Origin of the sequence: uncultured Parvimonas sp. (assembly GCF_963524015.1) — a bacterium.
GTDB lineage: Bacteria > Bacillota > Clostridia > Tissierellales > Peptoniphilaceae > Parvimonas.
In genome coordinates this window covers 288356-346026 of the sequence record NZ_CAURDT010000001.1, presented here as the reverse complement: position 1 = coordinate 346026, position 57671 = coordinate 288356, and the positions used below count along the sequence as shown (strand labels likewise).

65 protein-coding genes and 1 pseudogene (2 of these 66 running past the window's edge) are annotated in these 57671 nt (G+C 28.5%); 63 read left to right on the top strand and 3 right to left on the bottom strand.

Going from position 1 to position 57671, the window contains the following annotated elements; genetic code table 11:
• The 5 genes and pseudogenes from lon to RWJ08_RS01600 all read left to right on the top strand — a co-directional run.
• Positions 1 to 1025, top strand: partial view of an endopeptidase La gene (lon, locus tag RWJ08_RS01620; RefSeq protein WP_313960836.1) — the final stretch only. 1324 nt of this gene lie to the left of the window's left edge; the window shows 1025 of its 2349 coding nt (coding positions 1325–2349); its start codon lies beyond the left edge, outside the window; its stop codon occupies positions 1023 to 1025.
• A gap of 1 nt (position 1026) precedes the next feature.
• Entirely contained in the window at positions 1027 to 1617 is a 591-nt protein-coding gene (gene yihA / locus RWJ08_RS01615) for a ribosome biogenesis GTP-binding protein YihA/YsxC (RefSeq protein WP_313960835.1), read from the top strand.
• Positions 1618 to 1780: 163 nt separating this feature from the next.
• Positions 1781 to 3469: an ABC transporter ATP-binding protein gene (locus tag RWJ08_RS01610; protein WP_313960834.1), complete on the top strand. Its 1689-nt coding sequence runs from the start codon at positions 1781 to 1783 to the stop codon at positions 3467 to 3469.
• A 124-nt stretch (positions 3470 to 3593) separates the two neighbouring features.
• A pseudogene (locus RWJ08_RS01605) lies at positions 3594 to 4925 on the top strand (aminopeptidase C).
• Between the two features lie 120 nt (positions 4926 to 5045).
• Positions 5046 to 6758 (top strand): M3 family oligoendopeptidase, encoded by a 1713-nt coding sequence (locus tag RWJ08_RS01600; protein WP_313960833.1) that lies wholly within the window; start codon positions 5046 to 5048, stop codon positions 6756 to 6758.
• Positions 6759 to 6866: 108 nt separating this feature from the next.
• On the opposite strand, the gene purB is transcribed toward RWJ08_RS01600, so the two are convergent.
• Complete coding sequence (gene purB, locus RWJ08_RS01595) at positions 6867 to 8297, bottom strand: adenylosuccinate lyase (RefSeq protein WP_313960832.1); 1431 nt, start codon at positions 8295 to 8297, stop codon at positions 6867 to 6869.
• A gap of 342 nt (positions 8298 to 8639) precedes the next feature.
• On the opposite strand from purB, the gene RWJ08_RS01590 reads away from it, so the two are divergent.
• From RWJ08_RS01590 to trpS, 47 genes are all read left to right on the top strand, one after another.
• A complete protein-coding gene (locus RWJ08_RS01590; RefSeq protein WP_009372533.1) occupies positions 8640 to 9641 on the top strand; it encodes a polysaccharide deacetylase family protein in 1002 nt (333 codons plus the stop codon).
• A gap of 7 nt (positions 9642 to 9648) precedes the next feature.
• A complete protein-coding gene (locus RWJ08_RS01585) occupies positions 9649 to 10860 on the top strand; it encodes a DNA recombination protein RmuC (RefSeq protein WP_313960831.1) in 1212 nt (403 codons plus the stop codon).
• 346 nt (positions 10861 to 11206) lie between these two features.
• A complete protein-coding gene (gene rpsJ, locus RWJ08_RS01580; RefSeq protein ID WP_004833624.1) occupies positions 11207 to 11542 on the top strand; it encodes a 30S ribosomal protein S10 in 336 nt (111 codons plus the stop codon).
• A gap of 52 nt (positions 11543 to 11594) precedes the next feature.
• A complete protein-coding gene (rplC, locus tag RWJ08_RS01575; protein WP_293440729.1) occupies positions 11595 to 12221 on the top strand; it encodes a 50S ribosomal protein L3 in 627 nt (208 codons plus the stop codon).
• Positions 12222 to 12238: 17 nt separating this feature from the next.
• Positions 12239 to 12862, top strand: a complete 624-nt coding sequence (rplD, locus tag RWJ08_RS01570) for a 50S ribosomal protein L4 (RefSeq protein WP_009372601.1) — start codon at positions 12239 to 12241, stop codon at positions 12860 to 12862.
• Entirely contained in the window at positions 12859 to 13149 is a 291-nt protein-coding gene (gene rplW / locus RWJ08_RS01565) for a 50S ribosomal protein L23 (RefSeq protein ID WP_172965474.1), read from the top strand. The genes rplD and rplW overlap by 4 nt, the downstream gene beginning before the upstream one ends.
• A 17-nt stretch (positions 13150 to 13166) precedes the next feature.
• Entirely contained in the window at positions 13167 to 14000 is an 834-nt protein-coding gene (rplB, locus tag RWJ08_RS01560) for a 50S ribosomal protein L2 (RefSeq protein ID WP_029948886.1), read from the top strand.
• 16 nt (positions 14001 to 14016) lie between these two features.
• A complete protein-coding gene (gene rpsS / locus RWJ08_RS01555) occupies positions 14017 to 14301 on the top strand; it encodes a 30S ribosomal protein S19 (RefSeq protein WP_009372520.1) in 285 nt (94 codons plus the stop codon).
• A gap of 19 nt (positions 14302 to 14320) precedes the next feature.
• A complete protein-coding gene (gene rplV / locus RWJ08_RS01550) occupies positions 14321 to 14653 on the top strand; it encodes a 50S ribosomal protein L22 (RefSeq protein ID WP_004833617.1) in 333 nt (110 codons plus the stop codon).
• 17 nt (positions 14654 to 14670) lie between these two features.
• Positions 14671 to 15405 carry a 30S ribosomal protein S3 gene (rpsC, locus tag RWJ08_RS01545; RefSeq protein WP_009372693.1) on the top strand — a complete coding sequence of 245 codons (735 nt, stop codon included), beginning with the start codon at positions 14671 to 14673 and terminating at the stop codon, positions 15403 to 15405.
• 23 nt (positions 15406 to 15428) lie between these two features.
• Complete coding sequence (rplP, locus tag RWJ08_RS01540; RefSeq protein WP_004833615.1) at positions 15429 to 15863, top strand: 50S ribosomal protein L16; 435 nt, start codon at positions 15429 to 15431, stop codon at positions 15861 to 15863.
• Positions 15853 to 16059: a 50S ribosomal protein L29 gene (gene rpmC, locus RWJ08_RS01535; protein ID WP_004833614.1), complete on the top strand. Its 207-nt coding sequence runs from the start codon at positions 15853 to 15855 to the stop codon at positions 16057 to 16059. The genes rplP and rpmC overlap by 11 nt, the downstream gene beginning before the upstream one ends.
• Positions 16060 to 16065: 6 nt before the next feature.
• A complete protein-coding gene (gene rpsQ / locus RWJ08_RS01530; RefSeq protein ID WP_004833613.1) occupies positions 16066 to 16320 on the top strand; it encodes a 30S ribosomal protein S17 in 255 nt (84 codons plus the stop codon).
• A 24-nt stretch (positions 16321 to 16344) separates the two neighbouring features.
• On the top strand, positions 16345 to 16713 hold the full coding sequence (gene rplN / locus RWJ08_RS01525) for a 50S ribosomal protein L14 (protein WP_009372516.1): 369 nt from the start codon (positions 16345 to 16347) through the stop codon (positions 16711 to 16713).
• Positions 16714 to 16727: 14 nt separating this feature from the next.
• Positions 16728 to 17039, top strand: coding sequence for a 50S ribosomal protein L24 (gene rplX / locus RWJ08_RS01520; RefSeq protein WP_009372618.1), 312 nt, complete (start codon positions 16728 to 16730; stop codon positions 17037 to 17039).
• A 19-nt stretch (positions 17040 to 17058) separates the two neighbouring features.
• Positions 17059 to 17601, top strand: a complete 543-nt coding sequence (gene rplE / locus RWJ08_RS01515; protein WP_009372736.1) for a 50S ribosomal protein L5 — start codon at positions 17059 to 17061, stop codon at positions 17599 to 17601.
• Positions 17602 to 17615: 14 nt separating this feature from the next.
• Positions 17616 to 17885, top strand: coding sequence for a 30S ribosomal protein S14 (gene rpsN, locus RWJ08_RS01510; RefSeq protein WP_004833609.1), 270 nt, complete (start codon positions 17616 to 17618; stop codon positions 17883 to 17885).
• Between the two features lie 24 nt (positions 17886 to 17909).
• On the top strand, positions 17910 to 18305 hold the full coding sequence (gene rpsH / locus RWJ08_RS01505) for a 30S ribosomal protein S8 (RefSeq protein ID WP_004833608.1): 396 nt from the start codon (positions 17910 to 17912) through the stop codon (positions 18303 to 18305).
• A gap of 34 nt (positions 18306 to 18339) precedes the next feature.
• Positions 18340 to 18879 (top strand): 50S ribosomal protein L6, encoded by a 540-nt coding sequence (gene rplF, locus RWJ08_RS01500; protein ID WP_009732759.1) that lies wholly within the window; start codon positions 18340 to 18342, stop codon positions 18877 to 18879.
• 16 nt (positions 18880 to 18895) lie between these two features.
• Positions 18896 to 19261, top strand: a complete 366-nt coding sequence (gene rplR, locus RWJ08_RS01495; protein ID WP_009372294.1) for a 50S ribosomal protein L18 — start codon at positions 18896 to 18898, stop codon at positions 19259 to 19261.
• A gap of 17 nt (positions 19262 to 19278) precedes the next feature.
• The gene (rpsE, locus tag RWJ08_RS01490; RefSeq protein ID WP_009372402.1) at positions 19279 to 19785 is read left to right on the top strand and encodes a 30S ribosomal protein S5; all 507 of its coding nucleotides are present in this window, start codon (positions 19279 to 19281) and stop codon (positions 19783 to 19785) included.
• A 14-nt stretch (positions 19786 to 19799) separates the two neighbouring features.
• The gene (gene rpmD, locus RWJ08_RS01485) at positions 19800 to 19979 is read left to right on the top strand and encodes a 50S ribosomal protein L30 (protein ID WP_004833601.1); all 180 of its coding nucleotides are present in this window, start codon (positions 19800 to 19802) and stop codon (positions 19977 to 19979) included.
• A 13-nt stretch (positions 19980 to 19992) separates the two neighbouring features.
• On the top strand, positions 19993 to 20442 hold the full coding sequence (gene rplO, locus RWJ08_RS01480) for a 50S ribosomal protein L15 (protein ID WP_313960830.1): 450 nt from the start codon (positions 19993 to 19995) through the stop codon (positions 20440 to 20442).
• Position 20443: 1 nt separating this feature from the next.
• The gene (gene secY / locus RWJ08_RS01475) at positions 20444 to 21721 is read left to right on the top strand and encodes a preprotein translocase subunit SecY (protein ID WP_009372363.1); all 1278 of its coding nucleotides are present in this window, start codon (positions 20444 to 20446) and stop codon (positions 21719 to 21721) included.
• Positions 21722 to 21738: 17 nt separating this feature from the next.
• Entirely contained in the window at positions 21739 to 22380 is a 642-nt protein-coding gene (locus RWJ08_RS01470) for an adenylate kinase (protein WP_009372458.1), read from the top strand.
• A 26-nt stretch (positions 22381 to 22406) separates the two neighbouring features.
• On the top strand, positions 22407 to 22688 hold the full coding sequence (locus RWJ08_RS01465; RefSeq protein WP_009372611.1) for a hypothetical protein: 282 nt from the start codon (positions 22407 to 22409) through the stop codon (positions 22686 to 22688).
• A 12-nt stretch (positions 22689 to 22700) separates the two neighbouring features.
• Positions 22701 to 22919 (top strand): translation initiation factor IF-1, encoded by a 219-nt coding sequence (gene infA / locus RWJ08_RS01460; RefSeq protein ID WP_004833593.1) that lies wholly within the window; start codon positions 22701 to 22703, stop codon positions 22917 to 22919.
• 16 nt (positions 22920 to 22935) lie between these two features.
• Positions 22936 to 23049 (top strand): 50S ribosomal protein L36, encoded by a 114-nt coding sequence (rpmJ, locus tag RWJ08_RS01455; RefSeq protein ID WP_004833592.1) that lies wholly within the window; start codon positions 22936 to 22938, stop codon positions 23047 to 23049.
• A gap of 23 nt (positions 23050 to 23072) precedes the next feature.
• Positions 23073 to 23441 carry a 30S ribosomal protein S13 gene (rpsM, locus tag RWJ08_RS01450; protein ID WP_004833591.1) on the top strand — a complete coding sequence of 123 codons (369 nt, stop codon included), beginning with the start codon at positions 23073 to 23075 and terminating at the stop codon, positions 23439 to 23441.
• Positions 23442 to 23454: 13 nt separating this feature from the next.
• Positions 23455 to 23850, top strand: a complete 396-nt coding sequence (rpsK, locus tag RWJ08_RS01445) for a 30S ribosomal protein S11 (RefSeq protein ID WP_004833590.1) — start codon at positions 23455 to 23457, stop codon at positions 23848 to 23850.
• A gap of 62 nt (positions 23851 to 23912) precedes the next feature.
• Positions 23913 to 24854 (top strand): DNA-directed RNA polymerase subunit alpha, encoded by a 942-nt coding sequence (locus RWJ08_RS01440; RefSeq protein WP_313960829.1) that lies wholly within the window; start codon positions 23913 to 23915, stop codon positions 24852 to 24854.
• Between the two features lie 17 nt (positions 24855 to 24871).
• Positions 24872 to 25216, top strand: coding sequence for a 50S ribosomal protein L17 (gene rplQ / locus RWJ08_RS01435; RefSeq protein ID WP_009372580.1), 345 nt, complete (start codon positions 24872 to 24874; stop codon positions 25214 to 25216).
• A 320-nt stretch (positions 25217 to 25536) separates the two neighbouring features.
• The gene (locus tag RWJ08_RS01430; RefSeq protein ID WP_313960828.1) at positions 25537 to 26673 is read left to right on the top strand and encodes a cysteine desulfurase family protein; all 1137 of its coding nucleotides are present in this window, start codon (positions 25537 to 25539) and stop codon (positions 26671 to 26673) included.
• 11 nt (positions 26674 to 26684) lie between these two features.
• Positions 26685 to 27887, top strand: a complete 1203-nt coding sequence (locus RWJ08_RS01425) for an AI-2E family transporter (protein WP_313960827.1) — start codon at positions 26685 to 26687, stop codon at positions 27885 to 27887.
• Between the two features lie 9 nt (positions 27888 to 27896).
• Entirely contained in the window at positions 27897 to 30503 is a 2607-nt protein-coding gene (gene alaS / locus RWJ08_RS01420) for an alanine--tRNA ligase (protein WP_313960826.1), read from the top strand.
• Between the two features lie 15 nt (positions 30504 to 30518).
• A complete protein-coding gene (locus tag RWJ08_RS01415; RefSeq protein WP_009732730.1) occupies positions 30519 to 30770 on the top strand; it encodes an IreB family regulatory phosphoprotein in 252 nt (83 codons plus the stop codon).
• Between the two features lie 60 nt (positions 30771 to 30830).
• Positions 30831 to 31256: a Holliday junction resolvase RuvX gene (ruvX, locus tag RWJ08_RS01410; RefSeq protein ID WP_293439869.1), complete on the top strand. Its 426-nt coding sequence runs from the start codon at positions 30831 to 30833 to the stop codon at positions 31254 to 31256.
• 10 nt (positions 31257 to 31266) lie between these two features.
• Entirely contained in the window at positions 31267 to 31509 is a 243-nt protein-coding gene (locus RWJ08_RS01405) for a DUF1292 domain-containing protein (protein ID WP_313960825.1), read from the top strand.
• Positions 31510 to 31524: 15 nt separating this feature from the next.
• A complete protein-coding gene (locus tag RWJ08_RS01400; RefSeq protein ID WP_009372682.1) occupies positions 31525 to 31968 on the top strand; it encodes a Fur family transcriptional regulator in 444 nt (147 codons plus the stop codon).
• Positions 31969 to 31977: 9 nt separating this feature from the next.
• Positions 31978 to 33651: a ribonuclease J gene (locus tag RWJ08_RS01395; RefSeq protein WP_313960824.1), complete on the top strand. Its 1674-nt coding sequence runs from the start codon at positions 31978 to 31980 to the stop codon at positions 33649 to 33651.
• An 8-nt stretch (positions 33652 to 33659) separates the two neighbouring features.
• Positions 33660 to 33983 carry a YlbF family regulator gene (locus tag RWJ08_RS01390; protein WP_004833572.1) on the top strand — a complete coding sequence of 108 codons (324 nt, stop codon included), beginning with the start codon at positions 33660 to 33662 and terminating at the stop codon, positions 33981 to 33983.
• On the top strand, positions 33983 to 34621 hold the full coding sequence (locus RWJ08_RS01385) for an O-methyltransferase (protein WP_009372309.1): 639 nt from the start codon (positions 33983 to 33985) through the stop codon (positions 34619 to 34621). The genes RWJ08_RS01390 and RWJ08_RS01385 overlap by 1 nt, the downstream gene beginning before the upstream one ends.
• 66 nt (positions 34622 to 34687) lie before the next feature.
• Complete coding sequence (locus tag RWJ08_RS01380) at positions 34688 to 35917, top strand: U32 family peptidase (RefSeq protein ID WP_313960823.1); 1230 nt, start codon at positions 34688 to 34690, stop codon at positions 35915 to 35917.
• 15 nt (positions 35918 to 35932) lie between these two features.
• On the top strand, positions 35933 to 36469 hold the full coding sequence (locus tag RWJ08_RS01375; protein WP_313960822.1) for a GNAT family protein: 537 nt from the start codon (positions 35933 to 35935) through the stop codon (positions 36467 to 36469).
• Positions 36470 to 36645: 176 nt separating this feature from the next.
• Positions 36646 to 36912, top strand: a complete 267-nt coding sequence (gene rpsO, locus RWJ08_RS01370) for a 30S ribosomal protein S15 (RefSeq protein WP_004833566.1) — start codon at positions 36646 to 36648, stop codon at positions 36910 to 36912.
• 56 nt (positions 36913 to 36968) lie between these two features.
• Positions 36969 to 39083: a polyribonucleotide nucleotidyltransferase gene (locus RWJ08_RS01365; RefSeq protein WP_313960821.1), complete on the top strand. Its 2115-nt coding sequence runs from the start codon at positions 36969 to 36971 to the stop codon at positions 39081 to 39083.
• 79 nt (positions 39084 to 39162) lie between these two features.
• A complete protein-coding gene (gene trpS, locus RWJ08_RS01360; protein WP_313960820.1) occupies positions 39163 to 40152 on the top strand; it encodes a tryptophan--tRNA ligase in 990 nt (329 codons plus the stop codon).
• Positions 40153 to 40195: 43 nt separating this feature from the next.
• Here the strand turns inward: trpS and murC are convergent, their stop codons facing one another.
• Together murC and RWJ08_RS01350 are read right to left on the bottom strand one after the other, a co-directional pair.
• Positions 40196 to 41596, bottom strand: coding sequence for a UDP-N-acetylmuramate--L-alanine ligase (gene murC / locus RWJ08_RS01355; protein WP_009372506.1), 1401 nt, complete (start codon positions 41594 to 41596; stop codon positions 40196 to 40198).
• A 124-nt stretch (positions 41597 to 41720) separates the two neighbouring features.
• A complete protein-coding gene (locus RWJ08_RS01350) occupies positions 41721 to 42212 on the bottom strand; it encodes a hypothetical protein (protein ID WP_293439862.1) in 492 nt (163 codons plus the stop codon).
• A gap of 464 nt (positions 42213 to 42676) precedes the next feature.
• On the opposite strand from RWJ08_RS01350, the gene polA reads away from it, so the two are divergent.
• The 11 genes from polA to RWJ08_RS01295 form a co-directional block, all read left to right on the top strand.
• Positions 42677 to 45304: a DNA polymerase I gene (gene polA / locus RWJ08_RS01345; RefSeq protein WP_313960819.1), complete on the top strand. Its 2628-nt coding sequence runs from the start codon at positions 42677 to 42679 to the stop codon at positions 45302 to 45304.
• Entirely contained in the window at positions 45291 to 47000 is a 1710-nt protein-coding gene (gene coaE, locus RWJ08_RS01340; RefSeq protein WP_313960818.1) for a dephospho-CoA kinase, read from the top strand. The genes polA and coaE overlap by 14 nt, the downstream gene beginning before the upstream one ends.
• 160 nt (positions 47001 to 47160) lie before the next feature.
• The gene (locus RWJ08_RS01335) at positions 47161 to 47535 is read left to right on the top strand and encodes a hypothetical protein (RefSeq protein ID WP_313960817.1); all 375 of its coding nucleotides are present in this window, start codon (positions 47161 to 47163) and stop codon (positions 47533 to 47535) included.
• Between the two features lie 241 nt (positions 47536 to 47776).
• On the top strand, positions 47777 to 48241 hold the full coding sequence (locus RWJ08_RS01330; RefSeq protein WP_313960816.1) for a CtsR family transcriptional regulator: 465 nt from the start codon (positions 47777 to 47779) through the stop codon (positions 48239 to 48241).
• Positions 48234 to 48728, top strand: a complete 495-nt coding sequence (locus RWJ08_RS01325; protein WP_313960815.1) for a hypothetical protein — start codon at positions 48234 to 48236, stop codon at positions 48726 to 48728. The genes RWJ08_RS01330 and RWJ08_RS01325 overlap by 8 nt, the downstream gene beginning before the upstream one ends.
• Complete coding sequence (locus RWJ08_RS01320) at positions 48721 to 49698, top strand: ATP--guanido phosphotransferase (RefSeq protein ID WP_313960814.1); 978 nt, start codon at positions 48721 to 48723, stop codon at positions 49696 to 49698. Before RWJ08_RS01325 ends, RWJ08_RS01320 begins: the two co-directional genes overlap by 8 nt.
• A 13-nt stretch (positions 49699 to 49711) precedes the next feature.
• On the top strand, positions 49712 to 52135 hold the full coding sequence (locus RWJ08_RS01315) for an ATP-dependent Clp protease ATP-binding subunit (RefSeq protein WP_313960813.1): 2424 nt from the start codon (positions 49712 to 49714) through the stop codon (positions 52133 to 52135).
• Between the two features lie 90 nt (positions 52136 to 52225).
• Positions 52226 to 52552, top strand: a complete 327-nt coding sequence (locus tag RWJ08_RS01310) for a heavy metal-binding domain-containing protein (protein ID WP_293439855.1) — start codon at positions 52226 to 52228, stop codon at positions 52550 to 52552.
• 370 nt (positions 52553 to 52922) lie between these two features.
• Positions 52923 to 55604: a calcium-translocating P-type ATPase, PMCA-type gene (locus tag RWJ08_RS01305; RefSeq protein ID WP_313960812.1), complete on the top strand. Its 2682-nt coding sequence runs from the start codon at positions 52923 to 52925 to the stop codon at positions 55602 to 55604.
• Between the two features lie 375 nt (positions 55605 to 55979).
• Positions 55980 to 57650 (top strand): formate--tetrahydrofolate ligase, encoded by a 1671-nt coding sequence (locus RWJ08_RS01300; protein WP_009372757.1) that lies wholly within the window; start codon positions 55980 to 55982, stop codon positions 57648 to 57650.
• Positions 57651 to 57666: 16 nt separating this feature from the next.
• On the top strand, positions 57667 to 57671 hold the start of the coding sequence (locus tag RWJ08_RS01295) for a cyclodeaminase/cyclohydrolase family protein (RefSeq protein WP_009372798.1). Its footprint extends 634 nt past the window's final position; only the first 5 of its 639 coding nucleotides appear in the window; the start codon lies at positions 57667 to 57669; its stop codon lies beyond the right edge, outside the window.

Here is a 57671-nt window from a genome sequence, read left to right as displayed (position 1 = left end):
ATCCTTCTAGTGCATTGCTTGAAGTTTTAGATCCTGAACAAAACAATAAGTTTACTGACAATTATATAAATATTCCTTTTGACCTTTCAAAAGTTATGTTTATAACTACTGCGAATACAACTGCTACAATTCCATCTCCATTACTTGACAGAATGGAAATTATTCCGGTCTCAAGCTATACTTATGATGAAAAAGAAAAAATTGCTATTAATCATTTGATTCCAAAGGCGTTTAAAAACTTTTCAATGACTAAAAAAATGCTTGATATAAAAGCTGATGCAGTAAGAGATATCATTCGATATTATACTAGAGAATCCGGTGTAAGAAATTTGGAAAGAATGATTGAAAAAATAATTAGAAAAGCAGCTGTGATTTTAGTTTCAAAAGAAAGTAAAAAAGTTACAGTTAATTCAAAAAATCTTGTTGATTTCTTAGGAAAGAAAAAATTCCATGATGATATTTTGGAAAAAGAAGATAGGGTTGGACTTGTAAACGGATTGGCTTGGACAGAAGTAGGAGGAGAACTTTTAACAATAGAAACTGATATTGTAAATGGAACAGGAAAAATTCAGCTTACTGGACAACTTGGTGATGTTATGAAGGAATCTGCAATGACTGCAATTTCATTTGTTAGAAGCAAAGCTGATAAATTTAATATTAAAGAAGATTTTTATAAGGAAAAAGATATACACATTCACGTTCCTGAAGGAGCAGTACCAAAAGACGGTCCATCTGCTGGTATAACAATGACAACAGCAATTGTCAGTGCTCTTACAAATAGGAAAGTCAATAGACAATTTGCAATGACAGGGGAAGTAACTTTAAGAGGAAGAGTTTTAGCAATAGGAGGACTTAAAGAAAAAATCCTTGCAGCAAATAGGTATGGAATAAAAAATATAATTATTCCAAAAGAAAATGAAGTTGATATTGATGAAATTCCTGAAGAAATTAGAGAAACTTTAAAAATTTATACAGTTTCTGATGTTTGTGAAGTATTAGATTTAGTTTTAGAAAAAGAGGTGTAAAGTGAAAATAATCTCAAGTGAATTAGAACAAATTGCTGCGATTATTTCACAGTATCCTGATTCTGATTTAAAAGAAGTTGCCTTTGCTGGTAGGAGTAATGTTGGAAAATCAAGTTTTATAAATGCTTTCATAAACAGGAAAAATTTAGCTAGAACTAGTTCCAAACCTGGAAAAACAAGAACAGTAAATTTTTATAAAATAAATGATTTATTTAGATTAGTAGATTTGCCAGGATATGGATATGCACAAGTTTCTAAAAGTGAAAAAGAAAAATGGGGAGTAATTATTGAAACTTATCTTTCTAATAGAGAAAATTTGTGTGAAGTTATTCTTATCGTAGATATTAGACATGCTCCTAGTAAGGAAGATGTTATGATGTATAACTGGCTTTTAGAATATGGATTTAGTGGTTATGTTATAGCAACTAAAGCTGATAAAATTTCTAAAGGACAATGGAATAAACATTTAAAAGTTGTTAGAGAAATTTTAGGAATAAAGGATATGAATTTAGTTATTCCATTTAGTTCAGATTCAAAAGCGAATTTAGAGGCAGTCCATAATAAAATAGAAGAAATATTAAGCTGTGAGTAATCGCAGCTTTTTTAGTCTATATTTCTTGTTAATAGCAATTAATTTAAGATTTATAATTGAATTAAAGCTAGTCCTTACTATTGACTTTTTAACCTGTTTCTTCTAAAATAGTGCTATAAATATGATATTCTTTGAAAAGGTTATCTGTTGAGGAGGAAATATTATGAAAAAAATATGGAAAAATAATTTGAATATTTTGCTACCACTTTTTGTAGTTATGTTTATTTATATTTCATTGGAAATTGGAGTTGCAATGTTTTTTGGTTATGTTATAGATTCAGCAAGTGGAGCAATAAATATGCAATTTTCTAAGGTTATGATTTATACTTTTGCTTTACTTATTACAGAGAGCGTTTTTAAATGGATTTATGAAGTTATGAGTTATAAATTTGTAGCTAAAATGTCTTTAGATACAAAGATTTACATATTTAATAATTTAATAAAACAAGATATTGAAAGTTTTTATAATAATGATGTAGGGAATAAGATTTCAATTCTTACTAATGATATTAATACTATAGAAACAGAGTATTTTAGAACATTTTTAAATTTAGTTAAATCAGGATTTTTGTTTCTTTTTGCCTTTGGGACAATTTTCTATGTTTCCTATCAAATGACGATTGCTTTAATGATATTGTCTATAATTTCATTTGCGTTTGGAAATATTCCAATGAAAAATTTAAAAACTTTTAAAGAGAAATTTTCAAATTCTCAAAGTGAATATACTGCAAGAACAAGTGAATATTTTAATGGTTATGAAACAATCAAAGTATTTGGACTAGAAAAATTTATTTCAAAAGTGTTTTATAATAACTCAAAAAATGTTTATGATAAAGGACTTGCATATCAAAAAAGGTATAGTTTAGTAACTATGATTTCATATTTTTTTGGAGGTTTTACATTTTTAGGTGGTTTTGTTTGTGGTGGATATTTAGCATATAAAGGATTTATAACACTTGGACAAATGATTGTTTGTGTGCAACTTACAAATCACATTGTGAATCCTTTGATGTTTGCAATAGAATCTTATGGTAAATTTAAGTCTGTTGATAAAATATTAAATAAAATAGAAAATACTTTAATTTCAGAAGAAAATGTTGAAATAACAGAAATTAAAGACTTTAATAATAAGATTTCTTTAAATGATGTTAGCTTTAAATATGATGATAAAAAAGTTTTAGAAAATATAAACTTTGATTTTGAAAAAGGTAAAAAATATGCTTTAGTAGGTTTATCAGGAAGTGGAAAATCAACTTTGATGAAGCTAATTTCAAAAAGAATTAAAGCAAATGAGGGGAAAATTTATATAGACGAAACTGATTTGGATGAAATTTCAAGAAATTCTATTATAAATTTAATTTCAACAATTAATCAAAATGTATTTCTATTCAAAGGAAGCCTATATGATAATATAACATTATTTAGTAAAGATTATTCGGAAGAAAAAGTAAAAGATGTTATATTGAAAGCTGAACTTGGTAAATATTTGGATAGATTGTATGATAAGGAATTGATTTCTGAAAACGCAAATAATTTATCAGGAGGAGAAAAACAGAGAATTTCAATTGCAAGGTCTTTGATAAAGGATACAAAGATAATACTTGCTGACGAAATTTTATCAAGTTTGGATAATGAAATTGCATTTTCAATAGAAAAGGGACTACTTGAACTTGAAAATATAACATTGATTTCTGTAACACATAGATTAATAAAGGAAAATTTAAAACAATATGACAAAATATTGGTATTAAAAGATGGGAAAATAGAAGAAAAAGGTAATTTTGAAGAACTTATGAGTTTTGATTCATACTTTAAGAAGTTATATACAATTTCTGAAGTTGAGAATAATTAATTATAAAATTTTTGTAAAAAATAAATTGATAAAAAATATCAATTATATTTAAAAATCTATTGAAATAATTTTTTTGTTGTGATATTATGAGTATGTTAAAAATAAAAAAATGGAGGAATAGTTTATGGTAACAAATGAAATGATGGAAAAATTTAAAGAACGTTTTGAAAGCGATTTATCAAGTAGAGTAATTTCAAATGCAATTGCTAAAAATGGTATTCAAGATAGTTCAATTAATAATGATGCTTTAAGATTTCATAATTTTAAGTTTTCAGACAGTGTAAAGAAAGCTGAAATTACAAATCAAAAGAAATCATGACGTTGTTGGATGTTTTCAGGACTTAATGTTTTAAGACTAAAAGTTATGGAAAAACTTAATTTAAAAACTTTTGAGTTTTCACAAGTTTATCTTTTCTTTATGGATAAAATGGAAAAATCAAATAATTTCTTAGAACTTATGATTGAACATATAGATGAACCATTAGGATCAAGACTTATGGATAGTTTGTTAGATTTAGGAGCTGATGATGGAAACTTTTTTGAATGCTTTGATGACTTAATTTCAAAACATGGTATTGTTCCTAAATCAGTTATGCCAGAAACTTTCAGTTCATCCGATTCTGGTGCTTTTGTTGAACAAATTAATGTAAGATTAAAGAGAACTGCAATGAATATGAGAAAAGCACATTCAAATGGAGCTTCAGTTCAAGAATTAAAGAAATTAAAAGAAGAAACTCTTTATGAAGTTTATAATATTTGTACAAAAGTTCTAGGAAAATTACCAGAAACTTTTGATTTTGAATATACAGATAAAGACGATAAATTCCAAAAGATTACAAATTTAACTCCAAAAAAATTCTATGAAGAATATGTTGGAAGTTACTTTGAAAATAAAGTTGATTTAATTGAAGATCCAAGGGGCAAGTATCCATTTGGTAAAAGAATAGAATTAAAATATTTTAAATCTGTTAGAGAAGGAAATCCTGTTGCTTCTTTAAATGTTCCTCAAGAAGACATTAAAAAAGCTATAATCGCATCTATAAAAGCTGGAGAAGCTGTGTGGTTTGCTTGTGATGTTATGAAGAACTGTGATAGAAAATTAGGTATAATGGATAAAGATTTATTTAATTATGATGAAACTTTAACAGAACTTGGAGAATTTTCTAAAGCCGACAGAATTGACTATAGATATACAGATTTAACTCATGCTATGACATTTGTAGGAGTTGATTTGGATGAAAATGGGAATCCAATTAAGTGGCAAGTTGAAAACTCTTGGGGAGATGAAGTTGGAGAAAAGGGAATATTCTCAATGAGCGACTCTTGGTTTACAAATGAAAATATTTCAGCAATAGTAGATAAAAAATTCGTTGATGAAAAATGGTTAAAAGGTTTAGAAGAAGAATCTATAAAGATTGAACCTTGGGAACCATATGCAATGATGCTAAAAAGATAAATTTTAAAAGGGATTACTGCGGTAATTCCTTTTTTTGAATTTTTAAATCTTTATAAGGCTATTTTTTATCATTAAATTATGTTAAAATAGTCTTGTATTTTAATTAAATAGGAGGTAGTTATGGCTAAAGAAAATTTAGATTTAAAGTTTGAGGATTATAAATATATTCGTCCCGACTTTGAAAAACTTAGAGCTGACATTAGAGCTTTGACTGAAAGACTTGCAAAAGCTAAAACAAGTGAAGAGGCAATTGAAACTTATAATGAACTTAATAAAGTAAGTTCAGATGCTGATAGTATGGTTGCTTTAGCTCATGTTAAAAATTCAATTGATACTAAAGATGAATTTTTTGACAAGGAAATGCAATTCATCCAAGAAAATGCTCCAAAAGTTCAAGAAGTCGAGGTTGAATATATAAGAGAATTTGTTAATAATAAATTCAGAAAAGAGCTTGAAGAAAAATTTGGAGTTTATTTATTCCAAAAATATGAAAATTATTTATTGACTTTTAATCCTTCAATTATGGATGATTTGGTTGAAGAAGCAAAAGTTGTTATGGAATATCAAAAACTTTTATCTTCTTGTTCAAAAGAGTGGAACGGGGAACAATTAAACCTTACTCAACTTGCTAAACATTCTCAAGATTCAAATGCAAATGTTAGAAGAAAAGCTACAAATCTTATATCAGAAATTTATGAAGAACAAACTGAAAAATTAGATGAAATTTATGATAAAATTGTAAAAATAAGAGATAAAATGGCTAAAAAATTGGGCTATAAAAACTTTATAGAGCTTGGCTATAAAAAAATGGGCAGAGTTGACTACAATGCAAAAGATGTTGAAGGCTATAGAAAACAAATTGTAGAAACTATTGTTCCTATTTGTAATAAGATTAGAGAAGAACAAAGAAAGAGAATCGGTCTGGATAAACTTACTTTTTATGATGAACCTATATTTTTTAAGTCAGGAAATCCTGCTCCGCATGGAAAAAAGGATTGGATGGTTGAAAAAGCTGAAAAAATGTACAGTGAGTTATCTCCTGAAACAAAAGAGTTCTTTAACTTTATGAAAACAAAAGATTTATTTGATTTGGATGCAAAATCAACTAAGGCTGCCGGTGGATATTGTACTTATTTAAGAAATTGGAGAAGTCCATTTATATTTGCGAATTTTAATGGAACTACTCATGATGTTGAGGTTTTGACTCATGAGGCAGGTCATGCTTTTCAGGTTTTTTCATCAAGAGATTATATTCCTGAATATATTTGGCCCGGAATGGAATCAGCAGAGATTCATTCAATGAGTATGGAATTTTTCACTTGGCCTTGGATGGATTTGTTCTTTGAAGAAGAAGCTGATAAATTTAGATATAAACATATAACTCATTGTTTGATGTTTTTACCTTATGGAGCATTAGTTGATGAATTTCAACATGTTGTATATGAAAATCCGGAACTTTCTCCAAAAGAAAGGCGTGAAAAATATAGAGAATTGGAAAAGAAATACTTGCCACATAGAGATTATGACGGAATAAAAGTTTTAGAAGATGGTGGATTTTGGTTTAGACAAAGACATATTTATCAAATGCCTTTCTACTATATAGATTATACTTTGGCTCAAGTATGTGCTTTCCAATTCTGGAATAAGGATAGGAAAGACCATAAAACTGCTTTTGCAGATTATTTAAGATTATGTAAAACAGGTGGAACAAAACCTTTCTTACAACTTCTTGAAGTAGCAAAATTAGAAAATCCGTTTATAGACGGAACCATTAAAAAAGCTGTTGAACCAATAGAAGAATATCTAAATTCTGTTGATGCAAGTAAATTTTAAGAAATAAAGTAAATAAGAACCTCACCCTTCCACGATGCTTCGCATTGGGTGGGTTTCCGAGAACCTTGTTGTTTCACAATAAAAGAAACGCTCCGTTTGGAGCGTTTTTTATATTTCAATTTCTTTTATATTTTCAATCAGATTTTTGTTTTCTTCTAAAATAGGATTAACTTCATTTTCTATAAATTCATCAACTTGTGAAGGACATCTTCCAACATATTTCATAGGATTAAGTACTTCTTTGAGTTCATTTTTACTTATATCAAAGAAATCATCTTTTTCAATTAATTCCAATAGATTATTTTCAAGCCCTTTTTCTTTCACATTTTTACCTGCAACTTGAGAAAGTTCTCTGATTCTTTCGTGAAGTTCCTGTCTGTCTCCACCTTTTTTTACTTGATTCATCATTATGTTTTCACTCGCCATAAATGGTAATTCGGCCATTAAATGTTTTTCGATTACTTTTTCATAAACTACCATTCCATCAACTACATTTGCATAGAGATTCAATATTCCATCTACTGCTAAAAATCCTTGAGAAATTGAAAGTCTTTTATTTGCACTGTCATCTAAAGTTCTTTCAAACCATTGTGTTGCAAAAGTTATAGATGGATTCATTACATTTGAAATAACAAAATTTGACAAAGCTCCAATTCTTTCTGATTTCATAGGATTTCTCTTATAGGGCATAGCAGATGATCCAATCTGACTTTTACCAAAAGGTTCTTCAATTTCTTTAAGATGTTGTAATAATCTTAAATCATTTGAAAATTTATGTGCAGATTGTGCTATATTTGATAATAAAAATAAAACTTTACTATCAATTTTTCTTGTATAAGTTTGACCTGAAACAGCATAAACTCCTTTGAAGTTCATTTCTGAAGCAATAAAATTATCAAGCTTTTTAACTTTTTCTTCATCATTATTAAATAACTCCATAAATGATGCTTGGCTTCCAGTTGTTCCTTTTGCACCACGAAGTTTTAAGTTTTCCAATATGAAATTTAATTCTTCAAGGTCAATAAGTAAGTCTTGCATATAGAGTGTTAATCTTTTTCCAACTGTTGTTGGTTGAGCTGCTTGAAAATGCGTATAAGCCAAAGTTGGAATGTTTTTATATTTTAGAGCATTTTTCTTTAATAAATTTAAAACATTTATAATTTTTTTCTTTACAATTAAGAGTGCTTCTTTCATAACTACAAGTTCAGTATTATCACCAACGTAGCAACTTGTAGCACCTAAATGAATAATCCCTTTTGCATTAGGACACTGAACTCCATAAGCATAAACATGACTCATAACATCATGTTTAACAATTTTTTCTCTTTCTAAAGCTATATCAAAGTTAATATCCTCTTTAAAGGCTTCAAGTTCTTTAATTTGCTCATCAGTTATATTTAGCCCTAAACTTTTTTCTCCTTTGGCAAGAGTTATCCATAATTTTCTCCAAGTTTTAAATTTAAATTCATCGGAAAAAATGTAACTCATCTCTTTACTTGAATATCTTTTTGTTAGTGGATTTGAATAAATATCGTTCATAAAAACTCCTCAGTTAATTTTTTAATACATAATTTAATTTTATCCATATATCTAAAAAATAATGGGTAAATATTTATAGCTATATTATATCATATTATATTAATTTTTTTAAAACAAAAATATATATTAATTTAATTTTTGTATCATTATTTATTTTTTAAAAATATATATGTTTTTTCGAATAATAAATAAAAAAATAATTGAATTTCTAATAATTGAGTTTACAATATATTTATAAATATGTTATAATAAATGAAGCTTTAGACTATGGGCTTAAACTATAGGGGATATACAATTATTAATTGGAAATAAATAATTGTACTAAATTAGGAGGTAAATTTAATGATAGATAATGAAGAAAAAATAAAAGTAACAAAGAAGAAAAAAAAGAAAAGAAGAAGAAAAGAAAATTTTGTTATAATAACTGCGGTTTTTTTAGCACTATTTGTCTTTTTAGGTGGTAAATATGTTTTAAGTGTTATGTATCAAAATAAAACACAAATACAAAATAAAAATAATGAAAATGAGCAAAAAAATACATCTGATAATAATTCTGAGGGAAAACAAAACACAACTGAAAAAGAACCAGAAAAACAAGATTCTAATGGTATAGATTTTTCAGAATCTGGAAGCCACATAAAGTCTGCAGATTCTTATGCTTATGATACTGCTGAAATTAGAGACTATATCATGAGTAAAAAAGAATATACTGGAAAGAAAATGGTGTTCTTAACTTTTGATGATGGTGTTACTCCTGGAATTACAGATAAAGTTTTAGATATTCTTAAGGAAAAACAAGTTCCAGCTACTTTCTTTATAGTTGGTAAAACATTAAATGATCAAGCAAAGCCATATTTGGAAAGAGAATTAAAAGAAGGACATGGAATAGCAATTCATAGTTTTTCTCATGATTATAATAAACTATATCCAAATAGAGTTCCTAATGCATCCGTTATAAAAGATGAAGCAGAAAAAACTTTATCAAGATTAAAGGAACTTCTTGGAGATAAATTTAATACTGGGGTTTGGAGATATCCAGGCGGACATATGTCCTGGAAAGGTCTTGAAAATGCTGGTAATGGTGATGAAGTTCTAAAAAGTTTGGGACTTGAATGGATAGATTGGAATAGTTTATCTGGTGATGCTGAACCACAAAAGGTTAGACCAACTAATAAAGAAGAAATGTTAAAATATGTTAAAACATCTTTGAGCTATTGGAAACAACAAAATGTTGCTGTTGTTTTAATGCATGATTCTCAAGGAAAGAATTTAACTGTAGAAACTTTGCCTAGTATAATTGATTATTTTAAATCTAATGGATATGAGTTTGGTATTTTAAAATAGGTGAAATATGATTTATTTTTTAATTGGGATTTTAATTTTACTAGTAGTTATTGTCATTGTTTTGATTTTAAAAATATTGAAAAAATCAAATGATGATATAATAAGAGATGAAGATATTCTAAAGTTAAAACTTAGTTTTTCGGATGAATTTAATAAATTAAACGAAAAATTAAATGGAAATAATGAAAAAATCTCCAATCAGTTGCTTGAATTTAAAAATTCCACTAATGATAATATTATAAAAGCAGGTAAAGAAAATATTGATTCAATTTTTAATTTTAATGATAAATTAAAATCTGAGTTGAAAAAGGACTTCTTAAATCTTACTGTTGTTGTAGAAGGTAGACTTGATAAGATAAATGAAAGTGTTGAAGTTAAGCTTGAAAAAAGTTTTGAAGATACTAAAAAGACATTTAGTAATGTTATGCAAAGTTTAGGAAGGCTTGATGAAGCACAAAAAAAGATGGAATTTTTATCTAATAATGTTCAAAATTTAAATAATGTTTTGACTGATAAAAAAACTCGTGGCATATTTGGTGAAGTACAATTATATCAAGTTTTGACTTCAGCTTTTGGAAATAATAATGAAATTTATCAAAAACAATATAAACTTTCTAATGGGACGATGGCAGATGCAGTGATATTTGCTCCAGAACCAGTTGGAACTATTTGCATTGACAGTAAATTTCCATTGGAAAATTATAGGAGAATTTTTGAAGATATATCTGAAAACAAGGTGGAAAACGAAAAGAGTTTTGAACAAAATTTAAAAAAACATATTGATGATATTTCTTCTAAATATATAATAAAAAACGAAACAACAGATCAGGCCATTTTGTTTTTGCCAGCAGAAGCTATATTTGCTTATCTTAATGCTTATATGCCTAAAATTGTTGAGTATGCGTATTCAAAGAGAGTTTGGATTACGTCTCCAACAACAATGATGGCGATATTAACAACAATACAAGCTGTTTCTCAAAACTTAAAGCAATCTCAATATGCTTTAGAGATTCAAAAAGAATTAAATTCGCTCTCTGCAGAGTTTGAAAGATATGCAAAAAGATGGGAAACATTAGAAAAAGATATAAACAAGGTAAGTAAAGATGTAAAAGATATTTTTACTACTTCAACAAAGATAACAAGAAGATTTGATAATATCAAGAATGTTGAGGTATTTGAAAAAGAAGAAATGGAAGAAGTTTTAAAAATTGAGGAATAAATTTAGTTAAGATAGTGTATAAAAATTATACACTATCTTTTTTTATATGTAGCTAACTTAATTTTACAATATATGGTGAAAAAATTTTTATAAAATTTTTAAAAAAATCTAAAAAAAGTATTGCAATAATAGAAATGATATAGTATAATATATGAGTGCTCATATGCACATAATAGGCGTTGACGAAATAGGTTGCTCAAATTATGGCTGTTTTATAGCCTTTTGAGGTAATTATTTCTGAGTATGTCGAACTAGATTTCGGCGACGGGTCGCCGTATTTTTTGGAAGTGAAAATGGAACACACGGATGAGTTGATACGGAGGACCTAGTTGCATGATGCCAAAACATGCGAAACAAGGAGGTAAAAAAATTGGCAAACAAACAAAAAATCAGAATCAGATTAAGAGCTTACGATCATGAATTAATCGATAGCTCAGCGCAACAAATAGTGGAATCTGCAAAGAGAACTGGTGCAGAAGTATCAGGACCTATTCCACTACCAACAGAAAAGGAAATCATTACAATCTTAAGAGCTGTTCACAAATACAAAGATAGTAGAGAACAATTCGAACAAAGAACACATAAAAGACTTATTGATATCCTAAATCCAAACCAAAAAACTTTGGAAAGTTTAAAAAAATTGAATCTTCCAAGTGGTGTAGATATCGAAATTAAGTTATAAATCTTAGAATGATTGTAAATCAATCCGCTGTAAGTAATAGGAGGTGTACTCAATGAAGAGTATTTTAGGTAAAAAAATTGGAATGACTCAAATTTTTACTGAAGATGGAGCAGTTGTTCCTGTAACAGTTGTTGAAGCGGGCCCTATGTTCGTTACTCAAGTTAAAACTGTTGAAACTGATGGTTATAATGCAATCCAATGTGGATATGTAGACAAAAAAGAAAAAAAGGTTACAAAACCTCTTAAAGGACATTTTGATAAAGTAAGTGTTGGATATAAGAGATTTGTAAGAGAATTTAGATTAAACGAAGGCGAAACTTTTGAAACTGGTCAAGAAATTAAAGTTGACTTATTTGCTGAAGGAGATAAAGTTGATGTTATCGGAACTTCAAAGGGTAAAGGTACTCAAGGCGCTATAAAGAGATGGAATTACGGAAGAGGTCCAGAAGGACATGGTTCTAAATCCCATAGAGTAGCTGGAGCTAGAAGTGCAGGTACTTACCCAGGTAGAGTACTTAAAGGTAGAAAAGCAAGTGGAAAAATGGGAAATGAAAAGAGTACTGTTCAAAATCTTGTTGTTGTAAAAGTTGACGTTGAAAAGAACCTAATTCTTGTAAAAGGTGCTATTCCAGGACCTAAAGGTGGTTTAGTAACAATTAGAGAAGCGGTTAAAAGATAGTTTAAGGAGGATAAATAATGCCTAAGGTTAATGTTTATAACCAACTAGGAGAAGTTGTTGGTGATATAGAATTAAACGAAGCTATTTTTGGTGTTGAAGTTAATGAACATGTTGTTTATGAAGTAGTAAAAAACCATTTAGCTAATAGAAGACAAGGCACACAATCTGCTAAAACTCGTGCGGAAGTACGTGGGGGTGGAAGAAAGCCTTGGAGACAAAAGGGTACTGGTCGTGCTAGACAAGGTAGTATAAGAGCTCCTCAATGGAAAGGTGGCGGAGTAGTGTTCGCACCAAAACCAAGAAGCTATAGATACTCAGTTCCTAAGAAAGTAAGAAGACTTGCTATGAGATCAGTTCTTTCTTCAAAAGTTCTTGAAGGAGAGTTAAGAATTTTAGATGCTTTAACAGTTGATGCATTCAGCACAAAGAAAGCAAAAGAAATTTTGAAAAATTTAAGCTTAGAAACAAAAACTATGATAGTTTTACCAGAAGGAAATGAAATGATTGTAAAATCATTCGCGAACCTTCCAAAAGTTGAAACTGTTGTTGTAGATTATATGAATGTTTATGATTTAATGAGATTTGATAATCTTGTAATCGTAAAAGATGCCTTATCAAAAATTGAGGAGGTGTATGCATAATGACAGCATATGATATTATTATTAAACCAGTTGTAACTGAACGTTCAATGGAAAATATGGAATCAAAAAGATACACTTTCAAAGTTGATACTAGGGCTAATAAATCAGAAATTAAAAAAGCCGTAGAAACAATTTTTGGTGTAAAAGTTAAACAAGTAAATACAATGAATATTACTGGTAAGAAAAAAAGAATGGGAGCTAATGTTGGCAAAAGACCTGATTGGAAAAAAGCCATTGTTACTCTTACAGAAGATTCTAAAGAAATTGAATTTTTTGAAAGTATTTAATATAGGAGGTAATATTAATGGCTATTAGAAAGTATAAACCAACTTCTGCTGGTGTACGTGGAATGAGCGTTTTAACTTTTGATGAAATAACTAAGACAAAACCTGAAAAGTCTTTATTAGTTTCTTTATCAAAATCAGGCGGAAGAAATTCATTAGGTAGAGTTACCGTTAGACACAGAGGTGGCGGTGCTAAAAGAAAGTATAGAATAATAGATTTTAAAAGAAATAAAGATGGAGTACCAGGAAAAGTTGCTTCTATAGAATATGATCCAAATAGAACTGCTAATATAGCATTAATTCATTATCTAGATGGAGAAAAGAGATATATCTTAGCTCCAGAAGGATTAAAGGTTGGAGATAAAATAGAATCAGGTGAAAATGCAGATATCGTGATTGGTAATGCATTAAAATTAAAAGATATTCCAGTTGGTACAAATGTTCATAATATTGAGTTAAAACCAGGAAAAGGTGGACAACTTGTAAGAAGTGCAGGTTCTGAAGCTCAGTTAATGGGTAAAGAAGGAAGATTTGCACAATTGAGATTACCTTCAGGTGAATTTAGATTAATTCATTTAGAATGTAGAGCTACAGTTGGTCAAGTTGGAAATTTAAGTCATGAACTTATAACTATCGGTAAAGCAGGAAGATCAAGACATATGGGTAAGAGACCGCATGTTAGAGGATCAGCGATGAACCCAGTAGATCACCCTCATGGTGGTGGCGAAGGTAGAACTCCTGTTGGACGTCCAGCACCTTCAACTCCTTGGGGTAAACCAGCTTTAGGACTTAAGACTAGAAAGAAAAATAAAAAGTCTAATAAGTTCATAGTAAGAAGAAGAACTAAAAACTAATTAAGGAGGAAAACAAATGGGTAGATCTCTTAAAAAAGGACCATTTTGTGATGATCATCTTTTAAAGAAAATAGATGCATTAAATAGTGCAGATGAAAAAAAAGTTGTAAAAACTTGGTCAAGAAGAAGTACAATTTTTCCACAATTTGTTGGACATACTATAGCTGTTCATGACGGAAGAAAGCACTTACCAATATACATTACTGATGATATGGTAGGACATAAACTTGGAGAGTTCGTTTTAACTAGAACTTACAAGGGTCATGTTGGAAAAAATGAAAAAAATAGTAAAGTAAGATAATAGATAAGGAGGAGATAGCATGCAAGCTAAAGCAATTGCAAAATATCAAAGAATTTCACCTCTTAAAGTAAACTTTATTTGTAGAGAAATAAGAGGAAAGCATGTAGATGAAGCTTTATCTATTCTAAGATTCACTCCTAAAGCGGGTGCTAGATTATTAGAAAAGGTATTAAAATCAGCTGTTGCTAATGCAGAAAATAATCATAATTTAGATAGAAAAGACCTTTATGTATTAGAAGCTTATGCAAATGATGCTCCAGTTATGAAAAGATGGAGACCAAAGGCTAAAGGTTCAGCTTACCCAATTTTGAAAAGATCAAGTCATATTGGTGTAACGGTAGCAGAAAGATAGTATAAGGAGGATAAAAAATGGGTCAAAAAGTTAATCCTCATGGGTTAAGAGTTGGAATAATAAAAGATTGGGACTCAAGATGGTTTGCCAATAAAAAAGAATTTGGTGATTTATTAGTAGAAGACCACAATATTCGTAAACTTGTTAAGAAAGAGGTAGCTCTTTCAGGAGTACCTAAAGTTGAAATAGAAAGATCAGCAAATAGAGTAAAGGTAACAGTTTTTACTGCTAAACCTGGAATGGTAATTGGAAAATCAGGTGCTGGTGTTGAAGAATTAAGAGTTAAAATTGAAAAATTAACTGGTAAAAAAGTAATTGTTAATGTTGAAGAAGTTAAGAGACCTGATTTAAGTGCTCAATTAGTTGCTGAAAACATTGCTGGACAATTAGAAAGACGTGTATCTTTTAGACGTGCTATGAAACAAGCTATGCAAAGATCATTAAAAGCAGGAGCAAAAGGTATTAAAACCGCTGTTTCTGGTAGACTTGGTGGAGCTGATATGGCTAGAACTGAAGGATATTCTGAAGGAACAATTCCTCTACAAACTTTAAGAGCAGACATAGAATATGGATTTGCTGAAGCTGATACAACTTATGGAAAATTAGGAGTAAAAGTTTGGTTATATAAAGGAGAAGTTCTTCCAGGAATGAAAGCTGCAGTTATAGAAGAAAAACCTGCAAAAAAAGATAGAAGAAACAAGAAAGACAATAAGAAAAGATTTAATAAAACTGGTGCTAAGAAAGAAGCTTAGTTACTGGAAGGAGGAAAGAGTCTATGTTAATGCCTAAGAGAGTAAAATATCGTAGAGTTCATAGAGGCAGAATGACTGGTAAAGCTCTAAGGGGAAATACAATTTCTTATGGAGATTATGCAATTCAAGCATTAGAACCTTGCTGGATGACTGCAAACCAAATTGAATCTGCAAGACGTGCGATGACAAGATATATAAAAAGAGGCGGTAAGATCTGGATTAAAGTATTCCCTGATAAGCCTGTTACTAAAAAGCCTGCTGAAGTAAGAATGGGTTCTGGTAAAGGAGCTCCTGAATACTGGGTAGCAGTTGTTAAACCAGGTAGAGTATTATTTGAAATGAGTGGTGTGCCTGTTGATGTAGCTAGAGAAGCTATGAGACTTGCTGCTCACAAACTACCTGTAAAGACTAAATTTATAACTCGTGAGATGAAGGAAGGTGAAGCTAATGAAAATTAAAGAAATTCGCCAAATGAATGATAGTGATTTACAAGCAAAATTAAAAGATTTAAAAGTTGAATTATTTAATTTACGTTTTCAATTAGCCACTGGACAATTAGAGAATCCTATGAGAATTGGTGGCATTAAAAAAGATATAGCTCGTGTTAAGACTATTATCAGAGAACGTGAGCTTAATGCTGGAAAGGAGGCTTAATACTATATGGAAAGAAATAGTAGAAAAGTCATAATAGGAAATGTAGTTTCTAATAAAATGGATAAGACTATTGTTGTAGAAGTTGCAACTTTTGTTTCTCACCCACTTTATAAAAAACAAATGAAAAAAACTACAAAATTTAAAGCACATGATGAAAATAATGAATGTTTAATTGGTGATAGAGTTAAAATTATGGAAACAAGACCTCTTTCAAGAGAAAAGAGATGGAGACTTGTTGAGATACTTGAAAGAGTAAAATAATTTTCATCTGGAAAGGAGTATCGTATGATTCAAACAGAAAGTCGTTTAAAAGTTGCTGACAACTCTGGCGCTAAAGAACTTCTTGTTATCAGAGTACTTGGTGGTACTAATAAGAAATATGCAAAAGTTGGCGATATAGTAGTTTGTACTGTTAAAAGTGCTACACCAGGTGGAGTTGTTAAGAAAAGTGACGTTGTAAAAGCGGTAATTGTTAGAACAACAAATAGTATAAAGAGAAATGATGGCAGCTACATTAGATTTGATGATAATGCAGCAGTAATTATAAAAGATGATAAGAACCCAGTTGGTACAAGAATTTTCGGATCAGTTACAAGAGAGCTAAGAGCTGGTAACTTTATGAAAATTATATCTCTTGCACCTGAAGTATTATAATAGGAGGTGTTAGAATGAAAATAAAATCTGGAGATACTGTTATTGTAATTGCAGGAAAAGATAAAGGAAAAACTGGAAAAGTACTTAAAACTTTAGTAAAAGAAAATAGAGTAATAGTTCAAGGAGTAAATATTCAAACTAAACATAAAAAGGCTAGAAATCCTAAAGATGAATCTGGCTTAATTAAAATTGAGGGAAGTATTGATGTTTCAAATGTAATGTACCTTGATCCTAAAGTTAATAAACCTTCTAGAATTGGTTACACTCTTGAAGGAGATAAGAAAGTTAGAATCAGTAAAAAAAGTGGTTCAAAAATAGATAAATAGTTGAAAGGAGGAATCTTAAGTGACTTCCAGAATGCAAGTTAAATATAAAGAAGAAATAGTTTCTGCTTTAATGGAACGTTTTAAATATAAAAATATTATGGAGGTTCCTAAACTAAATAAGATTGTTATCAATATTGGTTTAGGTTCAGCTAAAGATAATCCAAAAGTTTTAGAAAGCGCTTTAAGAGACTTGGAAATTATTTCAGGTCAAAAACCTGTAATAACTACTGCTAAAAAATCAATTGCAAACTTCAAACTAAGAGAAGGTATGAAGATAGGTACTAAAGTAACTCTTAGAGGAGAAAAAATGTATGATTTTCTAGATAGATTAGTTAACATCGCTCTTCCACGTGTAAGAGACTTTAGAGGTGTTAGTGCTTCAAGCTTTGATGGTAGAGGAAATTATGCATTAGGTATAAAAGAACAATTAATATTCCCAGAAATCGTATATGATATGATTGATCAAATAAGAGGAATGGATATTATAATAGTTACTACTGCTAAGACTGATGAAGAGTCAAAAGCACTTTTAGAGCTATTAGGAATGCCTTTTAAAAAGTAGTAGGAGGAAATTTAATGGCTAAAAAATCAATGGTACAACGTGAATTAAAACGTCAAAAGTTAGTTGAAAAATATGCTGCAAAACGTGCAGAATTAAAAGCCAAAGGGGACTATGTTGGATTAAGCAAATTACCAAGAAATGCTTCTCCAACACGTTTACACAACCGTTGTAAAATAACTGGACGTCCTCATGGATACATTGGAAAATATGGAATCAGCCGTATTGTATTCCGTGAATTAGCTTACAAGGGAGAAATTCCTGGCGTTAAAAAGGCTAGTTGGTAATATTAGATAAAGGAGGAAGCTTATATGATGACTGATCCTATAGCAGATATGCTTACAAGAATTAGAAATGGTAATAACGCAAGACATTCATCTGTTGAAATACCTGCATCAAAAATGAAGAAAAATCTTGTACAGATTTTATTAGATGAAGGTTTTATTGAAGGATATAATGTAATTGAAGATGACAAACAAGGAATCATCACAGTTGACTTAAAATATGGAAAGAACAATGAAAAAGTTATTTCAGGACTTAAGAGAATTTCAAAACCAGGTTTAAGAGTTTATGCTAGAAGCCATGAAATTCCTAAAGTTTTAGGAGGACTTGGAATTGCTATTATCTCAACATCAAAAGGAGTTGTAACTGATAAGGTTGCTAGAAAAGAAGGTATTGGTGGAGAGGTTCTTTGTTACGTTTGGTAACATGTTTAAGGAATAAAACTAAGGAGGTAAACCAATGTCAAGAATTGGATTAAAACCAATTGTTATTCCTGCTGGAGTTGAGGTAATCTTAGGAGACGAAAACTATGTTGAAGTAAAAGGACCTAAAGGGAAATTAACTCAACAATTAAGCAGAGAAATGAACATAAAAATGGAAGGAAATACAATAAATATAGAACGTCCTTCTGAAATAAAAAGACATAAATCACTTCATGGTCTAACAAGAACATTACTTGCGAACATGATTGATGGTGTTTCAAAGGGATTTACTAAAACTTTGATTATTGAAGGAACTGGATATAGAGCAGCAAAATCTGGAAAGAAATTAACTTTAAATTTAGGATATTCTCATCCAATTGAAGTAATGGATCCAGAAGGTATTACTGTTGAAGTTCCTGAACCAACAAAAATTGTGATTAATGGTATTGATAAACAACAACTTGGAAACTTTGCAGCTAATATTCGTTCTTATAGAAGACCAGAACCTTATAAGGGTAAGGGTGTTAGATATGAAGGAGAATATATCAGACGTAAAGTTGGTAAGACTGGTAAATAGAAAGGAGTGAAATTTAATGTTAAAGCAAATTAACAAGAATGAAAATAGAAAAGCAAGACATGCTAGAGTAAGAAAAAAAGTTTCTGGAACTCCTGAAAAACCAAGATTAAATTTGTATAGAAGTAATACTAATATATATGCTCAAATTATAGACGATACTAAAGGTATAACTTTAGTTTCAGCTTCAACTTTGGATAAAGAATTAGCTTCATTAGAATCAAAATCAAATAAAGAAGCTGCTAAAGCTGTTGGTCTTGCAATTGGAAAAAAAGCTATTGAAAAAGGCATTACAGAAGTAGTTTTTGATAGAAGCGGATATTTATATCATGGTAAAGTTAAAGAATTAGCTGATGGTGCCAGAGAAGCTGGACTTAAATTTTAGTATCAGGAGGGTAATTAATGGAACTTTTAATTAAAGAAGTAGAAGGATTAGAATTAGAAGAAAGAGTAGTTGCCATCAACCGTGTTACTAAAGTAGTAAAAGGTGGTAGAAACTTTAGATTTAGCGCTCTTGTAGTAGTTGGAGACGGAAATGGACATGTTGGTGTTGGTATTGGTAAAGCACTTGAAGTTCCTGAAGCCATAAGAAAAGGTGTTCAAGACGCTAAAAAGCATGTGATTAAAGTGCCTCTTGTAAATACTTCAATTCCTCATGAAATTGTAGGAGTTTTTGGAGCTGGTAGAGTTTTATTAAAACCTGCTGGAGCTGGTACTGGAGTTATCGCTGGTGGTCCTGTTCGTGCGGTTTGTGAACTTGCAGGAATCAAAGATGTAAGAAGTAAATCTTTGGGAACTACTAATGCTAGAAATATAGTTAATGCAACTATGGAAGGATTAAAGAATCTTAAGAGAGCTGAAGATATAGCTAGATTAAGAGGAAAATCCGTAGAAGAAATATTAGGTTAAGGAGGGCTTTTAAAATGGCAAAGCTCAAAATAACACTTAAAAAGAGTAAAATTGGTAGAATAGAAAAACATGTTAAAAATGTTGAAGCTTTAGGTTTAAAAAAAGTTGGTCAAACAGTTGTTAAAGAGGACACTCCATCAATTAGAGGGATGATCAATCAAATTAGTTTTATGCTTGAAGTTGAAGAAATTTAAGGAGGTATAAAGCGTGAAGTTACATGATTTAAGACCTGCTGAAGGTGGAGGCTCAAAAGCAAGAAAAAGACTTGGTAGAGGTTACGGTTCTGGACTTGGTAAATATGGTGGTAAAGGACGTGACGGTCAAAATTCAAGATCAGGTGGTGGAGTAAGACCTGGATTTGAAGGTGGACAAATGCCCCTATTTAGAAGACTTCCAAAAAGAGGTTTTACAAATATTTTTGCTAAACAGTATGCAGAAGTTAATGTAGAACAATTAAATATTTTTGAAGATGGTACAGAAGTTACTGAAGAATTAATATTTGAAGTTAATTTAGCTAAAAAAGCTAAGGCAAAAGATGGTGTTAAAATATTAGGTAATGGAGAATTAACTAAAAGATTAACTGTATCTTGCAGTAAATTTACTAAGAGTGCTGTCGAAAAAATAGAAAGCACTGGAGGAAAGGTAGAGGTGATCTAATATGTTCAAGACTCTATCAAATGCGTGGAGAATAAAAGAAATCAGAAGTAAAATGATTTTTACACTATTGATGATTGTTGTTTATAGACTTGGGAATATTATTCCAATTCCATTTATGGATAAAACAGTTGTTAATAAACTCATGAGTAGTAATGCTGGAGGTTTAGTAAATTTGTTAGATTTACTTGCCGGTGGTAGTTTAAAACAAATGAGCGTTTTTGCTCTAAGTATTTATCCATACATTACTGCATCAATAGTTGTTCAACTTCTTACTATTGCATTCCCAAGACTTGGCGAAATTGCCAGAGATGGTGAAATGGGTAGAAAAAAAGTTGCAAAATATACTAAGATAGGCGCAGTAATACTTGGAATATTTGAAGCTATGGCAATAGCAAATGGATTATTTGCAAAAGCAATAGTTGCTAAAGGATATATTCAATCAGCATTGATTATTACATCTTTATTAGCAGGTTCTATGTTCTTAGTTTGGTTAGGCGAAATGATTACTGAAAAAGGAATTGGTAATGGTATTTCAATTATTATCTTCCTTGGTATTGTTTCTAATTTACCAACACAAGTAGGAACATTTATTTATGGAATTGCGACTGGAACAGTTGGAATTTTAACAATAATAGGTGTTGTACTTGCTGCTATTGCAATAGTTGTAATTGTTGTACTTATAAATGAAGGTGAAAGAAAAATCACAGTTCAATATGCTAAGAAGGTTGTTGGAAGGAAGATGTATGGGGGACAAGCTACTCATATTCCTGTAAAAGTTAATATGAGTGGTGTAATGCCAGTAATCTTTGCATCATCTTTATTAGCTATGCCACAAACTCTTTCATTATTATTTTCTGGTGGGACTCCAAGTTGGATTAGTTCATACTTAACAGTTGAAGGTTCAGTTGGTGTTTATGTATATTCAATATTGAATTTTATGTTGATTATATTGTTTGGATTCTTTTATTCATCAATTCAATTTAATACTGTTGAATACGCAAAAAATTTACAACAATATGGTGGATTTATTCCAGGAATCAGACCTGGCAAACCTACCGGAGAATATTTACAAAAAATATCAAATAGAATTACTTTCTCAGGTTCTATTATACTAGCATTAATTGCTTCAGCACCAATAGTTATTTCACGTTTAAGTGGAATGAAAATTAATTTTGGTGGAACATCAGCTATAATTATAGTTGGTGTTGTAATTGAAACAATGAAACAAATAGAATCTATGATGTTAATGAGACACTATAAAGGTTTTTTGAATAAATAGTTTATAGGAGATAAAATATGAGACTAATTTTGTTAGGACCCCCTGGGGCAGGAAAGGGAACTCAAGCGTCAAGTATCGTTGCGGAATATGGTATAACTCATATTTCAACAGGAGATATTTTTAGACATAATATTAAAAATGAAACAGAACTTGGAAAAAAAGTAAAGTCATATTTAGATAAAGGTCAATTAGTACCTGATGAACTTACTATTGATTTAGTTTGGGACAGATTATCAAAGGATGACTGTAAAAAAGGATTTTTACTAGATGGTTTTCCAAGAACAATTAATCAAGCAGAAGCTTTACAAAAAGGCTTAGAAGAAAGAGGTCTTAAACTAGATAAGGTTATAAACATTGATGTTGATAAAAATATTTTAGTAAAAAGACTTTCTGGAAGAAGAGTTTGTAAAAACTGTGGAGAAACTTATCATGTAGATAATAAACCAACATTAAAAGATGGAGTTTGTGATAAGTGCTCAGGAGAAGTTATTCAAAGAGCGGATGATAATGAAAAAACTGTATTAGATCGTATAGAAGTATATGAAAAGCAGACTTTTCCACTAATTGATTTTTACAAGAATTTAGGATTGATTTTAACTGTTGATGGTACTTTGTCTATTGAGGATGTCTTTTCACAAATTAAGGAGTCTCTTTCTTAAATGTCTAACATTTTGGAGAGTATACTATGGATCTAAATTTTGATTTTAAAGTAGGTCAGGTTGTAAAATCACTTAAGGGCCGTGACAAGGGCGAAGTAATGATCATAGTTGAGGTAATTAGTTCATCATTAGTAAAAGTTGCTAATGGTAGTAACAGACCTCTTTCTAAACCTAAACTTAAAAAGTCAAAGCATTTGCAAATTTATAATGACGTGCTTAAAGATTTTAGTTTGAATCCATTATCATTTAATGATTCTAATTTGAGAAAATTATTAAAATCATATATACAGGATAATGTAGAAAAATAGGAGGTTCTTTAAATGTCCAAAAAGGATGTTATAGAAGTTGAAGGAACTGTTATTGATGCTATGCCAAATACTATATTCAAGGTTAAACTTGCAAATGGTCATGAAATAACAGCTCATATATCAGGAAAATTAAGAATGAATTATATAAGAATTCTTCCTGGAGATAAGGTATTAGTTGAACTATCACCTTATGATTTAACAAAAGGAAGAATAACTTGGCGAAACAAGTAGCATAGGAGGGACTTAAATGAAAGTAAGACCATCAGTGAAAAAAATGTGCGAAAAATGTAAAATCATCAGAAGAAAAGGTAGAGTAATGGTGATTTGTGAAAATCCAAAGCACAAACAAAAACAAGGTTAATGAAGATGGAGGTGTAGGTAACAGTGGCAAGAATTGTAGGTGTCGACTTACCAAGAGAAAAAAGGGTAGAAATAGGTTTGACTTATATCTATGGTATAGGTAGAAAGACTTCAAATGATATTCTTAGAAATGCTGGAATCAACCCAGATACAAGAGTTAAAGATTTAACTGAAGCTGAAGTTGCTTTAATAAGAGCTGAAATAGATAAATATCTTGTTGAAGGTGATTTACGTAGAGAAATCGCTATGAATATTAAGAGATTAAGAGAAATTAACTGTTACAGAGGAATCAGACATAGAAGAGGTTTACCTGTAAGAGGACAAAATACTAAAAATAATGCCAGAACTAGAAAAGGTCCAAAGAAAGTTTCTGGTACAAAAAAAGGTAAATAAGGAGGGGATTTAATTGGCAATTAAGAAACAAAAAGCTCGTGTTAAAAGAAGAGAGCGTAAAAATATTGAAAAAGGACAAGCTCATATCGTTTCTTCATTTAATAACACTATGGTAACTCTTAGTGATTTAAACGGTAATGTAATTTCTTGGGCAAGTGCTGGACAATTAGGTTTTAGAGGATCAAGAAAATCTACTCCATTTGCTGCACAACAAGCTGCTGAAGAAGCTGCAAAAAAAGCTATGGAACATGGACTAAAAGTTGTAGAAGTTTATGTTAAAGGACCTGGATCAGGTAGAGAAGCTGCTATCAGATCATTGCAAGCTACTGGACTTGAAGTTAGTTTAATTAAGGATGTTACTCCAATTCCACATAATGGTTGTAGACCACCAAAGAGAAGAAGAGTGTAATTGTAAACTTTTAAAGGTATTTAAAAGTTTCAATATGAATTAGACTAAGGAGGATAAAGTCTATGACAGAAGATTTAAATACAAATATTGAAGTTTTAGATATAGATCTTGAAAAAAACTATGGTAAATTTGCTATTATGCCTCTTGATAGAGGATATGGTACTACATTAGGGAATTCAATGAGAAGAGTACTTTTAGGATCTCTTCCTGGTTCTGCCATAGCAACTGTTAAAATTGATGGTGTTGGACATGAGTTTACTACTATTAAGGGTTCAATAGCTGATGTTCCAGAAATTTTAATTAATATTAAGGGAATTGCATTAAAGAAATTTAATGATGAACCGGTAATTTTAGAATTAAATGTTAAAGGACCAAAAGTTGTAACAGCTGGAGATATTTCTGAAAATCAAAATGTTGAAATAGCTAATAAAGATCATTATATAACAACTCTTAATGAAGAGGGAGAAATCCGTATGGATTTATTAGTCTTAAATGGTAAGGGCTATAGAGTTAGCGACTTGAATAAAGAATATTGCGATATTAATTCAATAGCAGTTGATTCTTCTTTTTCTCCTGTAAAGAAAGTAAACTTTATGGTAGGAAATACTAGAGTTGGACAAAGTATAGATTTTGACAAACTTGAAATTGAAGTTTGGACAAATGGAACTATTACTCCACAAGAAGCTCTTTCAACAGGTGCTGGAATTTTTATAGATTACTTAAGTCTATTTAGATCACTACCAGACATTAACCTTGATAATTCAAGTATAAAAGATGGTAAAAATTTAGACGCTAATAGTGTTTTATCTAAGAGTGTTGAAGAATTAGATTTATCCCTTAGAAGTTTTAACTGTTTGAAAAGAGCAAATCTTGATACAGTTAAAGATATTATTTCACAAGATATAGAACAACTAAAGAAGATTAAAAACTTTGGTAAGAAATCTGTAGAAGAAGTAGTAGATAAAATACATGAATTAGGTTTAAAATTTTTAGATGAAGAATAAAAAGAGGAGGTAGTACTTTGGCTAATTTAAGAAAACTTGGACGTAGAGCTGATCATAGAGATGCAATGCTTAGAAATCAAGTTCAATCTCTTATTGAAAATGGTAAGATTGAAACTACGTTGACAAGAGCAAAGGAAACTAGAAGAGTAGCTGAAAAAATGATAACTCTTGGGAAAAAAGGCGATCTTCATGCAAGAAGACAAGCTTTAGCTTATATTTACAAGACTGAAACAGTTCATAAGCTATTCGAAGAAATTGCTCCACTTTATAAAGAAAGAAATGGTGGATATACAAGAATATTAAAGCTAGGACCTAGACAAGGGGACGCAGCTGAAATGGCGATTTTAGAATTAGTAAAATAATTTGCTTAAAGGCTAATATTAGATTTTAATAAAATTTTACTAAAGGCACTGATTAATCAGTGCCTTTTTTGTATAAAAAATAGAATGAAAGATTTTTTATAAGATTATTATAGATTCGTTAGAGTATATTTTATAGAATATTAGGAAATTTTTTTCTTAAACTAAACAAGCTAATTGATAAAATAATAAATACAATAATTTGATTTTTAAAATGAGTAATTACTATTATTTTTGTACTTTTTATTATGTTTTCTTGTAATTTATAGCATTTTGGAGTATAATTATGGTAATGTATTTTTAAAAAATGGAGTTTTATGTATATGAGTAATATTATTTATTTTGATAATTTCGCGACTACAAGTTTAAATGAAGAAATTTTTAATGAAATGAAGAAGTTTTTGATTTTTAATTATTCTAATCCTTCTTCTCTTTATGAATTTTCACAAAAATCTAGAGTTGCTATTGAAAAGTCAAGAGAGAATATTTCCAATTACATAAATGCCGAAAAAAATGAGTTATTTTTTACATCTGGAGGGACAGAAGCAGATAATTGGGCCCTTATGGGACTTACTTTGTTTAAGGGAAGAAAAAATGGTCATATTATATTAACAGCCTTTGAACACTCTGCAATCATAGAAACTGCAAAATTTTTAGAAAATAGAGGTTTTGATGTTACTTTTATTAATCCCGATAAAGAAGGTTTTATAGATAAAAAAGATATTGTGGATGCAATAAGAGAAGATACAATTTTAGTATCTGTTATGTATGTTAATAATGAAGTTGGAACTATTCAAGATATAAAAACAATTTGTAGTTTTGTAAAGGAAAAAAATTCAAATATAGTTTTTCATACAGATGCAGTTCAAGCTTTATCTGAACTTGAAATTGATGTTAAAGATTTGAATGTTGATTTGCTTTCTATTTCTGGCCATAAGGTTCATGCTCCAAAGGGAATAGGCGCTTTATATATAAAATCAGGAACAGATATTGAAAATTTTATCTTTGGAGGGAGTCAAGAACGATCAAGGCGAGCAGGAACTGAAAATGTTGCTGGGATAGTTGGTTTTTCGAAAGCTATTGATATTTTAAGAATTAAAAGAGAAGAGAATGTTTCTAAGAGATTTGCATTAAGAAATTATTTTTTGAAGAAAATAAAAGAAAATTTTGAAAACTATAAAATTAATGGTTCTATAGAAAATAGATCTTCTGGAAATATAAATATCTCTTTTTTAGGAATAGATAAAGAAATGATTATTATGTCTATGGATTTTAAAGGAATATGTATTTCAGGTGGTTCTGCATGTAGCAGCGGATCTGTTGAAAATTCTCATGTTTTAACAGCAATGGATATTGGTGAAGAATTAAAGAATAGTGCTATAAGAATAAGCTTTGGAGAGAATAATACTTTTGGGGAAATAGATGAATTTATTATAGCTTTAAAAGAAATAATTAATTAGGTGGAGGTAATATGTTAAATTTTGATTCTGTTTTAAATATTACTATAAAAATACTGATTTCTGTTTTATTAATAGTTGGAATATATGTATTTATTCAATTTTCTAATAGAAAGTTAGAAGATGATGATAAAATAAGATTTAATAAATTAAAAATTATAAGAATATTACTGTATATTTTAATTGCATTTATAATATGCTTTTTATTTAAGACTTATCCAATTTTAAGGATAACATTATTTACTTTTATAGCATCCGTGATAATTGCTTATATTTTAAATCCATTTATGAAATTTTTGGAGAGAAAAAATATAAAAAGATTATATGCTATAATACTTATTTATATTATAATTGCATTAGCAATTTTTGTTTTAGCAATTGGAATTTTTCCAAGTACATTTAGACAGTTTAAACATTTATTATTTTCATTGCCTGATATGGTTAAAAATTTTGTAGATTATAGTGATAGAATTAGACAAGATTTATTTACAGATGCACCGTTTATTAGTGAATTTATAACTGGAATTAATGGACAACTAGTAAAGATTGCCAATACATTATTGTCATACTCTGCAACATGGATTACAGGAATGGTAGCTGGAATTTCAAGTTTTATAGGAGTTGTTATTCAATTAATTTTAATTCCTGTAATAACATTTTATTTGTTGCTTGAAAAAGATAAAATTTTAGATGTTATAAGCAAAAATGTTCCTGATAGGTATGAAAACTTTTTGGTTAAAATTTGGAGAGAAATAGATGAATCGCTGTCTATGTTTGTAAGGGGCAGAATTATAATGGCTATATTTGTAGGAGTAGCTACTATGATATATCTTATGGCATTTGGAATTGAGTTTTCCTTTGTAATAGGTGTTATAACATGTGTAGCAGATATTATTCCATATATTGGACCATTTTTAGGCTTTGTACCTGCGGTTCTACTAGCATTATTTAAAGGACCTTTTACTGCTTTCTGGGTTGCTGTTCTATTTTGTTTTGTTCAATGGCTTGAAAATAATATTTTGGGGCCAAAAATACTGGGAGATAGTACAGGAATGCATCCACTAATAGTTTTGATACTATTAATAATAGGCGGCGGAATGTTTGGAGTTTTTGGTATGATTTTCTCTGTACCAGTTGCAGCGGTTATAAAGATAATTTATAAACATACAAAGCCATATGTAAAAAAATATTTATACAAAGATAAAATTAATGATTAAGAGGGATATATGAGAAAACTAGGATTAAATGAAATAAGAGAAGAATATTTAGAATTTTTTGAAAGTAAAGGACATTTGCGTTTAAAAAGTTATCCTTTAATACCAAACAATGATAAAAGTCTTTTACTTATAAATGCTGGAATGGCTCCATTAAAAGATTATTTTACTGGAGTAAAAAAAATGAGTAAAAATAGAGCTACTTCTAGTCAAAAATGTATTAGAACAGCAGATATAGATAATGTAGGAAAAACTCAAAGACATGGAACTTTTTTTGAAATGTTAGGGAATTTTTCTTTTGGAGATTATTTTAAAAGAGAAGCTATAACATGGGCTTGGGAATTTCTTACTGAAAAACTAGAAATGGATAAAAATTTATTATCAGTAACTGTTTATGAAGAAGATGATGAAGCTTATAATATTTGGAGAAATGAAGTTGGACTTCCAGCAGAAAAAATTCAAAGACTTGGAAAAGAAGATAACTTTTGGGAATTAGAAGTTGGCCCTTGTGGTCCTTGCTCTGAAATAATGTATGATAGAGGAGAAAAATATACTAATCCTGATGATAGATTTATGGAAATTTGGAATTTAGTTTTTACTCAATTTAATAAAGATAAAGATGGAAATTACCATAGATTAGAGCATCCAAATATTGATACAGGTATGGGACTTGAAAGACTTACTTTGGTTTTAGAAGAAAAAGATAATATATTTGAAATAGGCTTAGTAGATACTATAATAAAGAAAATAGAAGAAATATCAGGTGTTCAATATAAATTAAATGAAATCTCTGATATTTCTATAAGAGTAATAGCCGATCATGCTAGAGCTATGACATTTTTAATATATGATGGTGTAATTCCTAGTAATGAACAAAGAGGTTATGTTTTAAGAAGACTAATAAGACGTGCAGCAAGACATGGCAAATTGTTGGGAATTAAGGATAATTTCTTAGTAGATGTTTCAAAAGTTGTTATGGAAGCATATAATACGGAGTATCCTGAATTATTGGAAGATAGTGAAAGAATTTTTAAGATTTTAAATGCTGAAGAATCTAAATTTCAAGAAACAATAGAACAAGGTTTAGGTATTTTAAATTCTTATATAGAAGATGAAAAATCAAAAAATTCAAAGATTCTATCTGGAGAGAAAGCTTTTAAATTGTATGATACTTATGGATTTCCTTTAGATTTGACAAAGGAAATTTTAGAAGAAGAAAAAATGTCAGTTGATGAAGAGGCTTTTAATAAAAATATGCAAGATCAAAAGATTAGAGCCAGAGAGGGTAGAAATATTTCATCAGCAGGTTGGAGTGAAAAGAATACTGATTATTTAAAAGCATTAGAAGCAACAGAATTTTTAGGTTATACTGAAAATGAATGTGTTGGAAAAGTAATAAAATTATTTAAAGATGAAGTAGAAGTTTCAACTTTAAGTCTAGGAGATAAAGCTCTTCTAGTTTCTGATAAAACTGTTTTCTATGGCGAAGGTGGAGGACAAGTTGGAGATATAGGAATTATTGTTGGTGAAAACTGTGAACTTAAAGTTTTAGATACTAAGAAAAATAAAAATAATGGAATATTTCATAGTGTTGAGGTAATTTGTGGAGAAGTTAAGCTAAATGATGAATTAACATTTAGAATTGATGTAAATAATAGACGTGATATTATGAAAAACCATTCTGCAACACATCTTTTACATCAAGCTTTAATTGAAGTTTTAGGTAATCACATTAATCAAGCAGGTTCTTTAGTAGATGCAAATAAATTAAGATTTGATATTACTCATTTTGAAGCTATAAGTACTGAAGATTTAAAAAGAGTAGAGCAGATTGTAAATGATAAGATAGCTTTAAATCTTAATACAATTGTAGAAGAAATGTCATTAGAAGAATCATCAAAAATGGGAGCTATTGGACTATTTGAAGACAAATATAAGGATGTAGTAAGAGTAGTCTCATTTGGTGGTTGGTCAATAGAACTTTGTGGTGGTACTCATGTAAAAAATGTTAGTGAAATTCAGATGTTTAAAATAATTTCAGAATCAAGTGTTGCTGCAGGAGTTAGAAGAATTGAAGCTATTACAGGAAGAAGTGTTTACGAGTACCTAAAGAAGACTGAAAATCAAATCGAAGAAGTTTCAAATGTGTTAAAGTGTAAAAAGTCAGAGTTAGTTTCTAAAGTGGCTTCTCTTACTGATGACATAAAGTCATTAGAAAAAGAACTTAAAGAAATTAAATCTCAAATGACTTTGAATAGTTTAGATGCTTTTATTGCTGAAAAGAAAGATATAGAAGGTATTTCTTTTATAGCTAAAAAAGTAGAATTTGAAAATCAAAATGACTTAAGAGATTTAATTGATAAATTAAGAGATAAATTGGGTACAAGTGTAATAGTGTTTGCTAATGTTTATCAAGGAAAACTTACTTTTACAGTTGGAGTAAGTAAAGATTTGAATGCAAGAAAAATTAATGCTGGAAATATTGTTAAAGAAGTCGCTAAACTTGTTGGCGGTAACGGTGGCGGTAGACCGGATATCGCATCAGCAGGAGGTAAAGACTTAAGTAAAGTTGATTTTGCTTTAGGGCAAGCTGAGGAGATTTTAAAATCTCAATTTTAAAATAGGAGGGATTATATGTCAAACGAATTCAATGAAACAATGAGAATTGAAATACCAACTGATAAGAAAAGTATTAGAGAAATTATAAAAATAGTGTATTGTGCACTAGAAAGTAAGGGATATAATCCAAAAAATCAAATTATAGGATATATTCTTTCAGGGGATCCTACTTATATTACTAGTTATAATAATGCTAGAGGTTTAATTAGACAAGTTAGTAGAGATGAGATACTTGAAGAATTTCTTGAAAATTATATAAAAGATTAATACTATTCCCGGCAAAAATTTTTTGCCGGGGCTTTTACATAATGAAAAAAAGGGGTATTTATGAATAGATATATGGCTTTAGATGTGGGTGATAGAACAATTGGTGTTGCTATTAGTGATCCTTTGTTTATTATGGCAGAAGGACATAGTACAATTTTTAGAGAAAGTATTGAAAAAGATTTTGATATTTTAAAAGATATAATAATTAAACAAAATATTATTAAAATTATTATTGGACTTCCTAAAAATATGAATAATACTATTGGTCCACAGGGAGAGAAGGTTCTATCTTTTGTCGAATCTTTAAAAGAATTTTTAAAAGAAAATTCTTTTAATACAGAAATTATTATGCAAGATGAAAGACTCACAACTGTAAGTGCAGAAAGAATTTTGATTGAAGGAAATATGAGTAGAAAGAAGCGAAAAAAAGTAATAGACAAAGTAGCTGCTACATATATTTTACAATCATATTTGGATAAAAAATAGGAGTGATATTTTGGAGCGTTTTGAAGCTTTTGATGAAAATGGGAAAAAAATTATTTTTGAATTAATTGATACTTTTGGTATGAATGATTGTGAATATGCAGTTTTAAATTCAAAAGATGATATTAGTACATATATTTTAAGAATTATATATGATAAGGATGGAAATATTAATTTAGAAGGTATTGGTGATGAAGAACTTTCCGATGCGATTGAAGTTTATGAGGAATTAAAGTCAGAAAAAGAAAAAATTTAGAAAAGGAGAATAGTTATGGAAGTAAAAGAAATGAAGAAGTTGTTAGTTGAAAACAACTACAAGATTACTAAGCAAAGAGAAATTGTTTTTAATGTCCTTAATGAAAACAAAGGTAATCATTTAAGTCCAGAAGAATTACATGAAATAGCTAGCAAATATGATAAAGATTTAGGAATTGCTACAGTTTATCGTACACTTGTTATTTTTGATAAGATGAATATAGTTCATAAATTGGATTTTGATGATAAAAGATATAGATATGAAATTATAAGAGAAGATGACAAACATCAACATCATCATCTCTTATGTAAAGATTGTGGAAAAATAATTGAAGTTGAAGAAGATTATTTAGAAACTTTAGAACAAATTATTGAAGAAAAGTATAAATTTAAAATTATGAACCACGATTTAAAATTCTATGGAAAGTGTTCAGATTGTTTAAATCTTGAAAAGAAGTAGGAGATTATTGTGGTGCAAAAAAACAAAAAGAAAACTTTAAAGATGATACCCTTAGGCGGAGTTGGTGAAATAGGTAAAAATATGTCTATTTTGGAATATGATGATGAAATTATCATCTTGGATTGTGGGATGACTTTTCCAGATGACGATATGCCAGGAATAGATATTGTAATTCCAGATATTACCTATTTAATGAAAAATATTGATAGGGTAAAAGCTCTTTTTTTGACACATGGACACGAAGATCACATTGGATCAGTCCCATATATATTGAAGAAAATAAATGTACCTGTTTATGGAACTAAATTAACTTTAGGCCTTGTTGAAAATAAATTACAAGAACATAATCTTAGTAAAGAAAATTTGCATTTGGTTAATGCAGGTGAAACGATAAAAACTAAACATTTTTCTGTTGAATTTATAAGAGCTTGTCATAGTATTCCTGATAGTGTAAGTTTTGGAATAAAAACACCAGTCGGAAATATTATTTTTACCGGAGACTTCAAAATTGATTATACGCCTATTGATGGAGATAAGATGGATTTACATCGTATAGCTCAATGGGGAATGGATGGAGTCATGCTTCTATGTGCAGATAGTACTAATGTCGAAAGACCAGGATATACTATGAGCGAAAGTTCAGTAGGGGAAACTTTTATAGAACTTTTTAATAAGGCTCATGGAAGAATTATAGTTGCAACATTTGCTTCTAATTTACATCGAGTTCAACAAATTATAAAAGCTGCAGAGAAATTTAAAAGAAAAGTCGCGGTGTCAGGTCGTTCAATGGTTAATGTTATTAAAGTTGCAACTGAACTTAATAAATTAGAGATAGAAAAAGGAACTCTTATTGATTTAAAGGATATTAATAAGTATGATGAATCTGAAATTGTACTTTTAATGACTGGAAGTCAAGGCGAGCCTATGAGTGCATTAAATAGAATGGCTTACGGTGAACATAGAAAACTAGTATTAACAGAAAATGATACTGTAATAATTTCAGCTTCCCCTATTCCAGGAAATGAAAAAATCTTTTTTGGTCTTGTAAATCGTCTTGTTGAAATGGGAGTTAAAGTAATTCATTCTTCTCTAGCAGAGGTTCATGTTTCAGGCCATGCTTGTCAGGAAGAATTGAAGTTAATTCATACTTTAGTTAAACCAAAGTACTTTATTCCAGTTCATGGAGAATCAAGGCATCTAAAAACTCATGCTAAATTAGCTGTTGAAATGGGAATGCCAAAAGATAATATTTTAATAGGACGAAATGGAACTGTTTTTGAATTTAATTATAAACAAGAAGGATTTATATCAGGAACAGTTGAGTCTGGAAATATACTAGTTGACGGACTTGGAGTAGGAGATGTAGGTAGTGCAGTTCTAAGAGATAGAAAGCATCTATCTGAAGATGGTATTATAATTGTTATGGTAGTTCTTGAAAAATCTACTAAAGAAATAATTTCAGGACCTGAAATAGTTTCAAGAGGATTTATCTACGTAAAAGAAAATTTAGATCTTGTTTCTGAAATGAGAAAAGTTGTTGAAAACACCTTGAATATTTGTAAGGAAGATTCTATAACAGATATTGGAACTATCAGATATAATATTAGAAAAGATTTAAATTCTTATATTTATCATGAAATAAAAAGAGGACCAATGATTATTCCTATAATTACTGAACTTTAGGAGGTTTTATGAATATATATAATAGTATTTTAACTTTTTCAAATGATTTTAAAAATTGTGATGAAGTTAAAGAATTTAAGAAATTAAAGAAAAAGATTGATGAAAATCCTGAAAACAAAAAAATTATAGATGATTTTCATAAGAAATTATATGATTATCAAATTGCAAAACAAAATGGAGAAGATGTTGCTGAAAAAGAAAAGCAATTAAATGAATTGAATTCTATTTTGATGAGCAATTCTGAAATATCAGAATTTATGGCTGCTGAAGTTAGAATTTCAACTATAATGAATGATATTGTAAAAATGTTAGAAGAAACAATAGCGGAATAATGGAAATAGTTGCAAATTATGTTTCTGAATATATCAGGAGTTTAGAACAAAGTAAAGAGCCTATATTAATTGAAATCGAAGAATATGCTAACATAAATAAAGTACCAATTATAGAAGTAGAAGTTGCCAGATTTTTAGAATTTTTGGTAATGTTAAAAAAGCCAAAAAGAATATTAGAGATTGGAACAGCAATTGGCTATTCATCTATAATTATGAATAGAGCTTATCCTGATTCTATTATCACAACTATTGAGATTGATGAGAAAAATTTTTTAAAAGCTAAAGAGTTTATAAAAAGAGCAGGTTGTGAAAAGAATATTGATCTTATATATGCCGATGCAAATGATGCTTTAGATTTTATTACAGACGAATATGATATGATTTTTATGGATGCAGCAAAAGGGCAATATATAAGTTTTTTTGAAAAATCCATTGAAAGATTAAATCATGGGGGGATATTAGTTTCTGATAATATTTTATTTAGAGGTCTTGTTGCAAAAGAGAAAAATATTATAAGAAGAAAAAATACAATAGTTAAAAGATTGAAAGAATTTTTGAAAATCATAACGAATAGTGATAAATTTTCAACTACTATAATACCAATAGACGATGGTATGGCTATATGTTATAAAAAATAGACTAAATATAAATGGGAATCCGATTTTCTTGGATTCCTATTTAATAGTTAAAGGAGAAAATAATTAATGAAAGAAGTTGAATTATTAGCCCCCGCAGGGGATATAGAGAAATTAAAAATGGCAATTATCTATGGGGCAGACGCAGTTTATCTTGCAGGTGAATCATTCGGTTTAAGAAAAGCATCTAAGAATTTTACAATTGAACAACTAAAAGAAGCTACTGATTTTGTTCATGAAAAAGGTAAAAAAATATATATAACAATGAATATTATTCCCCATAATGATGATTTAATAGGTCTTGAAGAGTATGTAAGAGTCCTAGTTGATATAGGGGTAGATGCATTAATCGTTGCAGATGCTGGAATATACACTGCTGTTCGTTCTGTAAGTAAAGATATTGAAGTACATATGAGTACACAGGCGAGTGTTACAAATTATAGAACTGTAAAATTTTGGTATGATTTAGGTATTAAACGAATTGTAATGGCAAGAGAATTATCTTTAGAAGAAATCAATTTAATACATAATGAAGTACCTGAAGTTGATATTGAAGCTTTTGTCCACGGTGCAATGTGTATTTCATATTCAGGAAGATGCTTATTGAGCAACTATATGTGTGGAAGAGATGCAAACAAAGGGGATTGTGCTCATGCTTGTAGATGGAAATATAATTTAGTTGAAGAGAGAAGGCCGGGAGAGTATTATCCTATTGAAGAAACAGAACAAGGAACTTTTATATATAATAGTAAAGATTTATGTATGTTGGATTCTCTTGAAGATGTTATCAAAGCAGGAGTTCATAGTTTAAAAATTGAAGGAAGAGTAAAGACTCAATACTATGTTGCAACTGTTATAAGAAGTTATAGATTAGCTCTCGATGCAATTAAAAATGGTACTTATACAAAAGAAATGGCAGAAAGACTTTTACTTGAGATTAAAAAAGCAAGTCATAGAGATTTTACAAAGGGATTTTACTATAAAAAGCCAGATGAAAATGATCAACTTTACAATTCAAGCTCATATATAAGAACTTATGATTTTGTTGGACTTGTTTTGGACTATGATAAGGAAACAAAAATTGCAACAATAGAACAGAGAAATAGAATTTTTGTTGGAGATGAAGTTGAAATTTTTGGTCCAAGAGATGGTTTTGAAACTTTTAAAATAGAAAAAATGTATGATGAAAATGATGAAGAAATTGATGTTGCACCAAGGGCAAAACAAATTATAAAAATGCCTTTGCCGTTTGAAGTAAAGCCTTGGGATATAATGAGAAAAAAATTATCTGATGAATAAATTTAGGAGAAATTTATGATTGAACTAAAAAGAATTCAAAGAGATGACTTAAGACGATTATATGAAATTGAATATTCAAGTAAAAAACCTAAATGGAAGGAATACGATGCTCCGTATTTTGATGATTTTGAATTTAAGACCTATGATGAATTTATAACATCAAAGGAGATAGAATTCTTTTTAGGAGAAAGAGTAAAAGGTATTTATTTTAATGATTCTATAATTGGAATAGTTTCAAAATATTGGGAAAATGAAAAAACCAGATGGATTGAAATTGGAATAGTAATTTTTGATGAAAATTTCTGGAGTAAAGGAATTGGGTCAGAGGCACTTTCATTATGGATAGATGAAATCTTTAATGCTGAAGAAAATTTAGAGCATATAGGTTTGACGACTTGGAGTGGAAATCTTGGAATGATGAAATGTAGCTTGAAAATTGGAATGATACTTGAGGGAAGAATTAGAAAAGTTAGATATCATAATAATATATATTATGATTCAATGAAATATGGAATTCTAAAAGAAGAGTGGAAAAATCAAATTAAGAATTAATAATTGTAAAATTATAATATAATATCATAAAAATTCGATAATATTCAGTAAAAGTTTTAAAAAACAGTTTACATTTATTGCGTTTTATGGTATACTTATCGAGTACTGTTGCTATGTTTATGGAAACTCCGACCTTTACATTGCTACGGTGAATTATATTTTAGGAGGTAGTTATAATGATAACTAAAGAAGACAAATTAAGAATTATTGATGAATTTAAAAGAAGTGAAGGAGATACAGGTTCTCCAGAAGTTCAAATTGCATTATTAAGTTTCAGAATTAAGTATTTAACTGAACACTTAAAAGAACATAAAAAAGACCATGCAACAAGAAGAGGTTTATTCAAATTAATCGGACAAAGAAAAGGTCTTTTAAAATATCTTAGTAATGTTGATATCGAAAGATACCGTGAATTAACTAGTAAATTACAAATAAGAGGATAATTATTAAAGGGCGATTTTTTTCGCTCTTTATTTTTAGAAGACCATAGGAGGATTAAATGGTTAGAGAATTTATATATGATTTAAGTGGGAGAGAACTTAAAGTAACAATTGGAAAAGTAGCAGAACAAGCTAATGGTTCCTGCCTTGTACAATGTGGAGAAACAGTTGTTTTAGTAAATGCATGTGCTTCTAAAGAACCTAGAGAAGGAGTTGACTTTTTTCCGTTAAGTTGTGATTTTGAAGAAAAACTTTATTCAGTAGGAAAAATTCCTGGTGGATTTATTAAAAGGGAAGGACGTCCAAGTGAAAAATCAATATTGACATCTAGACTTATAGATAGACCACTACGTCCACTATTTCCAGAAGGATATAGAAATGATGTTCAAGTTATTGCAACAGCATTATCTGTTGAACAAGATAATCAACCAGACATACTTGCAATGATAGGATCATCTATTGCACTTACAATTTCAGATATTCCTTTTAATGGACCTACTGGATCTGTTAATGTTGGTTATGTTGATGGTGAGTATGTAATAAATCCAACAATTGCACAAAGAGAAAAATCAAGACTTAATATTACAGTATCAGGAACAAAAGATGCTATTATGATGGTTGAAGCAGGTGCTGATATTTTAAGTGAAGAAGAAGTTTTAAATGCAATTCTTTTTGCACATGAAGAAATCAAATCAATTTGTAATTTTATTGAAACAATAAGAGAAGAAGTTGGAAAAGAAAAATCTGAAGTTATAATAAAACAAAGAGATGAAGATTTATTCAACTCAATTATTGAATTTGGTAAAGAACAAATTATTTCTGCTCTTAGAACTCCAAACAAAATGGAAAGAGAAGAAAATCTTGATAAAATTACTAAAGAAATTTTTGAAAAATTCTTACCTGATTATGAAGATAAAAAAGGTGAAATTAATTCTGCTATAGAATCAGTTATAGTTGATGAAGTTAGAAGATTAATAATAGAAGAAGGAATTAGACCAGATGATAGAGAACTTGATGAAGTTAGAAAAATTTCTTGTGAAAGAGGACTTTTACCAAGAACTCATGGTTCAGGGTTATTTACTAGAGGACAAACTCAAGTTTTAACTTTAACAACTTTAGGAGCTCCTGGAGAAGTTCAAATTTTAGATGGAGTTATTGATGAAGATGATAAGAGATATATGCATCAATATAATTTCCCTCCTTTTAGTGTTGGAGATGTTAGACCTTTAAGAAGTCCGGGAAGACGTGAAATTGGTCATGGTGCTTTAGCTGAAAGAGCTTTAGTTCCTGTTTTACCAAGTGAGGAAGAATTTCCATATACAATGAGATTAGTTTCAGAAGTTTTATCTTCAAATGGATCAAGTTCACAAGCAAGTATTTGTGGCTCAACACTTTCATTATTGGATGCAGGTGTTCCTATTAAAGATTCTGTTGCAGGTATCGCAATGGGACTAATAAAAGATGAAAAAACTAATAAAATTGCCATTTTAACCGATATTCAAGGTTTAGAAGATCATTTTGGAGATATGGACTTTAAAGTTGCTGGTACTAAAAATGGAATCACAGCTTTACAAATGGATATTAAAATTGATGGTATTAGTAGAGAAATTTTGGCAACCGCACTAGAAAAAGCAAAAAGAGCAAGACTTCACATTTTATCAATTATGAATGACTGTATAGCAACTCCAAGTGAAGAAATTTCAAAATATGCTCCAAAGATATTTACTATGCAAATTTTACCAGAAAAAATTAGAGAAGTAATTGGACCGGGTGGAAAAGTTATCAATAAGATTATTGATGAAACAGGAGTTAAGATTGATACTTTTGATGACGGACGCATTGCAATTACAGCTGATTCAAGAGAAAATGGTGAAAGAGCAAAAGAAATGATTAATGAAATTGTTAAAGAAATTGAGGTTGGAGAAATTTACAGTGGTGTAATTACGACAATCACAAATTTTGGAGCATTCGTTGAACTTATTAAAGGTAAGGAAGGCTTACTTCATATCTCAAATATGACTCACGAAAGATTAAATAAAGTTGAAGATTTATTTAAAGTTGGAGATGTAGTTGAAGTTAAAGTAATAGAAATTGACAATCAAGGAAAGATTAAATTGTCAAGAAAAGCCTTACTTGAAAAGCCTAAAAAAGATAAAGAAAAAGAAGAAAAATAAATAACAGAAATAGGTCAATATTCTAATTAGATTAGGATTGACCTTTTTTATTAAAATCTTATGATTGGAGGATTTGAATATGGGAAAAATAGTTTATAGTGCATTACAGCCTTCAGGTCAACTAACAATAGGAAATTATTTAGGTTCTATAAGAAATTTTAAGAGTTTACAAGATCAATATGAATGTTTTTTTAATGTTGCAGATTTACATTCTATAACTGTACCACAAGAGCCTAAATTACTTAGAGAAAGAACATTGGACTTAATGGCTATATTTTTAGCATCAGGATTAGAACCTGATAAATCTACTCTTTTTGTTCAGTCACATGTACCTCAACATGCTGAATTATCTTGGGTTTTAAGTTGTATGAGTTATATGGGACAACTTAATAGAATGACTCAATTTAAAGAAAAATCACAAAAATCTGAAGAAAATCTAAATGCAGGTTTGTTTACTTATCCCGTATTAATGGCTGCAGATATTTTACTATATCAAACAGATTTAGTTCCTGTTGGTGTTGATCAAAAACAACATTTAGAGCTTGCAAGAGACTTAGCTGAAAGATTTAACAATAAATATTCAGATACTTTTGTAGTTCCTGAAGGAATAATTGGAAAAGAAACTGGTAAAATTATGAGTCTTAAAAATCCTGAAAAGAAGATGAGTAAATCTGATGAAGATGTTAATTCATTTATATTGCTTCTTGATGATGAAGAAACTATCAAGAGAAAAATTAAAAAATCTGTAACTGATAGTCTTGGAAATTTCGATTATAATGATGAACAAAAAGGACTAAAAAACTTAATAAATATGTATATTGCTTTTAGTGGAAAAACAAGTGATGAAATTGTGGCAAAATATAGAACTGAAAATTATTCGGTGTTTAAAGAAGATTTAGGACAATTAATTGCAGATAGTTTAAAACCGCTAAGAGATAACTACAAAGAATTTATTTCAGATAAGGCATATCTTGAAAAAGTTATGAAAGAAGGAGCAGATAAAGCATCCTATTATGCAACTAAAACACTTAGGAAAGTTTATAAAAAAGTTGGTTTTTTACCAAGATAAAAAAAAGACAGAAAATTTTATATTTTCTGTCTTTTTCTTTTAATTATTTATAATCTTCTACAATCATTTTTGCAAGTTCATGTGGATTTCCACATCCTGTTGTAATTATAGTATCTTTATCTTTAAATGTTTCAAAGATATAATCTCTTGCTTCTTCAAATGTTTTTAGGTATATAGCATTTACTCCATTTTTATTTAGTTTTTCAACTAAATCTATTGAATGAATAGTAGGATCGAATTTTTCTCTTGCAGCATAAATCTCAGTAACAATAACTTCATCACAATCATCAAAACATTTTGCAAAGTCATTTAATAAAGCTTTTGTTCTTGAATAAGTATGTGGTTGGAAAATACATACAAGTCTGCCTTCTTTATGTTCAGCAATTGAACTTAGACAACTTTTAATTTCTCTTGGATGATGTCCATAATCAGTTAGAATAGTAGCTTTTTTACCATTACCTATTACTCCATAAACTTCCATTCTTCTGTGTAAATTTTTATATTTTGAAATAGCATTCTTAATATATTCAACATCTATTCCTGTTTCATAAGTAGCTATAATAGCAGCAGCTGCATTGTAAATATTATGTCTTCCTATTATATTTAAACAAAAATGATGTTTTCCAAATTTTTCATTTTCAATATCAAAACAAGGATGACCAACTTTATCAAAACTTATATTTGTAATGTTATAAGTAGCATTTTCATTATTTATACCAAATGTAATAGTTTCTCCTTTGATATGTTCTAATAGGGGAAGACAGTTTGGATCATCAATATTAATTATAGCTTTTGAATTTTCATCCAAATTTTTCATATATCCTATAAAAGTATCTACAATATGATCTAAGTTTTTATAGAAATCTAAATGATCTTCATCTATATTTAGAATAATAGCCATACTAGGATAATAATGAAGAATATTTGCCTTAAATTCACAGGCTTCTGTTACAAGATAATCTTCGTTTCCACATAGAACATTTCCGTCAATTTCATCTAAATTTCCACCAATTAAAATTGATGGATCAAATGGGGAATTAATTAAAATTTTTGAAATCATACTCGTAGTTGTACTCTTTCCATGTGACCCAGAAATTGCAATAGAATGAGTATAATTTCTCATCAATGCACCTAAAAACTGTCCTCTTGTTACACAAGGAACTCCAATAGATTTTGCTTTTATTAATTCTTCATTATCCGGTAAAATTGCATCTGTATATACAATTAAATCAGGATTTTCAATATTTTCCTTTTTTTGACCTATAAATATTTTTGCTCCATTTTGTTCTAATATTTGAATTTCTTTAGAAGTATTTCTGTCACTTCCAGAAATATTATATCCCTTTTTTAAAAGTAGTTTAGCAATTCCACTCATACTAATTCCACCAATACCGATGAAATGTATATTTTTGTATTTTTTATCATTAAAATTAAACTTAAACATAATAACTCCATTCAAAATAATATAATCATTGTAATTATATCATAAAATTAATATATATGCCAAATTTTTATCGTAGAGACTAAAAAAGAGAAGAAAAACTTCTCTTTTTAAAAAATAAATATATTTATTTACATGTTATAACTAATATTTCACCATAAATAGCTACATAAGTATTTTCATCTTTACATACTATTTCTTTTAGTGTTAAGTTATTTCCATACCAACAATTTGTATCATTATCATATTCGTCATAATACTTATTATATGGGAAATTAGATGAATTTCCATAAACCTTTATAGTTTTAAATTTTACTATTATTCCTGTATTGAACTTGTTAATATCAAATGAATTAGTAGATGTCATATCTTCAGTAGCATCCAAATCACAAATCCTAGAAATTTCATCTTTATCTACAATCGTAAAAAAACCTTTTTTAAATTCAATTTCTAATTTTCCATTTTCTAGTTCTCTAACTCTATATTCTTCTTTAATTCCATATTCTTTTCCGGATTTAGTGTTTTTGTGAGTTGGTTCAAAATGTTCATTTGCCATTACTTTATTGTATCCTAATCCCATTGATAAAATCAATGTACAAAGTATCAAAAATTTTTTCATATTAACCTCCATAAAACAATCAAATCATTAAATTAACTTCTTTACAATACTACAATATCATAAAAAAACGAAGCTGTCAATATATTAATAAAATTTTTAAAATACTCAACTTTATGCTATAATTAATATAGTTTTACGCCAAGTGGTAAAACTATAATTATTTCAGCATAATAACCAAAATTTAGTTATAATATAGGAACTATGTTATAATTAATATAGTTTTACACCATATGGTAAAACTATAATAATTTCAACATAATAACCAAAATTTAGCTATAATACAGGAATTATGTTATAATTAATATGGTTCGCCAAGTGGTAAAACTTATAATAATTTCAGCATAATAACAAAAATTGATTTATCTTATGGGAATTATGCTATAATAGATTCAACACGATAACATTAATAGAAAAAAAGAACAAGTTTAATAATTTTTATGATAGAATATATTTTGGAGAATAAAATGAAAAAAATACTTTTAATTGATGGGTCAAGTCTTATTTTTAGGGCTTTTTATGCAATAAGAAATTTAACAACTAAAGATGGTGTTTTTGTTAATGGAGTTTATGGCTTTTTAAATATGTATTATAAGGCATTAGAATTAATAAAGCCTACTCATGTTTTTGTTGCCTTTGATAAAGGGTCAAAAACTTTTAGACATAATGAATTTGCAGATTACAAAGGAACTCGTGATAAAGCACCTAATGAAATAACTTACCAATTTGGAATTTTAAAAGATTTGCTTTCTTCCATGAATGTAAATTATTTAGAACTTGATGAATATGAAGCTGATGACATCTTAGGAACTATAGCAAAACTTGCTCAAAAAAAAGGTTTTGAAGTAGATATTTTTACAGGAGATAGAGATTATTTACAATTGATTGATGAGAATATTTTAGTTTATTTAACTAAAAAAGGTATAAGTGAAATTAAGCTTATGAATAATGAATCAATTTTTGAAGAATATGGACTTTCTCCTAAACAGCTGATTGATGTTAAAGCTCTTCAAGGAGATAGTTCAGATAATATACCTGGAGTTAAAGGAGTTGGAGAAAAAACGGCTTTAAAGTTAATCCAAGAATATGGTAATCTTGAAAATTTATATGAAAATTTAGATAGTCTTAAAGGGAAACTAAAAGAAAATCTTGAGAATGAAAAGGATAAGGCCTATTTGAGTAGATATCTCGGAGAGATTTTTTTGAATGTTCCTATTGCAAGAAATATTGAAGATTTTGAAATTAAAGATGTTTCTAATGAATATCTTGAAAAATTAGAAAATTTAGAGTTTAAGAGTATTATTAATAAGCATTTTAAAGATATAAAGAAAGAAAATGACGTAAAAATAAGTCAAAAAGTTGATTTTGAGGTTATTAATTTTTCAGAAATTTTTGAAAAAATAAAAAATGATGATGCAATATCAATAAAATTTTTCTCTGATAAAGGATATATTTATAGGGAAAAGTTTTATACTGGAATTTATTCAAACTATAACAAGAAAGCTTATATTTGTAAAGATTTTATGTTATCTGATTTTGAAAAGTTTTGTAATTTGGATGTAAATATAATTGGCTACGATATAAAAGAAGAATTGTATTTTGCATTAAAAAATAATTTAGAATTTAAAAATTATGAAGATGTTATGATTTTAGAATATTTATTTGATTCTAATAAAGGAAATTATGACATTGGAAAAGTAAGCAACGATTTATTGCATCTAGAAATTCTAGACCTAAAAGAGATTTCAGGAAAAGGAAAGAATAAAAAGACTTTTTTCGAATTTGAAGAGGATATTATTTTTAAATATATTTCTCAAAATGTATTTGCTATTTATAAATTATACAATATTTTTATTGAAAAATGCAAAGAAAATAATTTGATTTCGTTGTACGAAAATGTTGAAAAACCTTTAGTAAAAGTATTAGCAGATATGGAAAACACGGGTGTTTTAGTAGATAAAAATATGATTAAGGAATTAAATGAGGAGTATTCTAAACTTGCAAATGAGTATGAACAAAAGGTATATGAATTAGCAGGTGAAGTATTTAATCTTAATTCTCCAAAACAACTTGGAGTAATTTTATTTGACAAAATGAAATTGCCTGTTGTAAAAAAGACAACAACAGGATATTCAACAGATGTTGAAGTTTTAGAAAAACTATCTAAAAAGCATGAGATTGCAGATTATATTTTAAAGTATAGGTCTTTGAATAAATTAATTTCAACTTATCTAGATGGTATATTGGAATATATTATGGATGATGGTAGAGTTAGAACTTCTTTTAAACAAATGATTACTGCTACTGGAAGACTTAGTTCAGTAGATCCTAATTTACAAAATATTCCAATAAGAAGTGAAGAAGGAAAAAATATTAGAAAGGTATTTGTAGCAGATAAAAATAAAGTATTTATTGATGCGGATTACTCACAAATTGAGCTTCGAGTTTTAGCACATTTATCTAAAGATTCTGTTATGATTGATTCTTTTAAAAATGATTTAGATATACATTATAAAACCGCAAGTGAAGTTTTTGGTGTTCCTATTAATGAGGTTACAGATAATCAAAGGAGAAGTGCAAAGGCTGTAAATTTTGGAATAGTTTATGGAATAAGCGATTATGGTCTTTCAAAAGATTTAAATATTACAAGAAATGAAGCTAGACAGTATATTGATGGATATCTGAATACTTATCCTAGTATAAAGAAATATATGGAAGAAATAGTTAATAAAGCTAAGAAAGATGGCTATGTAACAACTATTTTGGACAGGAAGAGATATATTCCAGAAATTAATTCAAAAAATTTTAATATTAGAAGTTTTGGTGAGAGAATTGCCTTGAATACTCCTATACAAGGAAGTGCTGCAGATATTATAAAACTTGCTATGATTAAAGTTTATGAAAGATTAAATTCAGAAAATGTTAATGCAAAATTAATTTTACAAATTCACGATGAGCTTATAATAGAGTGTGAAGAAAGTGAAAAAGAAATTGTTAAGAAGATATTAAAAGATTCTATGGAAAATGTATATAAATTAGATTTGCCATTGAAAGTTGATGTTTGTGAAGGGAGGAATTGGTATGAGTCAAAATAAGAAATATATTGTTATTACAGGTCAAGCTGCTAGTGGTAAAAGCAGTTTAGCTAATTTTATTAAGGAAAAAAATGAAAATTATTTAGTTTTGGATGCAGATGATCAAATTAAAGAGTTATATAAAAGAGGTGCTGAACTTTATAAAATTCTAGTAAAAGAATTTGGAGATAGCATTTTAAATGAGAAGGGTAATATATCAAAAGGAAAGCTAAGAAGAACAATTTATTTTAGTGATGAAAATAGAGAAAAGCTAAATTCTTTAACTCATCCAGTCATTTTAAAAAATATGGTTAATATTGCTAAGAACTCTGATGCAGATGTTGTTTTTTTACAAATTCCACTATTAAATGAATCAATAGATAGATTAGAAAAATTAATTGATATTGATGAAGTATGGAATATAACAGCAAGTGATGAAGTTAGATTTAAAAGGCTAATGGAAAGAAAAGGAATGACTGAAGAAATTGCTCATAGAATTATGGAAATTCAATCAGAGTTTGAAAATGAAAACTATGATATTTTAACTGTTGAGAATAACGGAAATTTTGAAGATTTAAAAAATAAACTTGATTTATTTTTTAAGAATAGTTGTATAAACGAACAAAAAAAGTCGGGGTTTTTTGGAAGATTAAAGAAAAATAAGAAGGAAAGCGAAACTGATAAAATCGAAGAAAATCTTGATGATAAAAATGATGATACTGGTGCTTTTAGAAAAATATCTGAAGAAGAGGTCGTACTAGAAAAAATTGAAGATATTGACTCTAAAAAAGAAATTTCTGAAGAGCAAAATCTAGACAATTCTAAAATTATTGATGAACAAAGACAACCAATATTTTTTCAAGAACAAAACACTGAAAATATTGATTTAGAAAATTTAGATAATCAAGATTCATTAGATATGAAAAAAACAAAATTAACAGATTTAAGTTCAGTACGTGATGATATTAAAGAAGATGATACTAATTCTGTTAAAAGTGAAATAGCTAATTCTAACGAAGAATTTTTTGAAGAAAGTGTTGAAGAAGAAAAAAAAGATGAAGTCAAAAAGAAAAAGAAAATGAAAGTTTGGAAAAAAGTATTAATAACCATAGTTACTATAGTTATTATATGTAAGGCACTATTTTTAGGTGCTGTATATTATGGTGGTCAGAATTATCCAGTAAATTATATTGAAGAAATACAAAAATATTCAAATGAATATGGTGTAGATCCTAAAGTAGTTCTAGCCATTATGAGAGTTGAAAGTAATTTCAAAAGCGATGCAGTAAGTAAAGTTAATGCTAAAGGTCTAATGCAAGTTTTACCTGATACCGCTAAACATGTAGCAAAGTTATTAAATGTTGATGCTAATTCTTTAGATTTAAATGATCCCGAAACTAATGTTAAAGTTGGAACATACTATTTAAAATATTTAATGCAAAATTTTAGTAATATGGATACAGTTTATGCGGCATATAATGGTGGTATAGGAAATGTGAAAACTTGGTTGAAAGACTCAAAATATTCTAGTGATGGAGTCAGTCTATATACTATACCTTCAGCTGAAACGAAAAATTATGTTAATAAAGTAAATAAAGCTTTGAAAGCTTATGAGATTCTTTATGGAAATGAATTCCCTACAAAAAAACTTAAGGGATTTGCTAAATTTAAAGAAAATGTAAAGAATACGGTTAGATATATTTTAAATAATTTTTAATTAGAAACTTATAACTTAATATTGAATATAAAAAGCAATGAACGGAATATTTCATTGCTTTTCTTGTTAATAAATTTTAAAATCGTAGGAATAAATTGATTATATAAAAGTAATATGCTATAATCACCATAGTATTGTAATTACTGTATTGGAGATTTGTGTGTATAATAAAATTAATAATTTATTAAATATTTTTACAAAAGATAAAGAAACTATAATAAAATTCTTATTTAGGTGTTCAATAGCGTTGGATTTATTTTTAATTTTGAGTTTTGTTATTGGTTTTTCTCTTGGAATGATAAGTTATGAAATTGGTTTTTTTATAGTAGGAATAGTTTTTAGATATGGTTTTATTATTTTTATATTAAGTATTCTACTTAAGTTTATAACTTTTATTTTGAGTTTTCATAGAAATACTGCAGAAGAAAAGAGATTTTTTTCTACTAGTTTAACTTATATGTTTAGATTGTTATTTGTTGCAGCATTACTTTATGGAATTTATTATATTGGAAAAGTTATGACTGCAGTTGGATAATAAATTCTAATAATATGATTAGTTTAAAATAAGAACCCCACCCTTCCACGATGCTTCGCATCGGGTGGGTCCTGGGAACCTTGTTGTTTCACAATAATAAAGTTGAGTTAATATTAAAAATTTACTCAACTTTTTTGATATAGAAAATATTTTGAAACTTAAAAAGTTTTTTTAAATGTAAAATAGTAAAAATCATTGGGTATAATATAATAAAGGTCAAAGTAGGTCAGGAGGTGCTCTTTTGGCAGGTATTAGTGATGTTATTGAAAAATTTTTGAAAGAAATGTTAGAAAATTCGGAAGATGGAATTATTGAGATAGGTAGAAATGATTTAGCAAGTAAATTTTCTTGTGCACCTTCTCAAATAAATTATGTTTTAACAACTAGATTTTCCTCTACAAATGGATATTATATTGAAAGTCATCGAGGAGGAAGTGGTTATATAAAAATTTCTACTCTTTCAAATGAAGATGTATTTTTTAATTCTGTTTTTGATTATTTAGAAAATAATATAATTACTTTTAATGAAGGTAGAAGGATTGTAGACAGATTGTTTGAATTAGGATATATTACAAAAAGAGAAAGATTTATTATATTACATGCTATAAGTGATAACTCTCTTTGTATTGATACTAAAGCAAAAGATAGTTTAAGAGCAAATATATTACTAAATATTCTATATTCATTTGGGAGGAAAAATGACTAGGAAAATTGCAACAATTAGTTATGAAAAAGAAATATCAGATAATGAATATGACAATTTATTTGAATTTTTAAAATCTAGTGAAAAAGATGATTTGTTTTCTAATTTTAAAGGTCAAGTTTCTAATTCAAATGTTAAATGTAAAAGATGTAAAACATCTGTAAAGGATATGATTTTTACAAATCGAACAGTATGTCCATGTTGTTATGAAACAATTTTTAAATTGATAAGAAAAAAGAAAATAAAACCAAGTCTTATTTATTCAGATATTCTCGATAGATTATTAAGGGACGATTTTAAAAAATATAAGGGTAAGGTACCTGAATATACAAAGATTTATTTTGATAATATAATAAAAATTGCGGACTTAGAAAGAGAGTTGAATCATTGTATAGAGGCTGAAGAATTTTTAAAATGTGATGTTTTAAAAAATACTATTGAAGATTTAGAAAATAAAAATCTTAAACTTAGGAGAAAAATTAATGAGTAATTTCTTAGGAAAAATTTCTGAAAAATATATTTCCCTTTCAAGTCAAGTTGATGTTTATAGAAATGTAAAAGGTTATAATTTTAATTATATGTTAACTTTTAATGACGAAATTAACTTATATAATAAAATTTGTTCTTCATTCTATAAATTGTATTATAGTGATAGATTTTCCTTTGAAAAAGTGAATTCAAAAAAACAAATCATAAAATATTATAATGATGGACTTTTTATAGATTCAAATGATATTTTTAGAGAAAATTCATATATAGCATCAAGAGATGATGGATTTGTTTATATGAATATAAATATTAGAGAACATCTTAGATTTACAGGAAAACTTCCGGGTGTAAATTTTCTGAGATGCGGACATTTTGCTTATGGATTAGAATCTGATTTAGAGGAAGAACTTGATTTTTCATTTAATACAAATTTTGGATATGTTTTTGAAGACATTAACTTAATAGGTAATGGATTAAAAATGATTAGTGTTTTACATATTCCATCTTTGAAATATTATAAAACAACTGAATTTTTAGAAAAGAAAATGAAAAAAATGGGGATAAATTTTTATTCTTTATCAAAAATAGGATTATGTGATGATTTTTATATTGCTGAATTTTCCAATCCTAAATCAGAAGAATTTTCAGCAATTAGAAAAATGGATAAATATATTAGTGAGATAGTAAATCTAGAAATAGATAATCGTAGGAAGCTTTTAGGTATAAAAACTGACTACTATAGAGAAAAATATGAAAAACTTAAAAAAGTTCTGATAAATAGAGAAAATATAACTCCATTTATAGTTAGTAAATTTATTTCTCTTTGTATATTATTGCAAAGTTTAGAACTTATTGTAGATTATGATATAAATTTACTGTATAAATGTCTTATGAGTATAAGAAGTTTAACTTTTTTAAATGATAAAGAGAGCAATAAAGAACTTTTAAATATAATTATAAAGTTAATTTAGGAGAGGTGATTGTATGTATGAAAATGTAATTAGAAGTGTGGATGAGTTTATTCGTTATGCTGTTAATGAGGCTTTTTATTTAAAAGATGATTATATCGGTACTGAACATATATTACTTGCATTCTTGAAGATAAACAGTAGAGAGACTGAGTGTCTTGTTTCTGCTGGTGCAAATTATAATTCTTTAAAGGGTTATTTAATAGATAAAAAGGGTTTTGGTGATTTTACAAATGTTGCAAGTAAATTATCAAAAAATGCAAAGAAAGTTGTTGATAATGCAGTTAATATTGCAATGGAATCTGATAATGTTCAAGTTTTACCCTGTCATCTTTTAATTTCATTAATGGAACTAAAAACAAGTCTTGCATATAAAATGCTTATTGATGCAAATATAAGTCCTGAAGGTATTTCTGCTGATATAAAAGAAAAGATACATTTTGCTTCAGATACTGAAGATAATGGTGGAGTAATGACAGAAACTTTAGATAAATATACCATTAATTTAAATGAAAGAGCAAAAATAGGAAAGATTGACCAAGTTATTGGTAGAGATAAAGAAATAGATAGAATCTTGCAGATTTTACTAAGAAGAACAAAAAATAATCCAATTCTAATTGGAGAAGCTGGAGTTGGAAAAACAGCTATTGTAGAAGGGCTTGCTCTTAGAATTGTTGAAGGTAATGTTCCAGAGTTTTTAGAAAATAAAACAATTTATAGTTTAGATTTACCAGCTATGCTTGCAGGAAGTAAGTACCGTGGAGACTTTGAAAAAAGAGTAAAAGATACGTTAAATGAAATTATGAAAAATAAAAATGCAATTGTGTTTATTGATGAATTTCATAATATTGTTGGAACTGGTGGTAGTGAAGGATCTATTGATGCTGCTAATATTTTAAAACCATTTTTAGCTAGAGGAGAAATACAATTAATTGGTGCCACAACAATCGATGAATATAGAAAACATATTGAAAAAGATTCTGCTCTTGAAAGAAGATTACAACCAATAGAAGTTTTAGAACCTACAGTTAGTCAAACTATAAACATATTAATAGGATTAAAAGAAAAGTATGAAAAACATCATGGGATAGTAATCACAGACGAAGCAATAAAAGCTGCTGTAGAATTATCTAATAGATACTTAACAGATAGATTTCTACCTGATAAGGCAATTGACTTAATTGATGAAGCTGGATCTATGTTAAGAATTAAATCATATTTAAATCCAGATGATATCATTTATTTGAAAGAAGAAAATATAAAGTTAAAATCAGAAATTAAACAATTTGTTGAACATCAAGAGTTTTTAAAAGCTCAAGAATCAAAAAATAAGTATGAACAAAATCTAGAAGATATAAAAAAACTTAAAGAGATAAAAAAAGATAAGAAAAATAATGAAAATTTAATTTTAAAGTATGATGATATTGCAAAAGTTGTTTCAGACTGGAGTAAAATTCCAGTTAATAGATTGACAGCAAAGGAAAGTCAAAAATATCTATCTCTTTCTGATAATTTAAAGAATATAGTTATTGGACAAGGAACTGCTATTGATAGAGTCACTAATGCTATAAAGAGATCTAGAGCAGGAGTATCTTTGGGTAGTAAACCTATTGGTAGTTTTATATTTGTTGGAGCTACAGGTGTTGGAAAAACTTATCTTGCAAAATCATTAGCAAATCTTTTATTTGAATCTGAAGAAAATATGATTAGAATTGATATGAGTGAATATATGGAAAAACATACAGTTTCTAAACTAGTTGGATCTCCTCCTGGATATGTTGGATATGGAGAAGGTGGATATTTAACTGAAGCGGTAAGAAGAAAACCATATAGTGTAGTTTTGTTTGATGAGATTGAAAAAGCACATCCAGATGTATTTAATATGCTTCTTCAAATTCTAGATGATGGAAGATTAACAGATTCTCAAGGAAAAACAGTAAATTTTAAAAATACTGTAATTATTATGACTTCTAATGTAGGAGCATCTGCAATCGAAAAGAAGAATACATTAGGATTTTCTTCAAAAAAGGATGAAGAAGAAAAGGAATATGATAGAATTAAAGAAATTGTTAATTCTGAACTAAAAATTATGTTTAAGCCTGAATTTTTAAACAGGGTAGATGATATAATTGTATTTTCAAAATTAGATGAAAAAGACATATTGAAAATTACAGAACTTTTACTAGAAAAACTGAAAAAAAGACTTAAAAATATTGGGTTAAATATTGGATATAGTAATAAAATAATAAAAAAATTATCTGATATGGGCTTTGATAAGTCTTATGGAGCAAGACCTCTTGAAAGAATTATTAAATCAGAACTTGAAAATAAAATTGCAGATGAAATTTTAAAGAATCAAATTTTAAGTGATGAAAAATTATTTTTAGATGTAAAAAAAGGTAATATTGTATTAGAAAAAGTAAAAATAAAAACAAAATAGAATATCCTTTATTAATTTATATATTAGTAGAAAAACTATTGATAACATTTTACAAGTGTGTTAATATTATAAAAAAAGGAGGATATTTCTATGATTATTACAACTACAAATAATATTGAAGGATATGAAATTGTTGAATATAAGGGAGTTGTCTTCGGTGAAGTTATTACTGGAGTAAGTTTCTTAAAAGATTTTAAAGCAGGTCTAAGGGATATATTTGGTGGACGTTCATCTTCTTATGAAAAAGAATTGATGGGTGCAAGAGACGATAGTTTAGATGAGATTACTGAAAGAGCTAATGAAATTGGAGCTAATGCTGTAGTTGGACTAAAAATGGATTATGAAATGCTTGGAGCATCAAATGGAATGATGATGGTTACTTGCTCAGGTACTGCTGTTAGAATTATAAAAAAATAAATTTTTAGGTGTTTTAAAAATTTTTTAAAACACCTTTTTTGTGAAACAGCAAGATTTCTAGGAACTATCTCAATATAAAACATTATAGAATGTTGAGGTTAATGTTAAAAAATAAAGTTTTAAATATTCATTCAATGCAAAGATTAGCGAAATGTTGTAGTATTATTTTTATTTAAAATTACTTGAAAAATTTTTTAAAATTTAGTATAATATAACTAATAAAGGGGAGTAGCTAATTTTGTTTAGTCGTCAATACGGTTTATCCCGGCTAAACACCTAACTATTTCAATAGGAAGCAAGACCTTTGTTTAATTTAATTAAACAAGGTTTTTTTTATGCAAAAAAAGCCTTAATTCAAGGAGGATAAATTATGTTTTGGTACAACAAAAGTGTTGATGAATGTATCAATGAACTTGGAAGTGATGATAAAAATGGACTTTCAAGTAAAAAAGCTTTAGAGCTTTTAGAAAAAAATGGAAGAAATGAGTTAAAAGAAAAGAATAAAAAATCACTTCTTTCAAAAATTATTGACCAATTTAAAGACCCTATGATTTTAATTTTAATTGGAGCTTGCATTATGTCAGCTATAGTTGGTGAAATAACAGATGCTTTTATAATCATAGCTATTGTAATTGTTAATGCAATTCTTTCACTTAATCAAGAGGGAAAAGCTGAAAAAGCTATAGAAGCTTTACAAAAAATGGCTAGTCCAATGGCAAAAGTTTATAGAGATGGAAAATTAATTCATATTCCTTCTCCAGAAATTGTGGTTGGAGATATTGTAGAGCTTGAAACAGGTGATATTATTCCAGCAGATTTAAGATTAATTGAAAGTTTTATTTTAAAGATTGATGAAGCTTCTTTAACTGGGGAATCTGTACCTGTTGAAAAATTTGCAGATAAAGTTTATGATGGAGAAATTGAGATTGGTGATAGAGAAAATATGGCTTACTCTTCTACTATTGTTGCTTATGGTAGAGGAAAAGGAGTAGTAGTTTCTACTGGAGAAAATACGGAAATTGGTAAAATTGCAACAACTCTTGATTCTTTTGAAGATGAAGACACTCCACTACAAAAAAAGCTAGCTGGTCTTTCAAAATCTCTTGGGCTGATAACAATAGGAGTTTGTATTGTAGTATTTATAGTTGGGCTTTTGTATAAACAACAGTTTTTACTTATGCTTTTAACTGCAATTTCACTAGCTGTTGCAGCGGTTCCTGAAGGGTTGCCAGCAATAGTTACAATAGTTTTATCTCTCGGTATGACAAAAATGGTAAAAAAGAATGCTATAGTAAAAAAACTTTTAGCAGTTGAAACATTAGGAACTACAACAGTAATTTGTTCTGATAAAACAGGAACTCTTACTCAAAATGAAATGACGGTAAAAAAAGTTTTTGTAAATAATCTAGTTTATGATGTAGAAGGAACTGGTTATGAACCTGTTGGAGATATATATTTAAACGGAGAAAAAGTTAATGCTAAAGAAATAGAAAATTTTATTTCAATTTCTAAAATTTCAACTCTTGTTAATGATGCAAAACTACTTAAAGATGATAATATGTATAGAATAGCAGGAGATCCTACTGAGGGTGCATTGCTTACTCTTTCAGAAAAAGTTGGCATTACTAAAGATGAATTAAATAACAATCATAAAAGAGTAGCAGAAATACCATTTGATTCAATTAGAAAGATGATGACAACATTTAATGAAAATGTATTTTCATCTAATGTTATATCTGCTACAAAGGGTGCACCTGATATAGTTATAGATAATTGTAAATATATTTTAATTAATGGAAAAGAAGAAGAATTTACTTCAGAATTAAAAGAAAAAGTTCTTTTACAAAATAGTCAATTTGCTAAACAAGCACTTCGTGTTTTAGCATTTGCATATAGAAAATTTGACTCATTACCTGAAGAAAAAACTTCAGAAAATATAGAAAGAGATATGGTTTTTGTTGGTCTTATGGGAATGATAGATCCTGCAAGGCCAGAAGCAAAAGAAGCAATCAAAGAATGTAAAAAAGCAGGAATAATTCCTATAATGATAACTGGAGATTATCTAGAAACTGCAGTCGCTATAGCTAAAGATTTAGGAATTTTAGATGAAAATTCAAAGGCTATTATGGGTCGTGAGCTTAACAAAATGACTGAAGAAGAAATTTGTGAAGTTGTCAAAACTACACGAGTTTTTGCAAGGGTAAGTCCTGAAAATAAAGTGCAAATAGTTAGTGCGTTAAAGAAAAACGGACATATTGCTGCAATGACAGGCGATGGGGTAAATGATGCTCCTGCAATTAAGAGAGCTGATATTGGAGTTTCAATGGGAATTACAGGAACAGATGTTGCAAAAAATACTTCAGATGTAATTTTAACAGATGATAATTTTGCTACAATAGTATCAGCAGTTCATGAAGGACGTATTATTTATTCAAATATTAAAAAGTTTGTTTCTTTCCTATTATCTTGTAATGTAGGAGAAATTTTAATAGTTTTAATATCTATTCTTTTAAATATACCAGTACCTTTTATACCAATTCAATTACTTTGGTTAAATCTAGTTACAGACAGTTTTCCTGCATTGGCACTTGGTGTTGAAAAGGGTGATGAAGATATTATGCAAGTTCCACCAAGAAATCCAAATGAACCAATTTTAGATAAAGAAATGATTTATAGTATAATTTCTCAATCTTTAGCAATTACAGTTGCAACACTTGGAGCGTATTTCTATGGAATGCATCATTATCCTAATCATATTGAAGGAGCAAGAACAGTTGCATTCTTTACACTTATAACTGCAGAACTACTAAGAAGCTATTCTGTTAGAAGTAGTAGATTTACATTATTCCATATTGGAATATTTTCAAATAAAACATTGGTATATGGAACAGCATTATCTTTCTTTATGATGCTAGTAGTTGTATATGTACCTTTCTTACAACCATATTTTGATACTGTTTCTTTAGGAATAAAAGAGTTAGCAGTTGCAATACCACTTGCATTCTTACCTTTTGTTGTTGCTGAAGTTTCCAAAGTGTTAAGAAAGAAATAAAAGAATTAAAAAATATTATAAAAAGTTGGATTATTAAATTATAGTCCAACTTTTTTTATATTATATTTCTGATATTAAAAATAATTATTTGTAAAAATTGATAACATATTTATAAATTTATACTATAATCTTTATATTTTTAATAATAAACAAACGTTCATCATGATATTAACAATTATATAATTTTATAATAAAATCTGTTTTGCTTTTTATTTATAAGGGTATTTTATTCTATAGGTGTGTAGTTTATTTTACAATGATATAAGATTCTTTTTACAATAAAAGATATTGACATATTATTAAATAAATTGTATACTGAATAAAGGGAATAACGATTCCCAATAAATGTTTTTTAAATTAAAAAGGAGGACTTTTATGAAGACAGATGTGCAAATTGCTCAAGAAGCAAAAATGAAACCTATCAGAGAAGTAGCTGATTACTTAGGATTTCCGGAAGAAGCTATTGAACTTTACGGAAACTATAAAGCAAAGTTGAATATACATGAATTGAAAGATTATAACGAAAGACCAAATGGAAAGTTAATTTTAGTAACTGCTATAACTCCAACTCCTGCAGGAGAAGGTAAAACTACTACTGTTGTTGGGCTTGGTGATGGACTAAATAAAATAGGAAAAAGAACATCTCTTGCATTAAGAGAACCTTCTTTAGGACCGGTTTTTGGAGTTAAAGGTGGTGCTGCAGGTGGTGGATACGCACAAGTAGTTCCTATGGAAGATATAAATTTACACTTTACTGGAGATTTTAATGCTATTGGTGCTGCTAATAACTTATTAGCTGCTATGTTAGATAATCATATTAATCATGGAAATGAATTAGATATTGATTCCAGAACTATTACATTAAAAAGAGTTGTTGATATGAATGATAGACAACTTCGTTTTATTGTAGATGGATTAAACGGAAAAGCAAATGGTGTTCCAAGAGAAGATGGATTTGAAATAGTAGTTGCATCTGAAGTAATGGCTATTTTATGTCTATCAAATGATTTAAAAGATTTAAAGGAAAAATTAGGAAAAATCATTGTTGCTTACAATAGAAAGGGTGAACCAGTAACAGCAAAAGATTTGAATGCTCAAGGTGCAATGGCGGCATTATTAAAGGATGCTATCAAGCCAAATCTTGTTCAAACATTAGAACATACTCCTGCATTTATTCATGGTGGACCTTTTGCTAATATAGCTCATGGTTGTAATAGTATAATTGCTACAAAATTAGCATTGAAATATTCTGATTATGTTGTTACTGAAGCTGGTTTTGGAGCTGACTTAGGAGCTGAAAAGTTCTTAGATATTAAATGTAGATTTGCAGGTTTAAATCCTAATGCAGTTGTAGTTGTTGCTACTGTAAGAGCTTTAAAGATGCATGGTGGACTTGCTAAGACAGAATTAGGAAATGAAGATTTAGTTGCTTTAGAAAAAGGACTTCCAAACTTACTAAAACATGTTGAAAATATGCAAAATCTATTTGGCATTCCTTGTGTTGTTGCAATTAACAAATTTCCATTAGATACTGATGCAGAAATTCAATTAATTGAAACTAAATGTAAGGAATTAGGTGTTAATGTTGTTCTTTCAGATGTTTGGGCAAAAGGTGGAGAAGGTGCAGTTGACCTTGCTCATGAAGTTGTAAGACTTGCAGAAAATGACAAACCAATTAATCAAATATATGATATTGAAGACTCTTTAGAAGAAAAATTAAATAAAATCGTTCAAAAGGTTTATGGAGGTTCTGGTGTAACATTCTCTCCAGGAGTTAAAAAGAAAATTAAAACTATAGAAGAATTAGGTTTTAAAAATGTTCCTATCTGTATGGCAAAAACGCAATATTCATTCTCTGATGACAAGAATAAAGTTGGTAGACCAGAAGGATTTAAGGTAAATATCAAAAATATAAAGATTGCTGCAGGTGCAGGATTTGCAGTTGCTTATAGTGGTGATATTATGACTATGCCTGGACTACCAAAAGTTCCTGCTGCAAATAATATTGACATTACTGATGACGGAAAGATAGTTGGATTATTCTAGTTAATAGGAGGAATTTATGGA

Coding starts and splice junctions, on each gene's coding strand:
- rpmC (WP_004833614.1), top strand. CDS start 15,853: ATGAAAATTAAAGAAATTCGCCAAATGAATGATAGTGATTTACAAGCA.
- RWJ08_RS01600 (WP_313960833.1), top strand. CDS start 5,046: ATGGCTAAAGAAAATTTAGATTTAAAGTTTGAGGATTATAAATATATT.
- polA (WP_313960819.1), top strand. CDS start 42,677: ATGAAAAAAATACTTTTAATTGATGGGTCAAGTCTTATTTTTAGGGCT.
- rplB (WP_029948886.1), top strand. CDS start 13,167: ATGGCTATTAGAAAGTATAAACCAACTTCTGCTGGTGTACGTGGAATG.
- rpsO (WP_004833566.1), top strand. CDS start 36,646: ATGATAACTAAAGAAGACAAATTAAGAATTATTGATGAATTTAAAAGA.
- rplD (WP_009372601.1), top strand. CDS start 12,239: ATGCCTAAGGTTAATGTTTATAACCAACTAGGAGAAGTTGTTGGTGAT.
- rplX (WP_009372618.1), top strand. CDS start 16,728: ATGAAAATAAAATCTGGAGATACTGTTATTGTAATTGCAGGAAAAGAT.
- rplP (WP_004833615.1), top strand. CDS start 15,429: ATGTTAATGCCTAAGAGAGTAAAATATCGTAGAGTTCATAGAGGCAGA.
- RWJ08_RS01375 (WP_313960822.1), top strand. CDS start 35,933: ATGATTGAACTAAAAAGAATTCAAAGAGATGACTTAAGACGATTATAT.
- RWJ08_RS01315 (WP_313960813.1), top strand. CDS start 49,712: ATGTATGAAAATGTAATTAGAAGTGTGGATGAGTTTATTCGTTATGCT.
- rpsH (WP_004833608.1), top strand. CDS start 17,910: ATGATGACTGATCCTATAGCAGATATGCTTACAAGAATTAGAAATGGT.
- ruvX (WP_293439869.1), top strand. CDS start 30,831: ATGAATAGATATATGGCTTTAGATGTGGGTGATAGAACAATTGGTGTT.
- rplF (WP_009732759.1), top strand. CDS start 18,340: ATGTCAAGAATTGGATTAAAACCAATTGTTATTCCTGCTGGAGTTGAG.
- rpsC (WP_009372693.1), top strand. CDS start 14,671: ATGGGTCAAAAAGTTAATCCTCATGGGTTAAGAGTTGGAATAATAAAA.
- rpsE (WP_009372402.1), top strand. CDS start 19,279: ATGGAACTTTTAATTAAAGAAGTAGAAGGATTAGAATTAGAAGAAAGA.
- RWJ08_RS01380 (WP_313960823.1), top strand. CDS start 34,688: ATGAAAGAAGTTGAATTATTAGCCCCCGCAGGGGATATAGAGAAATTA.
- RWJ08_RS01390 (WP_004833572.1), top strand. CDS start 33,660: ATGAATATATATAATAGTATTTTAACTTTTTCAAATGATTTTAAAAAT.
- RWJ08_RS01305 (WP_313960812.1), top strand. CDS start 52,923: ATGTTTTGGTACAACAAAAGTGTTGATGAATGTATCAATGAACTTGGA.
- RWJ08_RS01310 (WP_293439855.1), top strand. CDS start 52,226: ATGATTATTACAACTACAAATAATATTGAAGGATATGAAATTGTTGAA.
- rplN (WP_009372516.1), top strand. CDS start 16,345: ATGATTCAAACAGAAAGTCGTTTAAAAGTTGCTGACAACTCTGGCGCT.
- trpS (WP_313960820.1), top strand. CDS start 39,163: ATGGGAAAAATAGTTTATAGTGCATTACAGCCTTCAGGTCAACTAACA.
- rplC (WP_293440729.1), top strand. CDS start 11,595: ATGAAGAGTATTTTAGGTAAAAAAATTGGAATGACTCAAATTTTTACT.
- RWJ08_RS01350 (WP_293439862.1), bottom strand. CDS start 42,212: ATGAAAAAATTTTTGATACTTTGTACATTGATTTTATCAATGGGATTA.
- RWJ08_RS01365 (WP_313960821.1), top strand. CDS start 36,969: ATGGTTAGAGAATTTATATATGATTTAAGTGGGAGAGAACTTAAAGTA.
- infA (WP_004833593.1), top strand. CDS start 22,701: ATGTCCAAAAAGGATGTTATAGAAGTTGAAGGAACTGTTATTGATGCT.
- rpsJ (WP_004833624.1), top strand. CDS start 11,207: ATGCGAAACAAGGAGGTAAAAAAATTGGCAAACAAACAAAAAATCAGA.
- RWJ08_RS01325 (WP_313960815.1), top strand. CDS start 48,234: ATGACTAGGAAAATTGCAACAATTAGTTATGAAAAAGAAATATCAGAT.
- rplR (WP_009372294.1), top strand. CDS start 18,896: ATGTTAAAGCAAATTAACAAGAATGAAAATAGAAAAGCAAGACATGCT.
- rpmD (WP_004833601.1), top strand. CDS start 19,800: ATGGCAAAGCTCAAAATAACACTTAAAAAGAGTAAAATTGGTAGAATA.
- purB (WP_313960832.1), bottom strand. CDS start 8,297: ATGAACGATATTTATTCAAATCCACTAACAAAAAGATATTCAAGTAAA.
- RWJ08_RS01470 (WP_009372458.1), top strand. CDS start 21,739: ATGAGACTAATTTTGTTAGGACCCCCTGGGGCAGGAAAGGGAACTCAA.
- RWJ08_RS01300 (WP_009372757.1), top strand. CDS start 55,980: ATGAAGACAGATGTGCAAATTGCTCAAGAAGCAAAAATGAAACCTATC.
- alaS (WP_313960826.1), top strand. CDS start 27,897: ATGAGAAAACTAGGATTAAATGAAATAAGAGAAGAATATTTAGAATTT.
- coaE (WP_313960818.1), top strand. CDS start 45,291: ATGAGTCAAAATAAGAAATATATTGTTATTACAGGTCAAGCTGCTAGT.
- RWJ08_RS01385 (WP_009372309.1), top strand. CDS start 33,983: ATGGAAATAGTTGCAAATTATGTTTCTGAATATATCAGGAGTTTAGAA.
- RWJ08_RS01425 (WP_313960827.1), top strand. CDS start 26,685: ATGTTAAATTTTGATTCTGTTTTAAATATTACTATAAAAATACTGATT.
- rpmJ (WP_004833592.1), top strand. CDS start 22,936: ATGAAAGTAAGACCATCAGTGAAAAAAATGTGCGAAAAATGTAAAATC.
- RWJ08_RS01415 (WP_009732730.1), top strand. CDS start 30,519: ATGTCAAACGAATTCAATGAAACAATGAGAATTGAAATACCAACTGAT.
- RWJ08_RS01585 (WP_313960831.1), top strand. CDS start 9,649: ATGATTTATTTTTTAATTGGGATTTTAATTTTACTAGTAGTTATTGTC.
- rpsN (WP_004833609.1), top strand. CDS start 17,616: ATGGCTAAAAAATCAATGGTACAACGTGAATTAAAACGTCAAAAGTTA.
- RWJ08_RS01465 (WP_009372611.1), top strand. CDS start 22,407: ATGGATCTAAATTTTGATTTTAAAGTAGGTCAGGTTGTAAAATCACTT.
- RWJ08_RS01590 (WP_009372533.1), top strand. CDS start 8,640: ATGATAGATAATGAAGAAAAAATAAAAGTAACAAAGAAGAAAAAAAAG.
- rplV (WP_004833617.1), top strand. CDS start 14,321: ATGCAAGCTAAAGCAATTGCAAAATATCAAAGAATTTCACCTCTTAAA.
- murC (WP_009372506.1), bottom strand. CDS start 41,596: ATGTTTAAGTTTAATTTTAATGATAAAAAATACAAAAATATACATTTC.
- secY (WP_009372363.1), top strand. CDS start 20,444: ATGTTCAAGACTCTATCAAATGCGTGGAGAATAAAAGAAATCAGAAGT.
- RWJ08_RS01440 (WP_313960829.1), top strand. CDS start 23,913: ATGACAGAAGATTTAAATACAAATATTGAAGTTTTAGATATAGATCTT.
- rpsS (WP_009372520.1), top strand. CDS start 14,017: ATGGGTAGATCTCTTAAAAAAGGACCATTTTGTGATGATCATCTTTTA.
- RWJ08_RS01610 (WP_313960834.1), top strand. CDS start 1,781: ATGAAAAAAATATGGAAAAATAATTTGAATATTTTGCTACCACTTTTT.
- RWJ08_RS01400 (WP_009372682.1), top strand. CDS start 31,525: ATGGAAGTAAAAGAAATGAAGAAGTTGTTAGTTGAAAACAACTACAAG.
- RWJ08_RS01430 (WP_313960828.1), top strand. CDS start 25,537: ATGAGTAATATTATTTATTTTGATAATTTCGCGACTACAAGTTTAAAT.
- RWJ08_RS01320 (WP_313960814.1), top strand. CDS start 48,721: ATGAGTAATTTCTTAGGAAAAATTTCTGAAAAATATATTTCCCTTTCA.
- rpsQ (WP_004833613.1), top strand. CDS start 16,066: ATGGAAAGAAATAGTAGAAAAGTCATAATAGGAAATGTAGTTTCTAAT.